The organism is Flavobacterium marginilacus (genome assembly GCF_026870155.1).
GTDB lineage: Bacteria > Bacteroidota > Bacteroidia > Flavobacteriales > Flavobacteriaceae > Flavobacterium > Flavobacterium marginilacus.
The window spans coordinates 4,729,056-4,786,726 of record NZ_CP113975.1 but is presented as its reverse complement, the minus strand read 5'-3'; the positions used below and the strand labels follow the sequence as shown (position 1 = coordinate 4,786,726).

Here is a 57,671-nt window from a genome sequence, read left to right as displayed (position 1 = left end):
ATACTTTCAAAATGCGGCTGGTCTCCTTTTGAAAAGTTTACTTTTAAATCTAGAGTTACGCATACTTTTGTTAATGGTAAGCTGGTGTATTCCGGGTTTAAAGTAAAAGATATACGTGCTGGACAAAGAATCTTATTTGACCGATAATAAATAGAATATGAGAAAGATACTGTCTCTTTTTGTACTGGCTGTTTCATTTTTTAGCTGCAATAAGGATTTGGTTGAAAGGCCGGATAATCTTATTGATAAAAAGACGATGTCCGCTATTTTTTATGATATTTCGCTTTTGGATGCTATGAGATATCAGGATCCTAATACGCTATATAAAAACGGAATCAATCCAAAGACGTATATTTTTACTAAATATAAAGTAGACAGCATTCAGTTTGCAAAAAGTAATGCTTATTACGCTTCTGATTATAGAGAATATAAAAAGATGTTTGATGAGATAAACGGCCGATTAAAGAAAGAGAAAGATGCAGTGGATCTGATTAATAAAAAAGCTGAAAAAAAGGAAGCAGCACTTAAAAAAGCAAAAGCAAAAAAAATACAGGATTCTATTAATAAAGTCAAAAAAGACAAAGAGTTAAAAATTAAAAAAGAAAAAGATTCTATTGAAAAGGCTAAAAAAGAGAAGGGATTAAAAACTAAAAAGAAAGATTCTCTAAATAAAACAAAAAAAGAAAAGAGTCTAAAGCATAAGAAAGCGAATAAAACTACAAAATAACAATTTCCTTTATATAATCATAAACGTCTGTGAATGTAAAATTCAAGGCGTTTTTTGTTTTTTCATTAGAATATAAATCAGTTGAATAAGAAGATCTTGCAGTGGCTTTGCTAAGCTGTCTTCTTTTTCCAAAAAGGTTTGAAGCTATCCATTCCAAATTCGATAAACTGTTTATGATAAAAGGGGTGGCATGATATTTAGGTCTTCTTACTTTTAAAGCATCAGCAATAGCGAATAAAAAGTCCTGAAACAAAATGTTTTGGCTAATGAGTGTGTAGCGTTCACCATGAATATTGCTTTCCATTAGTTCATACAATATATTTACAACATCAGTAACTGCTACAAAACCAGTAGATCCTTTAGTGTAGAAAGGCAGTTTATTTTTTACTTTCTTGAAAATTTCTCCGCTTCCCTGATCCCAAAAGCCGGGGCCAATAATTACGCCTGGGTTTACTATTACTACTTTCAGTCCTTCCTGCTGACCGCGCCAGATTTCCATTTCCGAACCATATTTTGAAATCGCATAATCGCTGTGCAGTTTTTCGGGATTCCATTCGGTTTCTTCTGTAATGATAGATTCATGCGCTGCTAAATCACCAAGTGCGGCTATAGAACTGACATGGCAGAGTTTTTGGATGTTATAATTCAGGCAAAAATTAACAATGTTTGCCGTGCCTTCAATGTTTGTTTTTCGGACAAGGTTTTCATCTTTTGGATCAAATGAAATTATAGCCGCGCAGTGATACACTTTGTCAATTCCCTGAAAAGCATTCTCTAAAGACGGAATGTCTAGAATATCAGCTTGAATCCATTCGATTAACTCGAAAAATGAATCTTTTTTGTACAGTGAAAACAGTGATTTTGTCTTTTGGATGTTATCCAAATTTCTATAAATAGCACGAACTTGCTCACCTTTTTCTGTTAAGTGAATTAAGAGATGCGCGCCCACTAAACCTGTTCCCCCTGTAACTAATATCATATTGACAAATGTAATAAGTTTAAAGTTTCTAAGTTTCTAAGTTTCTAAGTTTTTTGTTGAAAGTTTTAGAACCCTTAAAATTGAGGAGTATGGTTTTGTTGACTCAATTCATAATTCATAATTTATAATTCATAATTGAATCACTATCTTTGCTCAAAATTGATTTTTATAGAAATGAAAAATATTATTTCCGAATTACAATGGCGCGGATTGGTTCACGATATCATGCCTGGAACCGAAGAACAGCTTTTAAAAGAAATGACAACGACTTATATTGGATTTGACCCTACGTCAGATTCACTGCATATTGGGAGTCTGGTGCCGATTATCTTATTGGTTCACCTTAAAAATTTCGGACACAAACCAATAGCTTTGGTGGGTGGAGCTACAGGAATGATTGGAGATCCTTCGGGGAAATCGGACGAGAGAAATTTATTGGATGAGGTTACTTTAAATAAAAATGTTGAAGGAATAAAAGGCGTTTTGTCTCGATTTTTGGACTTTAACGATACGGCAGCAAATGCGCCGGTTTTGGTAAATAACTACGATTGGATGAAAGGTTTGTCATTCATCAATTTTGCACGAGATGTGGGTAAAAGAATCACGGTGAATTATATGATGGCTAAAGATTCTGTGAAGAAGCGTTTGTCTGGTGAAGGCGAGGGAATGTCGTTTACGGAGTTTACCTACCAATTGATTCAAGGGTACGATTTCTATCATCTGCATAAAGAATACAATTGCTTACTGCAAATGGGAGGTTCAGATCAATGGGGAAATATCACCACTGGAACTGAATTAGTGCGCAGAATGAATGTAGGTGAAGAAGCCAAAGCTTTTGCAATGACCTGCCCGCTGATTACTAAAGCCGATGGTTCTAAATTCGGAAAGTCTGAAGGCGGAAACGTATGGCTGACTGCAGATAAAACTTCGGTTTATAAGTTTTACCAGTTTTGGCTGAATACTACTGATGTTGATGCTGAAAAATATATAAAAATCTTTACTTTTTTAGATAAAGACACAATTGAAACTTTAATTGAAGAGCATAAAACTGCGCCGCATTTAAGAGTTTTACAAAAGAAATTAGCGGAGGAATTGACTGTTTTTGTGCATTCAAAAGAAGAATTAGAAAAAGCGATTCAAGCATCGAATATATTATTTGGAAACTCAAATGCAGAAGATTTGAAACAATTGGATTCGGCTACTTTTTTAGAAGTTTTTGATGGCGTTCCTCAAGCAGAAATTACTAAATCTGATATTGAATCAGGTCTGGATATTATTTCGGTTTTAAATGAAAAAACGGGTTTCTTTAAATCAAATGGAGAAGCTAGACGCGCTTTAACTGCGAATTCTATTTCGGTAAACAGAGAGAAAATAAAAGAAGATTTTGTTTTGTCAATGAATGATTTAATCAATAATGAATTTGTATTGCTGCAAAGCGGCAAAAAGAATTACTTTATTGTTAGGGCAGTTTAAAAAAGTTTAATCGTAAATAAAAATTTAAGTTATTATATACTTAAACTTTTTAAACAATTTAAATAATCATCAGATTACATCCGCGAATATCAGAATTATCAAAACGTCCCAATACTTCGAAAGTGGTGTTGGGATTTTTTTGTTTGAAAGTTCTTTTTCTTTCATGTGGTGATTTGAGTGAAATAATTGTCTAACTTTACTATATAAATATGTATGCACTATGGGAACTCAATTTTTGACAGATGAAAAAGGCAAAAGAACGGCTGTCGTTATGCCTATAGAAAAATATAATAAATTGATTGAAAAACTCGAAGATTTAGAAGATGTTCGTTTGTATGATGAGGCCAAGAGAGATGATGATGGTTATCGGATTTCTATTGATGAAGCCTTTAAAATTATAGAAGAAAAACGAAAATCGTTAAAATAATGGCTTACACTATTGAATTTAGGAGTAAAGTTTTGAAGATATTAGTGAAAATTAATGAGCCAAATTATTCTGTAATCAAAAAAGAAATTTATGCTTTAGCAGAAAATCCAAGACCGCAAGGATACCGAAAGCTAAAAGGCAGAAAAGGATACAGGATTAGAGTAGGTGATTATCGAGTGATTTATGAAATATTTGACAATATTCTTGTGATAGAAGTTATCGATTTAGGACATCGGAAAGATATTTACGATTAAACCACCATCAAATTACAACCTCGGATATCCGAGTTATCAAAACGTCCCAATACTTCGAAAGTGGTATTGGGATATTTTTTGCCCAAATCCTGCGTGGCTATAAACGAACAGGAATTGATATTCGCTAGGTCGATTACGTTTATTCCGCCCGTTTTACCGTCACTTATATATGTCAAAGCATCTTCGGTATCTCGAATGTGAATTTGCATCCACGAAGGGCATTCAAATATGCCATTTCCTAAAGAATAAGCCTGCGAAAGTAGTTCAGTCATACCATATTCCGAGTGGATGGCTGTAACGCCAAATCCGCTGCAAAGTTCTTCGTGTAATTCTTCGCGAATCATTTCTTTACGTTTCCCTTTCATCCCGCCAGTTTCCATAATAATGGTGTGCTGCAGCTGGAATGTTCTTTTTTCGATTAAATCTAATAAGGCATAGGTAACTCCAATTAGAATAACATTCTGTCCAGCTTCGTCCAGTTCAATGAGTTTTTGGATTAGTTCGTCATGATTGTTGAGGTAAAAACCACTATCACTGTTATTAGTAAGCTGTATTAAATCTTCGACCATGTGTATTAATGATGAACCTTCTCTTTCCAGATAGGAAGGAAGCAGTGCCAGAATTACATAATCTTCTATATTTCCGTAAAATTGAGAAAAACCTTTGCGGTAGCTTTCTTCGTATACAGAAATATCGGTAACTAAATGCCTGCTGGTTATAGCTCCAGTTGTCCCGCTGCTGGTGAAAGTGGTCTGGATAGGCTCGCTGTTTGAGACAACATCATGGCTTTTGAAAAACTGAATAGGTAAAAACGGAATCTGATGCAGTGACTTTACTTTCTGTGGTTTTTTTTTTAGTAAATCGCAGAATTCCTTATAAACCAAATTGTTTTCATATTGATGGCGGAATACTTTTAAAGCTGTTTTTTCAAATTGCTTCTGACTCGAAATGGTAAATATGTCGCTGGCTGTAATCAAGTTCTTTTTTTTGCAAAGGTATTGTTTTTCGATGCTTTTTTTAGTTTTGATGTTTATGGTTTTAAAAAAAAGGCAAAAAAAAAGTTCCACATAAAAATGGAACTTTTGCTGCTGTATTGTGAAGAATTACTGTACTATTAGTTTTCTGCTGCTAGTTGAACCTTCTTCTGTTATTTTTATGATATAAATCCCAGGGGATAAATTTGAGATATTTAGTTCTTTAGTGCTAATTGTAGTCTGCAGTACTTTTTTTCCTAAAACATCAAAGATGATGATCTCTTTTTCTGAGTCTTTCTTAGAAGTAATATAAACTTTACCGGCAGACACAGGATTTGGGTACAAACTTAACCCTTCAATTGAAGAATCTTCTTGTGTTTTCGGCTGTTTATTATCTTGTGCCTGAGCACCAGTTGTAAAAAAAATAGCCACTAAGAGAGTAATATAAAAGTAGTTTTTTACCATCAGCTTGAGTTTGTTACAGTAAAGATATAAAAAAGTTTAATACAAAAAAAACATCCTATTGAATTAGGATGTTTTTAATGTTTTTTTAACTGAAGTTTATTTTATTAAACTAACCCCGTCAACTGTAGTCCATGCTCCAGCTGTTAATGAAGCTCCTGATTCAGTTGTCGTTTTTGATAATAAAGGTCTAGTTAAATTAGTTTGTTTTCGTTAGATAATTCATTGTAGCAAGTAAACTAAAGATTTCAAAAATTACGCCAAAAAACATCTTAAATTTATAAGTATTTGAATTTATTATGTATTAATGAACGCTTTAAGAGAATATTTTTTTAGCATTATACTAAACAAAAAATCCTTCGAAAATATTTCCGAAGGATTTAATGCTAAATATTGTTTTAAGAACTTATTAAAATAGACCAGGAGCTTTAGTCGCGAAGTCGTAATTTGTCCAAGCGAAAACTGATTTATCAGCACCTGTATTAGTAGTTGCATTGAAAACTAGTTTTTGGAAGTCACCAATTAAATATGCTGGATACGCACCATTTAAGTTGTAGTTAGCACCAGGATTTGGGCTGTCAGGAGATGTAGTTACACCTGCTATTGTTCTGAAATCAACTCCATTATAGTTCATGCTTATGTTAACATTTGCAGCAAGAGCTGGTCCTGTACCGTCGTTGAATTTAATTAATCCATTTACTGGGTTAGCAGCTACAGTACCCCAAATTACTTTTGCATTTTGTATAGTAATTTTACAGCCCGTACGGTAAGTAAAACCAGCACGAAGTGCATAAGCTGCACCGCTTGTAGAGCCTGAATCAACTCCATTTGCATTATACACACCTACAGAAAGGTTAGTGAATGTAGGGTTAGATAAGTTAGTTGTTATAGCTGGAGTAGAAGCAAGGTCAGCAAATCCACCGTCACCTTCCATCATTCCAGAACCATTAGTGATGTCAGTAAATCCTGCTTCACGCACCTCAATAATGTTTTTAGCTGTACCACTCCAACCTAAACACCAGTCAAAAGTGTCATCAGCAGAGTTTACAACAAGTGCATTTTCAACATTTACACGACCTCCGAAGAATTCGATATTATCATCAGAACCATCGTGTAAGTAAAGATTTTTAAGAACAGTTCCTGTACCTTGTGCATAAAGTGAAAGGTTGTTACCTTCTTTTGTAGCGTTAACACGAGCACCAGCGTAACCAATTTCTACATACTCTAAACGTCCTGATGAATCAGCATCATCATTACCACCGTAAAGCTCGTCTCCTAGTTCTGTTGTTTGAGTGAATGACCCGTCACGTGTTCCTGTAGCAGCATTTACAAGTGTTGCTTTTCCACAAAGGAAAACACCCATCCAGTCACCTGGTTTTTTGTTTGCAGAAGTGAAAACGATTGGAGCAGCAATAGTACCTACAGCATTAATTTTACCTCCGCGTAATACTTCTACAGAGATACTTGTTGCTGCAGTTCCTGCAGTAGCAGTTGCAATAAATTTAGCACCTGGGCTAACCGTTAGTGTTGCACCATCAACTACAATTAAACGACCTGTTAGCGTATAGTTTCCAGCAGGTAGTGTAATATCTGCATTTATTTTTCCTTTTAGGTTTGATACATCATAATCAGGATCTTTTAGTGATGATATGTATCCGTCTTTTGTTTCAGTATTAGTATCAGAACCGTTGTCGTCGCTACTACAAGAAGCTACTATTGATGCTGCAATAGCAAGCATAAGAAATTTTTTCATTTTTTTCATTTTTTGTTTTTTGAATCGTTTTTTAAATCCTTTGCAAATATATTTACCTAATGTTATTAAGGGGTTAAAGGCTGGTTATGATATTGTAATTTTTATAAAGCTTCAATAAACTTCGTTGTTTGTATTATAGATTTTTTTTTAATTAATAAACTATTAGCTTGACAAATGTGTATGTGTTTTAGTTCAATTCAAATTTGTTTGCGAACTAATATTGAAATTATTTTCCTTACTCTATGCTGTTGTTTTCTATCAGTAAAACAGCGATTTGTTATTTAAATTGATTTTTAAATTATAATTGCCAGTTAAGTCCCATCGAAATAATTGCTCCTTTGCGATAGCTGCTGATTAGTACATCTTGAGTTAAGCCAGTTATGTTAGATGTAGCTTGCTGTGTAAGTCTGAATTTTGGATTAAGTATGTTACGAGCACCAAGGCTTAAGGTCATTTTACTTTTTTTAAATTCAAAGCGATTAATGAAATCTAACGTTGGAACTGCTCTTTCAATAAGATTTTCACGACCTGTTGTTCCTACTGAATATACTTTATCATAGAAATAATTAAACACCAAGGTAGATAAAAAGGTAGTGTTTTCTGAATCTGTGCTAAAGCTGATGTCTGAATTTACTAGTAATGGTGCTGCTCCTTGCATTTTACCTGTATTATGGGTAAAAGTGGCAGATACAAGACCGGTTGTTACATCCGTTTGATCTTCTTTACTATATAAATATGAAGCATTTAATCCGAAATTGAATTCGTTTTTATGTTTTTCACTTTCAATACTATATAATGTTTTGCGTACTTCAATTTCAGCACCTGCAACATAAGCTTTGTTAGTGTTAACATAAGAATAATCAAGTCCAGGTGTATTCATAATCATTCTTAAGATTGGATCCTGTATAAATTTGTAGTAAGCTCCTACCGAAATAATTTCTTTTTTAGATAGGTAGTAATCATATTTAATATCTCCATTATATACTGTAGAAGGAGTTAAATAAGGATTTCCACGTTCGTTAAAGTTTACATCGCTGTACAGGAAGTTTGCCATTTCTTTAAACTGTGGCATTGTGTATGTTTTACTTGCAGAAATACGTATTGTGTTTTTCTCGTTAAAACTGTATTTTAGGTTTGCACTTGGTAATACATATTTTTTATCGATAATTGATGGTGCCGTAGTTAAATCTGTTACTGTACTGGTAATGTTGGTGTCCCAGTTAATTGTTTGTTTTATATTTTCGTTTCTTAAACCAAGCTGCAACGTAAGTTTTTCGTTAACAGGGTAAACTACTTGTGCGTAACCTGCTGCGATATTACGATTACCAATGTAATACATTGGGTTTAAGTTAGAATTGTTCCATAAAGTAATAAGATTGAATGCACCAGCATTAAGATTTGCTTGATTCAGTACTGCATCTGGATTGTTAGGATCGATAGCTAAGCCGCCTTGTTGGAAATCTATTTCAGTAAAATTGAAGGTACGGTCTGTTTTTCTATAATTCCCGCCAAAGACAATTTGTATTTGTTTATCTGCATTTGGATTAATTTTGTAAACAGCTTCAGCGTTTGCACCAAAGTCATTTTCGTCCAATGTAGAAAAATAACGATTGTTGTCTCCAGGTGAATTTGAACTTAGGATGTAGTTTCCAGATGTGTTCTTTGCATATGCATTTGTTTTTCGGTCTGGTTCAGTTCCGCGAACAGTACTGTAAACAGCTCCTGCATTAATGCTGATTTTATCATTAAATTTATATTCCGACAATAATTGGTTAGAAAGCATGATGTTGTTGTTGTTTTGCTGACGTACTATTAGTGAGTTTTCAGCAGATTCAGCCCCAAGATTATCATTGATGTCTTTATGATATCCTAAATATTTTCCAACATATTGTGAATTATTATGTATGAAGAGTGAGTTTGCAGAAATATATCCTTTTTGATACTTATATTTTACATTCCCAAGTATTGTTTGCGTGGTTTTGTAATCAGCACGCTCCATGTTCATTCTTTGTTGGTAATCACCTGTATTTGTAGCTTGCCCTACGAAACCTGTTTTATAAGTATAGTCATTCGTATTGCTTGCTACTCCAAAAAGCGAAAGTGTATTATTGTTTTTTCCCACATTGAATTTTCCGCCTGCAACAATGTTAAAGTTTTCGTTAATTGGTGTTGAAACACTGTTTGTTTTCAAACTTGAATTAAATGTGTATTGAGTTAAATCAGTAATTGGTAGGTTTCTTCCATTTTTAAGAAATCCAAAATAGTTGTATGCTCCATCGGCTACAGAAAAGTTTTTCGCTGAAGCAGCGTTAGTGTTAAATCCTCCACCAGCAGAAACAATTAGTAATTTTGATTCATTTAATTCTTTTGAAGAAATATCAATATTTGCTCCAGAATTATCACCACTTAGATTAGCCCCAAATGTTTTGTTAATGTTGATGTTTTTAATAATGTTTGATTGAAAGAAATCCAAAGAAATATTTTTGTATAAAGGATCTTCAGAAGGAAGGGGTAAACCGTTTAGGGAAGTTGAATTATAACGATCACCTAGTCCACGTACAAAAACGTTATTTACTCCTTCAGATTTTGCTACACCCGAAGTTTTTACAACTGCTGCAGCTGCATCAGAAACTCCTTTTCTTGATAGCTCTTGAGCACCAATAACTTGTTTCATTTCAATTGCATTTTTTTGTTCCAATAATAAAGCGGTTTCTTTTTCTCTTCCGCCGGTACTGGTTTTGATTACTACGTCTTTTAGTTTGTAACTTCCAGATCCCAGAGAACTATCTAATGTAACCGTTTGGTTTGCAGCAACAGTAACAGGAGATTCTACAGATTCATAACCCAAAAAGCTGAATTGAACTATGTAATTTCCCGGAGCAGTTTTAATTGTATATTTTCCTTCAGCATCAGTATTAACACCAATTTTTGTTCCTTTTATTACAACATTTGCAAAAGGTAACGGCTGATTGTTCGAATCTTTGTCTAATAAAACACCTGTTATGGTTCCAGTATTTTGTGCAAAACCAATAACACAGATAAATAGTGTAAACAATAGAAATTTTAATTTCATTTTAAGTAGTATTTAATTTTCTGCAAATAAATGGCAGGATTATAGTCTTTGTGTTAAGCACGGGTTATCAATCAATGTCAGAATCTTTATGAAATTGTTACCATATTAAATTAAGGTTAAGTCAGCTTTTTTTGTATTGATACTTGCAGTTTATTAGTACTTTTACATTGCAGTAAAAAGTGATTGTATGCTAATAACGAGGTTTGTACAATAAAAAAAGCTTGATTTATTGTTATTGAATTATGAAGAAAAGAAATACAAAGATTCTTCTGGTTGATGATGAACCAGATGTTTTAGAAATTGTTGGCTATAATTTAGCGCAGGAAGGATATCAGATTGTAACAGCTGCTAATGGTAAAGAAGCCGTTGAGAAAGCTAGAAAAGAAATTCCAAGTCTTATTATAATGGATGTAATGATGCCCGAAATGGACGGCATGGAGGCTTGTGAAAATATTAGAAAAATTCCTGAACTGAATAATGTTATCATTACATTCCTGACAGCACGAAATGAGGATTACTCTCAAGTGGCAGGATTTGATGCCGGTGCCGATGATTATATTACCAAACCGATAAAGCCCAAATTATTGGTCAGTAAGGTAAAGGCTTTGTTAAGAAGATTAAAAGAGCAGGATCAAAGCAGTGAAACGCTAAATGTAGGCGGTATCGAAATTAACCGTGAGGAATATAAAATAGTTAAGGATAATTTTGAAATTGCTTTACCAAGAAAAGAGTTTGAATTATTCTATTTATTAGCATCTAAACCTGGAAAAGTATTTAAAAGAGAAGAGATTCTTGATAAGGTATGGGGTAATGATGTTGTAGTTGGAGGAAGAACTATTGATGTTCACATTAGAAAGCTTCGCGAAAAAATAGGTGATGATCTGTTTAAAACCATTAAAGGGGTAGGGTATAAATTTGAAGTTTAGTTTTTTAGCTCATAAATTTTAAATCATCTGATTTTATCAGCGATACATAAATTTTGTAAAATAATTAATCATCCCGAATATCAATAATCAATATATTGACGTTTTGAAAAGGTAATAAAACTTTTTTAACTTAGAAGCTTTGAATCTTAGTTAAAAATCTTTTCAATAACCATAATGCGCGCACAAAATCAATAATGAATATTAGTTTCAAAAAAAGTTACAAGTTTGCTATAAAATCAGCATTGTATATCAGTTTGTTTGTCTCTGGATTTTGCATGATCCTGTCTTCAATACTGTATAGGCCTTCATTTAGCAAAATGCTCCTGTTCGGTTTTATCAGCCTGTTTTTTGTATATGTGTTTTCTTTTTTTGTACTTCAGTATCGAGTTGAGCGTTTTATCTACCGCAGAGTAAAAAAAATATACGATGATGTATCATTATTAGAATCCAGCACTTTTATCAATAAGCCGATCACTACCGATATGGAAACTCTTACTAGAGAGGTTAAGAAATTTGCAACGGATAAAAAGCTGGAAATAGAAATGCTGCAGATACGTGAGGAATATCGAAGAGAGTTTTTAGGAAATGTTTCTCATGAGCTAAAAACACCGCTGTTTACAGTTCAGGGTTATCTGTCAACACTCATTGACGGTGCGATGGAAGATAAATCCATCAGAAAAAAATATTTGAAACGTGCCGAAAAAGGTGTTGAACGATTGATTTATATCGTTGAAGATCTGGATATGATTACCAAATTAGAATCGGGAGATCTGAATCTTGAATTTACAAAATTTGATATTGTTAAACTGATTCAGAATGTTTTTGATTTGTTGGAAATGAAAGCCGATAAAAAGAATGTCACTTTATCTTTTGAAAATGATCATCTGCAGCCCATTTTTGTAAACGGTGACAAGGACAAGATTCAGCAGGTGGTTGAAAATTTAATTGTAAATTCCATTAAATACGGTAAAGAAGGCGGCCTGACAGAAGTTTCTATTGTTAATTTAACCAATAAAAAAGTTTTGGTACGCATTTCTGACAACGGAGAAGGAATAGAAGCACAAAATATTCCGCGCCTTTTTGAACGGTTTTACAGAGTAGACAAAAGCGGTTCGCGGACTGAAGGAGGTTCAGGATTAGGACTTTCTATAGTAAAACATATTATTGAGGCGCATAAAGAAAAAATTTACGTCGAAAGTGAGTTTGGAATAGGGTCTGATTTTTCATTTACGCTTGAAAAGACATTTATTACGGATCAATTAGGTTTAAAAAAGAAATCAAATTTAAAGATTTAGTAATCTAAGAATAAATTAAAACAAATATTTAAAACACTGAAATACAAATATATAACTGAATTTTAAGCAGGGAAAATATTTTTAGTTTACTTAAGAAAACCCTCATTAACATTAAATTATCATGTAAATAACATTGTGTTAACTTTAACTTAACATTGCAGCATCACCTTTGCGGCAAAATTAACATTCTTATTAGAAAGAAATGAAAAAAGTTATAGTTGCATTAATGTTGTCTGGATTTGGTATGGTTAATGCTCAAGAAGTAGAAAATGACTCCGTTAAATCTATTAAACCTATCAGCATTGACTCCCTGCAGCAGTCAATTAATGCACATCAATTAAAATTTGATGCTTTAAATGAACAATTATCTCCATTGCAGGAGCAGGTTGACAAAATGTCTAAACTGAGAATGTCAGGATACATGCAGGTTCAGTATGATATGTATAATTATCAAAATGTGCCAGCTTCAGGAGGTCCATTTCAGTTAAAGCCAGGAACTTCAGAAACAAATGTGCCATTAACAACCAATACAGTTGATGTAAGTAATTCTTTTGTTATTAGAAGAGCCAGAGTTAAATTCACCTACCAGCCTATGGAAGGAGTGACATTTGTGTTACAGCCAAATTTTACTTTCAGCGCAGTAACACTAAAAGATGCGTACGTTCAATTGAATGATACCTGGATTAATACTTTTCAGTTATGGGTTGGACAATTTAACCGCCCGGATTATGAGGTTGAGTTTTCTTCAAGAGACAGAATCATTTTAGAAAGAAGCAGAATGTCGGGTATTTTGTATCCGCAGGAAAGAGATTTGGGAGCAAAAATTGAAGCGAATTTCATTACTCAATATGAAATTCCTTTAAAAATTCAAATCGCTGCATTCAATGGGAACTTTGGTGAAGGTCCAATTGCTAATCAGGTTGCAGATGTTGACAGTGAAAAAGACATTGTTGCAAGGGCAACATATTCTTTAAAGTTTCCTAACGCAGGTTTAGGAATTGATTTTGGAGCAAGTGGTTTTTATGGAAAAAATACCGTTTTTGCTGCAGGAACCTATAGCGATACAGATAATAAACCATTTACAGCAGCAGTTGGAGATAAATTGAGAAAACAATGGTTTGGAGGAGAGCTTCAATTGTATTATGATATTTTAGGAGGGATTGCTTTAAAATCGGAGTTTAATACCGGGATTATTTCGGGTACTGCAGGAAGTGCTATCGTGAATAATAACCCTTCATTTAATTTTAGCGGTGAAAGAGACTTTTTTGGTTATTATGTAACTTTAGAGAAAAACTTTGGAACAAAATTCCAAGGGGGAATCCGTTACGATTCATTTGATCCAAACAGCAAATTGTCTGGAAACGACGTGACTGTTATAAATGATCTGAAAGTACATACTTGGGGATTCGCTTTTCATTACTTTTTTACAACCAATACAAAAATTGGTTTAGGATATACAATGCCGATCAACGAAACGAGTGCTGCTATTGGCGGCATATATAATGACGATGTTCGAAATAATACTGCAACTTTGAGATTTCAGGTTAACTTTTAGAACAATTTTAGTGTAATATTCGGGGTGATTTTTTATATAAAACAAGGCTGTTTTGCAATTTGTGAAACAGCCTTTTTTTAGTTTTTATCTGTGTTATTTCTTATATATTGCTGATATTCAGTGTTAGTAATCTTTTTATGGTTATGTTACTTTTTATTTATTGTAAAATTATTGTAAAAATGGTTAAATAGTAAAGATTGAATAATGCTTACTTAACATAGGCTTAACGTTGCGGTTTTACTTTTGTCGAAAATTAAAAAGACATTTAAAAATGAATACAACTAAATTTAAAATAGCAGTCCTTTTAGTAGTGGTAATGACTATTGGATTTTCATTTACTACAGTAAATAAAGTGACAGTAAAAGGTTCAGATACAATGGTTATTTTATCTCAAAAATGGGCAGAGGTATATATGAAAAAAAATCCAGGAGCTTCTATTCAGGTAACAGGAGGCGGATCTGGAGTAGGTCTTGCGGCATTAATTAACGGATCAACAGATATTGCTAATTCAAGCCGTCCTATCAAGGCATCTGAAATTGAAAAATTAAAAGCGAGATACAATACAATGGGAGTTGAAATTCCTTGTGCCAAAGATGGTTTGTCTGTTTATCTGAATAAAGCAAATCCAGTTGCATCGCTTACATTGAAGCAGATTGGTCAGATTTTTGCTGGTAAAATTACGAACTGGAATGAAGTTGGCGGTCCTGATGCTCCAATTAAATTATACGGAAGAGAAAGCAGTTCAGGGACTTTTGGTTTCTTCAAAGACAATGTAGTTAAAACAGATTTTTCTCCATCGTGCCAAACTCTGCCTGGAACTGCAGCGATTGTAAATGCTGTGAAAAAAGATAAATATTCTATTGGATATGGCGGTGCAGCATATGCTGAAGGAGTAAAAGACTGTGCTGTGAAGAAAGACGATAAGAGCGCAGGTATTCTGCCAACTGCAGCTACAATTAAAAACCATACCTATCCAATTTCAAGATATTTGTATATGTATTTGAAATCAAAACCAACAGGAGAGGCTAAAGCTTTCATCGATTGGATTTTGAGTCCTGAAGGGCAGGGGCTTATTGCTGATGTTGGATATTATCCTTTAAAATAATAAAAAGTAAAATATCCCTCACTTCAAATATTACAGAATGAGGGATATTTATGTCTGCTGAATGCTAAATGAAAGTAACCTTAATTGATCTTAAACAAATGCAGACAGTATCTACATATGAATTCCTAAATAAATAAAATGGATTCCCAATTATCCCCAAAAACAAAGATTTTTACAGAAGAAAGCCTAAAGAAACAATTCAGGATTTCTGAGTTTCTTGCTGAAAAAATTATTTCATCAGTTGCTTTTCTATCTATAGCAGTTATCTTTTTAATCTTCATTTTTGTCTTCAAAGAATCATTGCCATTATTTTCTTCGGCAGATTCTAAAACAGTAACTGAAGCTGCAGCTAATAAACCAGAATCTTACGGAGCAGCGGCTGCCGAATTGAAACCAGAGTCCTACGGGGCTGAAACAACAGAAGAGCTGAAGCCGGAATCCTACGGTGCTGAGCCAGAAGCTGAATTAAAACCAGAAACCTATGGTACAGAATCTGTTTCCAATGAAGAGTTAAAGCCGGAATCGTACGGAGATGCTCCAAAGGAAGATTTATCAGTTTCTCCAACAGATGAAAAGGCTGAAATAGTTTCACAAAATCAAGAAGGAGCAGACAAAACATGGAGTACATTTTTTACTACAGAATGGGTGCCAGTTTCTGATAATCCTAGATTTGGTTTGTTCGGATTGTTAATTGGAACTCTGAAAGTAACTATTATCGCAATGCTTATTGCTGGTCCATTGGCCGTTTTGGCAGCCTTGTATACTTCCTGTTTTGCTTCCAAAAGGGTTAAAGAAATAATTAAACCTATTATCGAAATGCTGGCTGCTTTCCCGTCAGTAGTTATTGGTTTTTTTGCTTTGATGGTATTGGCAAGTTTCTTTCAGGATGTTTTTGGATACGATTCCAGACTGAATGCTTTTATTGGAGGAGTAGCTATGGCTTTGGCGGCAATTCCGATTATTTATACAATTTCCGAAGATGCGCTGGCAGCTGTACCAAAAACGTATACCGAAGCAAGTTTAGCTTTGGGAGCCAGTAAATGGCAGACTGCATTTTTTGTGATTCTTCCAGCGGCAACTCCAGGGATTTTTGCAGCATTATTATTAGGTATAGGAAGGGTTTTTGGAGAAACCATGATTGCGCTGATGGCCACTGGAAATGCGGCTTTAGTTTCTGCCAATCCTTTTGAAAGCGTACGTACGTTTGCGGCAACCATCGGTTCTGAAATGGCCGAAACGGTTTTTGGAGAAACGCATTACAGTGTGTTGTTTTTTATAGGCTCATTGCTTTTTATCTTCTCATTTGCATTAAATGCAGTAGCGGAGTTTTATGTGAAAGGTAAATTATTGAAAAAATTCCAAGGTAAATAGTTATGGATACAGTTGTAAATCAAACAGAAAATCATTTTTTTTCCAGTAAAAAAAGTGTTTCGGAAACAAAAGGAAAATTTTTCATTGGGATAACCCAATTGGCTGTAATCCTTATTGTTGCTATCCTTTTTATAATATTAGGAATTATAGTACACCAAGGGCGTACCAAATTTTCCTGGGAATTTATTTCTTCTTTTCCAACCAATGGTATGACCGAAGGAGGAATTTTTCCAGCCTTAATCGGAACTTTTATTTTGGTTATAGTAATGTCTATTGCAGCAGTTCCTTTTGGTACTATTACAGCACTTTATTTGACAGAATATGCCAGTGAAAATTCCAAATTTGCTGCAGCGGTGCGATTCTCAGTACGTACCTTGGCTGTTGTGCCTTCTATAATATTTGGTCTTTTTGGACTTGGATTTTTTATACAGTTTATTGGGGCAGGTGCAGATACCGTTCTCAATGACGGACAGCTGCGCTGGGGACAGCCTAATATTCTTTGGGCAAGCTTAACAATGTCTTTATTGACGCTGCCGGTTATTATTGTTTCTGTCGAAGAAGCTCTAAAAACGATTCCGAGAGAAATGAGAGAAGCAAGTCTGGCACTTGGAGCAACCAAATGGCAGACAATCCGCAAAGTAATTCTGCCCGAATCAGTATCTGGTATTATGACCGGAACTATTCTTGCTGTGAGCAGGGGAGCGGGTGAAGTTGCTCCAATTCTGTTTACTGGAGCTGCTTATTATCTTGCTACACTGCCAGGTTCTTTGAGCGATCAGTTTATGAATCTTGGATATCATATTTATATCATGTCAACCCAGTCTTCGGATGTGGAGAAAACAATGCCGATTCAGTTTGCTACAACCTTGGTATTGCTCATTTTGACATTATCGTTAAATATAGTGGCAGTTATCATTAGAGCACGAATCAGAAGAAAAACGAAATAATGATTTGCTCATAAAATAAATTATCCTTTTAGATATAAAATATGAAAGACATAAAAATAAAAGTTAATGATTTGTCACTGTACTACGGTGAAAAAAAAGCACTTAACGAAATCACAATGGAAATTCCGGCCAATAAAGTGACTGCCTTGATTGGACCTTCTGGCTGCGGGAAATCTACTTTTTTGAGATGCATTAACAGAATGAATGATTTGATTCCTAGTGTTTCTATTAAAGGAGAAATGCTTGTGGAAGGAATTGATATTTATAATAAAAATGTTGATGTTGTTAATATCCGCAAAAAGATTGGAATGGTTTTTCAAAAATCGAATCCTTTTCCAAAATCCATTTATGAAAATATTGCTTACGGTCCTAGAATCAACGGAATAAAAGATAAAGCGCAATTGGATGAAATCGTAGAAACTTCACTGCGTCAGGCAGCTATCTGGGATGAGCTGAAAGACCGTCTGGATGATTCGGCACTCGGGCTTTCGGGCGGTCAGCAGCAGCGTTTGTGTATAGGAAGAACATTGGCGGTAAGTCCGGACATTATTTTGATGGATGAGCCAGCGAGTGCATTAGATCCTATTTCGACTTCAAAAATTGAGGAACTGATTCATCAGCTAAAAGAACAGTACACCATCATTATTGTTACCCATAATATGCAGCAGGCTGCGAGAACGAGTGACCAGACTGCTTTCTTTTATATGGGGAATTTAATAGAAATGGGCAAAACAAATGCGATATTTACTAATCCTGTCCAAAAACAAACCGAAGATTATATTACGGGAAGATTTGGATAATTGTTTAAAATTAGTTTAATATGGTTTTAAATCGTTTAATTCGCGGGGAGTGATGTTGATTCGCTGCTTAGTATAATTTCCCTTAGATTATTAAACGTTTAATTTTTTTAAACTTGTAAACAATTTTTAAACTTTTAAATAAAAAAAGATGACAACACATTTCGAAATAGAATTAGGAAAATTAAAAGGCATTATTGAAAAAATCGGGCAATTGGCGGAAAACCAAGTGAGTGAAGCCGTTAAAATACTTTTGCAGGAGCCAGGAGTGGCAGAAGAAAAAATCATAAAAAAAACGGAATCTAAAATTGATAAACTGGATGTTAAGATTGATGAAATCTGTCAAAGTATCTTTGCATTGCAGCAGCCTGTAGCTTCGGATCTGCGTTTTATTATGTCGGCGATGCAGATTAGCAATGAAATTGAGCGCATAGGTGATTTGTCTCTTAGCATTGTAAAAAAGTCAAAAAACATCAAAGAAAAACACGATTTGATTGTGAAGTTTTCTATTGCTGATATAACCAAACAGGTAGAACTGATTACTGCCAAAACGAATAATTATTTTTTAACACGTCAGGAAAGCACGATCGGAGAGATATTTGTTTTGAGCAAAGAAATCAAAAACAAATCAGAAGATACTATTCATGAAATTATCAATGAAATGAAAACGAATTCCAAGGCGGTTGTTTCTGGAACGAACTTAATAATTGTTTTAAAACATTTAGAACGTATTTCAGAACATTGTACCAATATAGCTGAGTATGTTTATTTTATGGTCAATGCCAAAATTATCAAGCATGACAAAATAGATGATATACTGCCTAGAGAATAATTTTTCTTTTTGGAATTTAAAGGATTTTTAAAAAGTCGGATCTACTGTGGTGGTTCCGACTTTTTTATTGACTTTTTGGAGTTTTTAAATATTGTGGGCTTTGTGTTTTAGCGTGAAATTAGGCTCGCCAAGGCGCAGAGTCGCGAAGTGCTGAATGATAAAAGGGAACTTGTATTTTGTAGGTTTGTGATTATTATTTTTTATATTTGAAAAGTGATATATAGGTGTTTGCCAGATTTATATATGCGTAATTTTTAGAACATATTTGAAAAATGATAGAAGAACATCAATCCGAAAATATAGAATTGCAACAATTAGAAGACTTTGAGTTTTTTGAATCAGCAATAGACGATTACATATTAGAAATAGAAGCTTTAGCTGAAACTTTACCCTTAACCTTAGGATTGCTTTCATTGAAACTTCGCGGGAGTCAGAACAAATTGAATAAATTTATTGAGAAAAACACTAGTCAAGACGAAGACGGTAAAAAAACTTTTAAAATTCCTCTAGATCAATTTAATCTATTCAATCGTTTAGATACAGACCATGAAATAGCAACCACTGCTATGGATATTCTTCCCAGAACTTTGATAGTTGCGTTAGTGAGTCAATATGATGCGTACCTCGGAAATTTATATAGAGCAGTATTTGAAGTTAAACCAGAATTAGCTTATTCATTAGAAAAAGATTTTAGTTTTCAAGACATTTTAAAGTATAATGATATTAATGAGATAAAGGCTGAAGTAATTGAAAAAGACGTAGAAAAGTTATTACGAGAGAGTCATTATGAGCAATTTAAAATTCTGGAAAGACGAATCACAAAGCTAACAGGGAAAGAATTTACGCTTACTACAAACCTACCTATATTACCTACTTTTATTGAAGTTGCTGAACGTAGAAATTTATTTGTTCACACAAACGGTATAGTATCGCAACAATATATAGATAATTGCAAAAAACATAAAGTAAAAGATTGTGATAAAATTAATTTTGGAGATGTTCTCGATGTAGACCCTCATTATTTTGACTCTGCATATAAGGCAAATTTTGAAATTGGAGTGAAATTATGTCAAGTTCTCTGGAGAAAGTTTTTACCCCATAGATTAGTTGAAGCTGATAAAAACTTAAATAATATATGTTTTGACCTAATATATAATGGATATTACGACATTGCGAAAGTGTTGTTGAAATTTGCAACAGAAGAAATTAAAAAGAATGGAAACGATGAGATGAGAAAAACTTTTGTTATTAATAAAGCACTAGCACATTATTTAGACAACGATAAAAAAACTACGGATAAAATTCTTGATTCTGAAGATTTTTCACTCGGTAACGAATTTAAGTTGGCGGTTGCAGTACTAAAAGAGAATTATGAAGATTCAAAGAAATGGATGTTGAAAATTGGAACAAATGATGAAATGATTGGAAAAGAAGAGTATCAAGAATGGCCACTCTTTAAAGTTTTTAGAGAAACAGATATTTTTAAGGAAACGTATAAAGAACTTTTTCAAGAAGATTTTCTTATCCGTGAATCTTCAAAAAAGAGTTTTAAGTCATTATTAGATGATATAAATAAAAAGAAAGAGAAAAATTTTAAAAAAGATTAAAAGTTACATTAATATACGACTCTGATAATTCGTAAAATAATATTTCAAAAAGAGTTAGTTAAGAAATAATGACAGCCATAACAATTCTAAATATTCTGAACCAAATTAGTTTTGAAAAAATAACTATAAAACACAAAATCTCTCCTTAGCCCCGATTGCAGTCTACCGTGTGGACACATCTAAAAACAATTGCCATCCCTCCATTATTGAAGCAAATTTCTGTATTCCGATAGAGAAAGTGGTTATTCCTGGTTTTCTCCCACTTGCATATCCTTTCCATCCACCAAGCCTTGCAATAACCCAAACATATCTTTTTAAATCCTTTTGGATATGAGGATTTTTTAATTTTTCTGTTTTTCCTTCTAATTTTATCATTTGATATTCTAAACATTCAAGTTCTTGATCTGAAAAACAACTTCTCGCTTCTATTTCTTCCTCTGGAATACTATATGCTATTTGCATTAAAAATAGTTTGACAATTGTCTCCATCATCATTAAAGACAATTTTCGAATAGATTTTGCAGAACCTAATTCGCTTGCTTCTATATTAAATCCTTCCTTTTTTAGAATTCTAAAAACCTCTTCTATAATCCATCTACAAGTATACCATTCGATACATTTTAAGGCTGTGTCTAGGTCTAAGACTTTAATGGTTGTTAGTAATCTCCAGCATATTGGATTATCAATGTTATCGCCAATTTCTTTTGCTTCGATGATATATAAATCAAGGCTTTTGGGTGCATTCTTTGAAACTAAATCATTTTTTTGGATAGTTACTTCAGAAAATCTAACTTCTAAGGTAGCTTCCCGTTTGTTTATATTTCTTCTTTTATCACCTTCTAATTCTATCGTATATTTCCCTTTAAGAGGTTCATTGGCTATAAAACTAAACAATTTAACCTTGTTTAGTAGCGTTCTGTTTGCTCTTGCTCTTACCAATAATTCCGTCTTTTGATCTGGAATCATTGCAAATTGCTCATAAATATCACCTTCTCGATCCTGAATGATGATGACTTTTTTTGATTTCTCTAAAACTTCCTTGGATTTTTGGGAAGATTCTATCCATTTATAAGATTCCTTTTCTTCAATTGGAAGCAAATTATAATTCCTTTCCTTTTTTGTAAGTTTCTCTAAAGGCCTGTTCCATATTTTTACATCTGAAAAGCCATACGGAACAAAACTATAAGCATCTATAACGAAACTAGGATGCAGTAAAAATCCAATTCCTCCTTTTGTTGCAGCATTAGTCAATCCTATAAATTCGTCTTTTTTAACTCTGTTTTTATGATTATATAAATTGACCTCACTTGTGTCCTGTATACATAAAACTGTTTTGTCTTGAGCTGAAAAACAGCAGTTTGCTGACATGTTTTTAATTAATTTCGATTCTGAAACTCTTTTGTTCTGCAAGAAACGATAAACTGCTTTACATTCTGAATCGCTTTGTGTAAGCTGACGTATCGAATGAACACAATTATGAAATAAACTATCTAATATTAAATTACTCCTTTTTAATAGTCGAGAATCATCAATGTCTGTAAAATATCTTCGCATATTATATCTTTATTTAGTGATAAAAATAACGAAATTGTATTTGTGTCCACACGGTAGGATTGCAGTGGAAATCCTTGTTTGCCGGTGTTCGGCAAACAAGATTGAAATGAAAAGCGGGACTAATGCTTCCTGAAAACGCCCAATCTTTCTGCTCCTAAAAACTTTAATAGCACTTAGTTTAAAAGACTCTGAACAGTTGTTCCCAATTGACGGTGCTTTCTAATTTTGGCAGTCCTTGATACTGATCAATTTTTGAAATATCTTCGATTTTAAAACGCTCTTGACAGGTAAAGGGAACAAGACCTTCCTTCTGAAGTTTTTCGGCGAGATAAACCTGCTCGTATTGTCCGGGAGTGGGGATGAAAAAAGCTTTTTTGTTCAGTTTTACCAAGTCCATGATTGTGGTGTAGCCGGATCGGCAGAGGACTTTTTCGCTTTCGTTGAAGGTGTGTTCCAGCTGGCGGGTTTTCATGAAATTATAGTAGGTTACATTTCCTATCTGTTCTTTCTTCTGTTCGGCTTCGATGATTCCTTTTATGAAAACGACTTTTCCTTCGTAACGTTTTAGTTCTTCGGTAAGGTGGGCTTCCAATAATCCCCGCTGAGGTTCGGGTCCGGATAAAATAATCATCAGGTCATACTGGATGGGTAATGCCATTTTGTGCATTCGGCTCAAGGGACCCAGATAGTTTAGGGTTAGCGAATTGTTCTCTAAATGTCCCAGTTTTCCGGTAAGATTTAATTCGGAATTGACATCGGGAATCCAGCAGGCGGTATATTTTTTTATGATATGCTGGTGTATTTTACTGGTAAGCCAAGTGGTGTTTCCGGTCAGGACATTCAGCTGGTGCGTGATAAAGACAGACGGGATTTTTTTGCTGTAAACTCCGAGTCGGTTATCGGATATGATTCCGTCGATTTGGTGTTTTTTAATCCATTTTTTTACAATTTTTTTCTCTTCGCTGATGGCTTCGAGCATTCGGGGTAAGCTTTTTATCAGTTTCCATTTAAAGTTTTTGCCGTTTTTGGCATATTCGATTTGGTAGGAAGGCAATTCGAGGGTTTTTAGGTACGGAAACTCTTTGCGAAGCAGCTCAAGAGCAATCCCATCAGAAGCAATTATGGGTGTGAAGTTATTTTCCTGCAATGCTTTGATAATTGGGATGCAGCGGGTAGCATGACCTAGTCCCCAGTTTAAGGGCGCTACTAAAATGGTTTTATTTTCGGAGTTCAAATTCATGTGCAAGTCTTACGGTTTAGTTGTAAGGCTAAGATACTTGGTGTGCTGCTTTTTAATGTTTGCAATGTATTACTAAAAGATTATTTTAAACGATAAGTGGCATGTTTATTTTTTGGGGTGAATGTGTTGTGTTTTTTTGGACACGGATGACACGAATTTAAACGGATTATCGCTGATTTTTTTAAAGCCAGTTTAGGTTTATCTGTGTCAATCCATTTAAATCCGTGTTATCTGTGGGGCATTTTTTGGTCTTAATTCATTCTCGCAGGAGACGCGAAGCTGCAAAGATTAGAATTTATTTCTTTGTGCCTTCACGTCTCAGCGAGATTTATTCTGAAACAAATTTTAGCGAGAAATCGATTAAATAAAAAAGGCTTTCCAGATTTCGGAAAGCCTTATGTTGAACTCAAAAAAACAGATTTATTGTTTTATATAAGTTTTATTCCCGTTTGAATTGATGTAATATTTACCTCCCTGAGGACCGGTGTATACTTTTTTGCCATTGTATTCTCCAGTTACTTTATCAGCTGTTTTGACTGCCGATTTTGTTTTATCCGAAGTTTTTGCAGCTTCTTTTTTCGCTTCTTTCGTTGCTTTGTCTGCTGTTTTTTTAGTTTCTTTTGCCATTTTATCGGCTGTAGTTTTGGAATCCTTACTTGCTTTGTCTGCTGTTTTTTTGGTTTCCTTTACGGCTTTATCGGCTGTTGCTTTGGAGTCTTTTGATGCTTTGTCTGCTTTTTTCTTGGTTTCCTTTACGGCTTTATCGGCTGTTTCTTTGGAGTCTTTCGTTGCTTTGTCTGCTTTTTTCTTGGTTTCTTTAGCTTTTTTTTCGACAGTTGCTTCTTCTTTGGTTTTAGAAGTTTGACCATAGAAAGTGTTCGTAGCAATAAAGAAGAAACTTAATACCAATAATTTTTTACTCAAGCTTAACAGTGTGGTTTTTTTGTGAATTTGTAATTTCATAACGATAGGTTTTTAGATTGAACCTAAATTTACAAATTTATTTTTAATATACGATAAAACATTTAAAAATAAGCTCTTAACTCAACGCTTCCTGTGTGAATGACGTCGCTTGTTTCACTTTTTCGCCCTTGGTAAATTAAATTCAAGTCTAAAAATTTAGTCAGGTTTACTTGGAATAAAGTTCTCCATGTAATGTTTTGCCCTTTTTGCAGACCTTCCAGCATTTGATATCCCGCCGATGAATATTCGTTGCCGGTAAAGTCATTTTTATACAATGAGATTTCACTATTGATGTTAAATTTCGAACTGCCTGTATAACTGAATGCGGTGCCAAATCGGTTTTGTTCTAAAGTATCGAGACTCCCAATTTTATTTTCCTTGTTGAGGTATTCATAAAAAACATCCAAACTGATTTTGTCTGAAAACAAGTAGCTGATCTTTGGAAACCACGAATGACCTTCGATGTTATAGTTTTTTTCGGCAAAGGTGAGGGACTCTGTTTGGTTTTGAATGGTTTTACCAATTAGATCAAACAGCCAGCTTTTTTTTAGTAAATGCAGGTATTCCAATTGATGAAAACTGTTTTCATTTTTCAGTGTGCCAATGGACAATAGATTCTGGGTTTCATTTTTTGTAAAAGTATACGTAACCGAATGTTCTCTTTTTCCATGATTATAGGACAAACTATTCGTAAACGTTTTTATGAGTCCCAAAATAGCATCCGTAGAGGATTCGAATGGATTGAGTTCTAAATGATCTCCGTCATTTTTGACTTTTTGATCCATAATAAAGGAGGTCTGCATGTAAAAATGAGATAAGGTTTTTTTGTAATTGGTACTGTTTTGCCAAATAATAGGGTTGATGATAAATGATTGTGAGAATCTGTTTTGGTTGGTTTTGATATAAGTTTGATTGGGTAGAAATATTCGGGTGTACTTTGCCAAATCCGAAAATGGAGCGATTTCGAATTCTTCTAAATCTTTGATTCCGTTTCCGTTGTAATCATTCCAAGTGTATTTCCCCTGACCGGCTGGAACTTCAACATAAGTGTAATCCTGAAAAGGCATTGTTCCCGAATTGGTTTCATAACGGGTGTTGCTCTGAATCAATTTATTGAAAAACTGATCGTTATATGTAATTCTGGAGTTGAGCGAAGGCGTGTTTTTTAAGGCAGGATCGGTATAATTCAATTGTCTGTAATTGATAAATATCGAAATATCACGGGTTTCTGTCTTCAATAATTTGGATTGAAAATTATAACTGTTTGAAGTGTTCACCCTCTGCAGTAATCCGTTTTGAACACTGTCGTTTATTCTTCTGGCGTAGCCCAACTGAACATATACCTTTGTGCTGTCACCATGTCCTGCGTATATTCCGTATTGCGAAAAGCGCTGGCTCAACAAAGAGAATTTTTGTGCTGCCTTGTTGATTTCCTGATTGTCCTCAAAGTGTAAAGAACCTCCAACCCAATTTTTTTTGTTATGATAACGAAACTGTGAAAGATTCCTCAAAAAAGTGGAAGCGTTTTCTACGTCATCACTTTTTAGATAGCTCCCATCATTTTTTATGCTCCATTTTTTGAATTCAAAATTGGTGTTAAGATTGTTTTTTATCCCCGAATAGGTATTGGAAAGGGCTAATTTCTCAAATTCATAAGTAATGTTGGCTACCGTCGAAGAGTCTTTTTTTGGAACCAAACTAAAATTAAAACCAGTTCCCAGCAGACTTTGGTTTCCAGTTATTACAGATGAAGTGACATTCCAATCGCGGTAAAATTCAATGCTATTAATACGTTCTACGGGCTTAAAATTGGCTTGAACGGCTTGAAAATTAGCAAATGCATCAATGTTCCATTTTTTGGAATAAAGACGTTGTTTTGCTTTGATTTCGCCAGATATTCCCTGATTGTTTGCGTCGTCTATGGAGGAAAATAAATTTTGGTCATTGTTGCTCACTGCTAGTTCAAATGCTACAGCCGTTTTTTCGGAAGGATTGTATTTTCCAAAAAAAGTAGCCACCTGAGATTTCAATGGTGCAATCAATTGAATGACTGGTTCATAATTTCCCTGTAAAACTCCGTTGACAGGAGCTGTATACTCAAATATTTTATCAACACTTGTTGGGTTGGTTAAAATATAATTCCCTTTAGCTTGACCGACTAAAGTAAACGTAACATTATATAATTCGTCATTTGGGTTTGTGGAATATGCATAGATTGTAGCAGTTCCTTGTGTGCTTTTTTTATACTGTATTTTTTTCTCGTCATAGTCGGCAACAATAGCCGATGGAGCGACCATCAAATGGGTATTGTCTCCAGCATCTTTCAAAATCAAAGCTTGGTCTTGTGAAAGATTTTGCTGAACGGGCTGATTTTTCAAATCACTTTCTGAATATACGATGGCTCCAAAATTCCATTTTTTGTCCGTAAAAGTGCCTCCGTCATAAGTGATAAATCGGGAGTAATTGTTTTCGGAAAATTGGTATTCGACTACAATCCGCATTTCGGAAGTAATAGGAAATTGTGGTGTAAAGACAATCTCCCCCGAATTGTAATCAATAATATAATCGTTCTCCTGACCTCTCTTCAATAAAATGCCATTGACATAGACCCTTTCCGAACCAATGATGACCAAAACATATAATTCACCATTTTTTCCGACCAATTTATAAGGTCCCTGATTGCCTTCCTGTCCTTTGAAATTACTGCTGGTGTAATTTCCAGTCACGAGTCCCCCCGAAGCAAAAACAGTTGTCTTTTTGTCTTCGTTACCAAAGTTGACGGTTGTCAATAATCCCTGTATTTTCTTGTTGAAAGTAAGGAATCGAGTGTAGTTGTTGCCAATAAAAACATCACCCGCACGAACATTCCAGCTGTCGGTAAAAAGTTCCATGAAGATATTGTCATATTGGTTCAGCCGTTGGGAATAGCTTCCTTCCTGAACCGGAATGTTGGTATCCTGAATGGAGGCACGAATACTCACTTTATCCGATAGTTTCCCCGTAATCCTAAAGTCCAGTTTCGAATTGACTACTGCATTTTGATTATTGCCGACAGTAACACCTCTGGAAAGACTGCCATCTGTAATAAGTCCGTCAAACGGAATGTTTTTTGGAGACGTTGGGTTTTCGATGCGGTATAAACTTTGATTAGTGGCATTGTTATCGATGATTTTACTGCTGTCGTAAATGGTATATTCCTTGGTTAGGAAATCAGGCAGTTTTAAATAATGAACCGTCAGGGAATCAGTAGGGGGAATGTTTCGGTTTTTGAATAAAATAATGCCCTTTGGGAAGTTGACTTCGTAGGAAGTGCTGTCGACAATCTGGTTTTTATGATCCAAAATTTTAAAAAAACTAGGATTGATACTCACTTGTTCCAAATGAATGGTATCTGTAGTAAAAGCTATTTTTTTGGTGCTGTACGCCGAGTCTATTTCCTGAGCCTGAAGTCCAGAAAAATATAAAATGACAATCCAAAATAGTACTTTTTTTAGCATAAATAGTATAACTCCAAAGTGCCAAAATTAGTGTATATTATTTTATGATATGTTAAATGACATAAACTGGAGAAATGGCACTTGGATGACACGATTTTTTGCTTTTCGATAGAGTTGAGCTAAAGTCGAGACTTTTTAAAAAGTTATAAGAATTATTGTATATTTGATAAAAGCAGAGTCTGATTTTTATCAAGGTTATTTACCAAATTTGGAATGATAGGCTTAAATTTTATTAGACCATAAAAAAGTATACCAATTTATAAAGACAATTATGAACAAGCTATTGATGCCTTTTATTTTCAGTTTATTCTTCTTGAATTTATGTATAGGGCAAATTCCAAAGGAAGCGTTTACATTATCCAATTCCCTCAGCGGTTTGTGGGACAATGGAGAAACAGAAAAAGCTGTTGAATCTTCTATGGAATTATACCGTTTATATCCGCCAATGTTTATTGACAGAATTCATAATACACTTTCCCAACGATTGCAGAACTCTTTATATGCACAAAAATACCTGGAACAACTCTTTCTTAAAAAAAATGAGAAAATTAACAGTATCATAGCCCCAATTTATTTATGGAGCAAATCAATAAGCGCAAAAAACGAGAATGATTTTAAGAAGATTTTAGAAGAGCTAAATAGTACTTCAAAAGATAGCGTAAATTATGAATCTAAGGCAGAGAGATATAATCTTTTGATAGTGCAGGAATTAGATAAACAAAAAGCCATAGATAATATAAGCAAAGAAAAAATAGTACAGTCAAATATAAAGAAGTTGGAAGCTTATGATTATATCGTTAAAATTAAAGCTGGCAGATTAGAGGGTGAGAAAAGAGCCTGGTATAGATATATTTTGGCTTATAGTTATTACAGTTTGTATAGTATTAATCCAAATATTGAAGAATTTTTAAAAAAAGCTTCGGATTACAGTCCCGACTTAAATGACAAGCTATACGATCATGCCTATTTTTATGATGTGGTTCTTTTAACTGGTAATACTAATGAATTTGTATTTCAGGCTAAATATCAAAAATATTTAGTTGAAAATAATCGAAATTCGGAAGCATTGGTTTTGTTAAGCGATATTGCTTTTGGAACTCCTTCAGATTACAATTTAAAATCATTACAGGAGTTTTATGGAAAATTAAAAAGTAATATTTCATTTGGAGATTATTGGACTAGTTATATACATAATAAGGGTAAACCTGTTCCTAAATTAAAAATACAATTTGAAAATGAAGAATTAGATTTAACTGTAAAACCTAACAAATGGATTTATATTGATGTTTGGGGTACTTGGTGCAGTCCATGTGTGAAAGAACTACCGGACTTACAATCCTTATTTGTTGAGAATAGTAATAATTCGAAGTTAAAGATTTATACTTTTTCGTATAATTCTCAGGATTTATCGGGTTTTATGACTAAAAATAAATATACTTTTCCTGTTAGCGAGATTGACAAAAAAATGAATGATTTATTTGAAGTGACTGGTTATCCTACCAAAATACTGATTTCACCTGAGGGTAATTTCATAAAAATACCTTTTGGAGTAGACTCGAAAACATATATTAAGAACTATACAACGATGGTGAATTAATTAGATGTTATTGCTTGCCGTTAAAAAGAGTTTTTTTGTGAAATAAGGAATATTACAGATTTTAAAAGCCTTATTCGAACTTCTATTAGTTTTTGTTTACAATGAGGCAAAGCAATTAATCAATTTTAGATAGGATTCAGATTAGTTCTAATTTCAGGTTTAAAAAAAATTCAGCGTAAATCCGTTCAATATATCATCCGTCTGCCATAAAAAAATGGAAGCCAATTTCTCAGCTTCCATTTTTTTATTGTAATTTTTTAGTCTGCCATCTGCAGACTAAAATCTGCTATCTGACCTAATTCTCTTTAGTCACAATTTGCATTGTTTCTCTGCTTACCTGCTTTAACAATACAGTTTTGTTTTCTTCTACCGTTTGAGCAGCGTTTTCATTAAAATGTCTGATAGTGTACAGCGTAACATTTTCGGTAAAATCCACTTTGAATTTTTTCGAAAGGATTGCGTTACAGTCATTGAAGTTTCCAAATTTATCTTCAACACAAACAGAGAAACTGATTGCCGAATTCTGAATAAGGTTTACTTTTAACTTGAATTGGTGGAATAAGCCAAAGATTTCACTGATGTTTTCTTCCATGATGAAAGAAAAATCTATTGATGAAAGAGAAATCAATAATTGGTTTCTTTTTACAATGAAACAAGGTAAATACGGTTCTAAATCCTCTCCTTTAGAAACAGATGTTCCTTTTAGCGTTGGATTGATAAACGATTTAACGTATAACGGAATTTCTTTTTTCTGTAACGGCTGTAATGTTTTTGGGTGAATTACCGATGCTCCGTAAAAAGCCAACTCGATGGCTTCACGATACGAAATTTGGTTCAGCAGACTTGCATTTTCAAAATATCTTGGGTCAGCATTCATTACTCCGGGTACGTCTTTCCAGATGGTTACGCTCTCGGCATTTAGACAGTATGCAAAAATCGCAGCGCTGTAATCAGATCCTTCACGGCCTAATGTGGTTGTGAAATTATTCTCGTCAGAACCTAAGAATCCTTGAGTAATATTTAAGATTTTGCGTTTAACGTTATTCGCAATATTTTTCTGTGTCAATTCCCAGTCTACTTCTGCATCACGGTAAGTAGAATCTGTTTTTACAAAATTTCTAACATCCAGCCATTGTGTCTGAATTCCTTTGAAAGACATAAAATGACTCAGAATTGTTGTCGATATTAGTTCCCCGAAGCTTACGATCTGATCGTAAACAAAGTTATAATTTGGTGATTTATTATGAGCTAAGAAATATTCTAAGTCTGCAAATTGAGTATTTACAGCTGTAAAAACTTCATTTTTTTCATCTTCAAATAAATCCAAAAGGATTTGATTGTGATACTTTTTAACTTCCTGCACCGATGAATTTAATTCTGGTGATTTGTCAAAATAATTTTTGATAACATCTTCGAGTGCATTAGTCGTTTTCCCCATTGCCGAAACAATTACCAATACATCTTCATAACCTGCTTGCTGTAAAACGTCATAAACGTTTTTAATACCGGCTGCATCTTTTACTGATGCACCGCCAAATTTGAATACCCTCATTTTTATTCAGATTTAAATTTCATATTTCAGATTTTCAGTCTGAAATTATTCACTTTTTATTTTAATTTGTTTTCTACAAAATAGTTAATAGCTGTTTCGTCCATTTGAGCTACGCGCCATTCGTCTAATATTTTTGCTCCCGATTTTTTATAAAAATCAATTGCAGGAGTATTCCAGTCCAGTACGTTCCATTCAATTCTTCGGACTTTGTCTTTCTGCCCCTGTTTGATAACTTCAGAATATAAAGCATAGCCAAGTCCTGTTCCGCGCATACTTTCCTTTACAACTAAATCTTCCAGATGGATTGTCCTTCCTTTCCAAGTAGAGTAACGGTAATAATACAATGCAATCCCTACAATCTGCTCCTCAGCTTCGGCAACAAAAACTTCAAACAAAGGTCTGTCTCCAAAACCATCTCGAATAAGATCATCTGCAGTAATTAAAACAGCATCTGGCTCTTTTTCGAATACCGCCAATTCCTGAATCAATGCCAGAACACCATTCATGTCTTCTTTTTGTCCTTTGCGTATTTTCATAGATTTGTATTATTATTCTATAATTCTATTAAAAAACAGACGATTACACAGTTGTTTTTTATGGAAAATGTAGCAAATATACAATACTGAGAAACTAAGTAAGCATTATTTTTTTCATTATAACAAAAAAAACGATATTTGTGACTTCAAAATAACTACATCGATTTCGTAATGGAAGAAAGAAACAAAACATTAGGCGAATTTATCATTGAAAATCAAAAGGCTTTTCAATATTCTTCGGGTGAATTATCGAGAATCATTAATTCAATCCGGCTGGCGGCCAAAGTTGTTAATTATAAAGTAAACAAGGCTGGATTAGTTGATATTGTCGGAGCAGCTGGTGAACAGAATATTCAAGGGGAAGATCAGCAGAAACTGGATGTTTATGCCAATGAAATTTTCATACAGACCTTGATTAACCGCGAAATTGTCTGTGGCATTGCATCCGAAGAGAACGATGATTTTATAACTGTGCAGGGAAGTGATAACAGCCATAACAATAAATATGTGCTTTTGATGGATCCATTGGACGGCTCGTCCAATATTGATGTAAACGTTTCTGTTGGGACTATTTTTTCAGTATACAGAAGAATCACGCCAATAGGAACTCCAGTAACATTAGAAGATTTTCTGCAGCCGGGTATAAATCAGGTAGCGGCTGGTTATGTGATTTATGGTACTTCGACGATGCTGGTTTATACAACAGGTTACGGTGTAAATGGATTCACTTTAAACCCAGCGATTGGGACTTTTTACCTTTCGCATCCCAACATGAAATTTTCAGAAGACGGAAATATTTACTCGATTAACGAGGGAAATTATGTTCATTTTCCGCAAGGTGTAAAAGATTATATCAAATATTGTCAGCTCGAAGAAGAAGACCGTCCGTACACTTCTCGTTATATAGGAAGTCTTGTTGCTGATATTCACAGAAATATGATAAAAGGAGGTATTTATATATATCCGACAAGCACTAAATCGCCAAAAGGTAAACTGCGTCTGCTGTACGAATGTAATCCTATGGCTTTTATTGTAGAACAGGCCGGCGGAAAAGCTTCGGATGGTTTTGACCGCATTATGGAAATTCAGCCTGCAGCACTGCATCAGCGTGTGCCTTTCTTTTGCGGAAGCTTAAATATGGTTGAAAAAGCCGAAGAGTTTATGCATAAAGCAAAATTGAGTAAATATTAAAGTGCAATTGCGAATTGAAAATTACGAGTACACTATGCAGTAATAAGTAAAAAATCTTACCGTACAGCATTCCGTAATTCGTAATTTTCAATTCATAATTATTATTTATACATGTTTTTCATTTCATACAAAAAAGTTTCTTCATCTACCGCCATGTCTACTAATTTGAGTGCTTTATTTACAATATAATTTACATTGCCAGGAGTAAAACCTAAGGCTAATGCAAATTTAATCAATAAATGTTCCTGCAAATCGCCCAATTGGTGGTCGCGGTGTACAATTCTTGCCAGCTTATAAAGAGCTTCCAGTCTTTCTATATATAAGTAGGGAGCGTTGATTGGGTATTTTGATGGATCTTCTAAAATTTCGTCGTACTCTTCTTTAGAAATCTGAAGTGCCAAAGCTAATTTATCCAAAAAATTCTGCTCTTGTTCAGTGATATTGCCATCAGCGTGGGCAACACGCACAATGGCTGAAAAATGACCTCTGTTTTTTTGAATGTTTTCGCTGTTGAATAAATCTGAAAAAGGCATAATGTTAATGTTTAAGGTTTGATATAAAGTTAGTTAATTTTTTAGTACTAATTTTACTTTTTGTCCGTTTTTAATATCATTGATTTCTAATATTTCATTTTCAAAATTAATCGTAAGTTTACGTCCCCATATCAATTTAATTCACTTTAGCAATGTCAGAATTTTTAATATACTTTCAGATAGGTTTAAAGCATGTATTGGATATACATGCTTATGATCATGTTTTGTTTTTGATTGCATTATCGGTACCATTTTCTTTTAATGACTGGAAAAGAATATTGCTTTTAGTGACTATATTTACATTGGGACATACTGCAGCACTTTTTCTTTCGGTTTTTGAAATTATTACTGTCAAAGTAAATGTTGTTGAATTACTGATTCCCATTACGATTTTGATAACCGCTTTCTATAATTTATTTACTGCAGGGAAAACCAGTAAAAACGGCAGTGTTAATCTGGTTTTTATAATAACGTTATTTTTTGGAATTATCCATGGATTGGGATTTTCAAATTATTTTAAAACATTATTGGGAGGCAGTGCTGCCTCAAAATTACTGCCAATGTGCGAATTTGCATTAGGAATAGAAGCGGCTCAGATTACGGTTGTTATTGTAGTCTTGATTTTGTCATATATAGTGCAGACCGTTTTTCGATTTTCAAAAAGAGATTGGGCTTTAGTAATGTCGGCATTTATAATTGGCGTAGTTTTACCAATGATTGTAGAAAGCGAAATCTGGAAATGATAAAGATTTTATGGAGAAAGTTAAATTGAATAAATACGATAAAGCGTATCTTAGAATTGCAACAGAATGGGGTTTATTGTCTTACTGCAAAAGAAAGCAGGTTGGAGCGATTATAGTAAAAGACCGAATGATTATATCGGACGGGTACAATGGAACCCCGTCAGGATTTGAAAACTGCTGTGAGGATGAAGACGGATTAACCCGCTGGGATGTGCTGCATGCCGAAGCCAATGCAATCTTGAAAGTTGCAAGATCCACACAATCCTGCGAAGGAGCCACTTTATACATTACGCTTTCGCCATGTAAGGAATGCAGTAAGCTGATTCATCAGTCCGGAATAAAAAGAGTGGTGTATCATAATGGTTACCGAGACGATTCCGGAATACAATTTTTAATAAAAGCAGGTATTGAAGTAGAGCATATTCCTGTTTTAGAAGATTAATAAAATGAAATTCGACAATAAATATTTACCCATACTTATTGGGAGCATTTTCGCTCTCGGAATTTTTATAGGCAGTCTGTCGGGTTCGCCGTCATCCAAATCTTTTACCTCTAAAAAAAACACCAAAGAAAAACTTAATAAACTGATTGATTTCATCGATAATGAATATGTAGATGATGTGAATACGGATTCGATTGTGAGTCTTACTGTCGATAATATTCTGGCAAAGCTGGATCCGCATTCTGTTTATATTCCGCCGCAGCAGCAAGCCGAAATTGCCGAAACCATGAAAGGCGATTTTGTGGGTATTGGAATTAATTTTTATATGTTTAAAGATTCAGTTGCTGTTATTGCGCCAGTAAAAAATGGTCCTTCGGCCAAAGCAGGAATTTTAGCAGGAGACCGCATTCTTTTTGCAGATAAAACCAAATTATTTGGGCGAAAACTGCCTAATGACAGTTTGTTTTCTTCGCTGAAAGGAGAAGTAGGTTCTCAGATAGAACTGACCGTTTACCGAAAATCGGAGCATAAAAAAATGAAAATCAAAATCAAACGCGACGTGATTCCGCTGAAAAGCGTTGATGTAGCTTTGCGTTTAAATGCCACTACAGGTTATATCAAAATCAATCGTTTTGCAGAAACTACTTATGCTGAATTTATAAAAGCCCTCGTCAGTTTAAAAAAGCAGGGTGTAAAATCCCTTGTGATTGATGTCCGCGATAATGGCGGAGGATATATGGAAGAAGCTATTGCTATTGCCGATGAATTTTTGAAAGATAAAGAATTGATTGTTTTTACCAAAAGCGCTAAGGAAGCAGCCGAAAAAATGTACGCCACCGAAAAAGGAAGTTTTGAATCAGGTAAGGTCTTTGTTCTAATTGATGAGAACAGTGCTTCGGCGAGTGAGATTTTAGCGGGAGCAATACAGGATAATGACCGCGGAACTATTGTAGGACGGCGTTCTTTCGGAAAAGGACTGGTACAGCGGGAAATGGATTTTAATGATGGTTCGGCAGTTCGGCTTACAATTGCCAGATATTATACACCAACCGGAAGATCGATTCAAAAACCGTATTCCAAAGGAAATGAAGAGTATTTTAAAGAATCGGATTCGCGTTTTTTACACGGAGAACTGTACAAAAAAGACAGTATAAAAGTGGTGGATTCTTTGAAATTTAAAACTAAAAAAGGAAAAATTGTTTATGGCGGCGGCGGTATTGTACCGGATGTTTTTGTGCCATTGGAAGCAGAACACGGAACAGAAAATGTTTCTTATTTACTGCAGTCCGGAATTGTCGGCCATTTTGTTTTTGAGCAATTAGACAAAAACAGAAATGCTTTTGCAAAACTGCCTTTTGATGAATTTAAGACAAAAATCAATTCAACCGATTTATATTTCAATACTTTCCAGAAATATCTTGTCCAAAACGGCTTGGAGGTTGATTTGCGTAAATACAAATCCTTAGTAAAAAGATACGTAAATGCCGAATTTGCCAGACAATTGTATGGAGACATCTATTATTATAAAATGGTTCTGAAAGAAGATGCCATGATAAAGGCTGTGCTGAATTCAAAATAGTAAATGCTAAATCTTTGTTTTAAATGGGGAAAAATGAAATTATAAATGCAGAGAATGAGCTTTTGTCAGCTGTAAAAAATGCTGATATTTCAGTTCTGCAAAGAGTATTGCACGATGATTTGCTTTTTAATTTACCAAATGGACAAACGATTACCAAAGAAGCTGATCTTGCAGGTTACCGCGCTGGTAAAATGAAAATAGATCTTCTCGAAACTTCGAATCAGGTTATTAATATTATAGACGACTCGGCTGCTGTTTGCGTAAGCATTATGCTAAAAGGAACGTATTATAATTCACCATTAGATGGGAATTATAGATATATCAGGGTTTGGAAGCGGTTTGATGACGGTTTAAAAGTGATTGCCGGAAGCTGTATCGCGTTTGAAAATAAAGATTAAAATAAATAAACATGAAAATTATAATTCGATTTTTGGCAGTAGTAATGATTTTAACTTTTGTAGTTTCCTGCGCCTGTATGAAAGACAAAAATACAGTTTCAGGAAAAGTTGTTACTGTTGCATTTGGAAAAGACGGTTATACAGCCAAAATTAATACAGATAAAAACGAAGTTTATTTTGCTTTAATCAGCATTGTAAATGTTGGCGGACCTCAAAATTACAAACAGCTTAAAGAAGGGGAACAAGTTTCGTTAAAAGGAGAAATCTGGAAAACTGAAACTGAAAACCACATCAAAGTGAAAGAGATTGTTTCGGTTAAATAAAAAATAGTCTCTATCGAATACTGTCGTGTGAATGCGTCTGAATTCCGTCATTCCATAAAGTAAGCAGATCTGTTGCGACAGCAGCTCCGCTTCCTGCGGCGATTGCAAGCTGGCTTCTCCAGCCGGCAAGAGTCCCAATAACATAGATGCCTTCGGCAACTTTGTGGTCAATGTTTTTAAGCTGGATTCTTTGTTTTTCAGGTAATGCTTTTTTGTGCGGTTCAACAAACTGCATTAAACCTTCTATGGCAAATGTGTTGGCAGAGCCAATTCCGATAACGATACTGGCTGTTTTGTAACTGTTTTTATTGGTAACAACGGTGAATTCTGGATATACTCCTTCGATTTTTAATATTTTTTCCTCTGGGATTTGGATAATATGAGGGTAAGTATTGGATAAATGATCAACACTTTCGATCAATAATTCTGATCCTAATTTGCCTGGAGCAATTCCATAAGCATTGTTGAAAAGTGCTTCCTGTAGTGCAGAAGTCTTCTGGTGGGTAAAAATCCCAATTTTTTTATCGGTAACAAATGCTTTTTTTTTGGCTGAACCCAATACCATCGCACATGATATTCCCGAAACGCCTCCGCCTATAATCAATACATCAAACATGGTTATGCGTTGTCGTTCATTTTTTCAACTATTTTTTTAGACATTCTAAAAATAAGAAGAATCAATACTGCACAAAATGAAGCAACCACACCAACAAGCGCTATTACACTATCTCCTTTAAATGGATTTTGAAAATCAATTAAGGTAATATTGAAAATAAGAAGCGAAACGGCTAAAAGCACTAAGATGTTAGTGAAAATTTTCATAAGTTATGTTTTTGTTTTTACCGGTAAAGTTTTAATTCATAAATTATCATTTATATGTTTAAGTACAAAATAATCTCTACCAGAAAAGATTTTAGGGGGTAAATTTATAATTTTTTTTTTTAGAGAAACAAACCTTTAACATTAGTGGCAAATAATTTAACAGCTATTGCTAAAAGAACTACGCCAAAGGTCTTTCTAATAACGCCAAGTCCATTTTTACCCAGCATTTTTTCAATTTTTCTGGATGATTTTAAAACAGCATAAACAATAATAATATTTAGTACGATGGCTATGATAATATTTGTGGCATGATATTGAGATCTTAAAGAGAGCAAAGTTGTCATTGTACCTGCGCCTGCAATAAGCGGAAAAGCTATTGGTACTATAGAAGCTGAGCTTGCTTCTTCATCCCGATAAAGATGGATTCCCAAAATCATTTCCAATGCTAAAAAGAATAAAACAAAGGATCCGGCTACGGCAAAGGAATGAACATCAATGCCTATTAAGTTTAGGAATTCTTCGCCTACAAACAGAAATAGTATCATAATGAATGCCGCAACCAAAGATGCTTTTTCAGATTCAATATGACCGTGCTTGGCTCTTAATCCGACAATAATCGGGATAGATCCTACTATATCAATTACAGCAAAAAGTACCATTCCTACAGTTACTATCTCTTTCAGATTGAAATTTATCATAGTGAGAATTCTTTAATGAATAATTCGTCTAAAATGATTTGGGTTCTCAAAAATACATATTTTTTTTCTTTTTAAGGATTTTTATTGCAAAATCATCAATATTTTGTAGTGAATGAACCGCTGTTGGCGGATTGGTGTAGTCAGGCAATAAATTCGATTAGTGTGTTTATGTAAGTAAAATTGCTGTTATGTGTTAATTTGTTTCTTTAAGCGGAGTAAGTTTAAATGTGGTTTTTTATTTCCTGAATCTTTGGTTACCTTTGCAAAATGTTTCAGCTAGGAAAAACCATCGTATCGGAGGATATACTCCAAAAAGAATTTGTCTGTAATCTGTCTGCCTGCAAAGGGGCATGCTGTGTCGATGGCGATGCAGGAGCACCATTGAGTCTGGCCGAAACCAAGATATTAGAAGAAATTTATCCAAAAGTAAAACCATTTTTAAGAAAAGAGGGAATTGAGGCTATCGAAGCACAAGGAACATGGCTTAATGGTACGGACGGTGATCTTGAAACACCGCTGATTGATAATAAAGATTGTGCTTATGTCATTTTTGACGGCAAAACTGCACTTTGCGGTATAGAGCAGGCTTACAATCAAGGAATAGTCGACTGGAAAAAACCTGTTTCCTGTCATTTATATCCAGTACGTGTAAAGGATTTTACCGAGTTTGCGGCTGTTAATTATGACAAATGGGATATTTGTGATGATGCCTGTTCTTTGGGCAAAGAACTCGAAGTTCCTGTGTATAAATTCGTCAAAGAAGCACTTATCCGCCGCTTTGGAAATGACTGGTATATGGAACTTGAAAAAGTTGCCGAAGACCTGAAAAAAGGTTTATAAGTGTAACTCTAAAATTGTTTCTCTTTTTTTTGAAATTCCGTTATTTTATGGGAGTTTAAGCTACTTTATTTATTTTAAAAACCTGAAAATCAATTATTTGTAATTTGTATGAAAAATATTCTTATTTTTATTTTTTGTTAAAAACTAGGAGTTATTGTGAATAAGTTTGACTTTTAATAACCGCATTATTTCACAATCTTTGTAATTCGATTTTCGCATCTATTTTCAATAAAAAAAATCAAAATAAACAACAAGATCTCATGTCTAAAATAGAACCAATTTTACAGGAAAATAAAAATCGTTTCGTAATTTTTCCAATTAAGCATCATGATATTTGGGAAAGATACAAAATGATGGAAGCAAGTTTTTGGACAGCCGAAGAAATTGATTTGTCTCAGGATTTAAATGATTGGAATAATAAGTTAAATGATGACGAACGTTATTTTATAAAACACATTTTGGCTTTTTTTGCCGCTTCAGATGGAATTGTAAATGAAAACTTAGCAGAGAATTTTGTAAATGAAGTACAATATGCCGAAGCTAAATTTTTCTATGGTTTCCAGATCATGATGGAAAATATTCACAGCGAAACCTATTCTCTTCTGATTGATACTTATGTAAAGGATGAAAACGAAAAATCGGAATTGTTTAATGCTTTGGATGTTTTTCCAGCTATCAGAAAAAAAGCGGATTGGGCATTAAAATGGATTGAGTCTGATTCTTTTGCCGAAAGGCTGATTGCTTTTGCAGCAGTAGAAGGAATTTTCTTTTCAGGAGCATTTTGTTCTATTTATTGGTTAAAGAAACGCGGCTTGATGCCAGGTTTGACATTTTCAAACGAATTAATTTCCCGTGATGAAGGTGTTCACTGTGATTTTGCAGTTCATTTACATAATCACCATTTGGTAAATAAAGTGCCAAAAGAAAGAATAAGAAGCATTATCGTTAATGCTTTGGATATAGAAAGAGAATTTATCACCGAATCACTTCCGGTAAGTTTAATCGGAATGAATGCAGGTTTAATGACTCAATATTTAGAGTTTGTTGCCGACAGACTGTTGGTAGAATTGGGTTGTGACAGAGAATACAATGTTGCTAATCCATTTGATTTCATGGATATGATTTCACTTCAGGGAAAAACCAATTTCTTTGAGAAAAAAGTTGCCGAATATCAAAAAGCAGGGGTTAAAGTTGCCGAAGGCGGTGATTCCCAAAAAATAAGCTTCGACGCTGATTTTTAAAATACAATTTTGATATAAAATACGTTATAAGTATTTGAAACGGTTAAAAAACAATAAAAGAACAATTATAATTAAATAGTTTTTTCAGATTCCCAAATCTAAAAACTAAGTTAATTCAGTCCGGTTTTTATCGGGATTTATTACGGCGTTTTGTTTCATTTCATTTTTATGCGATGAAACGAAATATCGAAGTAAGTTATGGATTGACACCGAGTAAAAAAATGAATTATGAATTCCTACTGTTCGTAAGTCACAATTCATTCACTAAATAAATTTGATAGAGTATGTACGTTGTAAAAAGAGATGGCCACAAAGAGCCTGTAATGTTTGACAAAATTACAGAGAGAATTAAAAAGTTATGTTATGGCTTGAACGAATTGGTTGACCCGGTTAAAGTTGCCATGCGCGTTATTGAGGGATTGTATGATGGGGTTTCTACATCTGAACTGGATAATCTTGCTGCAGAAACTGCTGCTTCTATGACAATTGCTCACCCGGATTATGCACAATTGGCTGCTCGTATTGCAATATCAAATTTACATTCGAATACCAAAAAATCATTCTCGGAAACGATGAATGAAATGTATCATTACATTAACCCAAGAACCAATCAGGAATCACCATTATTAGCTGAAGAGGTTCATAAAGTGATTATGGAAAATGCCGAGTTTTTGGATTCACATATCATTTATAACAGAGATTTTAACTACGATTATTTTGGTTTTAAAACACTGGAGCGTTCCTATTTATTAAAAATAAATGGAAAAATCGTAGAGCGTCCGCAGCATATGCTGATGCGTGTTGCAGTAGGAATCCACTTAGACGATTTAAAATCGGTTTTGGAGACTTACGACTTAATGTCCAAAAAGTATTTTACCCACGCAACACCAACATTATTCAACGCTGGTACGCCAAAACCTCAGATGTCTTCTTGTTTCCTTTTGGCAATGCAGGACGATAGTATTGACGGGATTTACGATACTTTAAAACAAACCGCAAAAATTTCTCAGTCTGCAGGTGGAGTTGGACTTTCTATTCACAACGTTCGTGCGACAGGTTCTTATATCCGCGGCACAAACGGTACTTCAAACGGAATTGTGCCAATGCTGAGAGTATTCAACGATACGGCACGTTACGTAGATCAGGGAGGAGGAAAACGCAAAGGAAGTTTTGCTGTTTACATCGAAACTTGGCATGCTGATATTTTTGATTTCTTGGACTTGAAAAAGAATACTGGTAAAGAAGAAATGCGCGCCAGAGATTTATTCTTCGCCATGTGGACTTCTGATTTATTCATGAAACGTGTTCAGGAAGATTCTACCTGGACCTTAATGTGTCCTAACGAATGTCCTGGGTTGTATGATGTGTATGGAGAAGAATTCGAAGCTTTATATACCGATTACGAGTTTAGAGGAAAAGGCCGAAAAACTATCAAGGCTCGTGAATTATGGGAGAAAATCCTAGAATCACAAATTGAGACTGGAACGCCATATATGCTGTACAAAGATGCTGCCAACAGAAAATCTAATCAGAAAAACCTGGGGACTATTCGTTCTTCGAATTTATGTACTGAGATTTTAGAATATACATCTGCTGATGAAGTAGCCGTTTGTAATCTGGCTTCGATTTCTCTGCCAATGTTTATTGAAAACGGAAAATTCAATCACCAATTGCTGTTTGATGTAACCAAACGTGTTACCCGTAACCTGAACAGAGTAATCGACAGAAACTATTATCCTGTAAAAGAAGCCGAAAATTCCAATATGCGTCACAGACCAATCGGTCTTGGAGTGCAGGGACTGGCAGATGCTTTTATCATGCTGCGTATGCCTTTTACAAGTGATGAAGCCAAAACTTTAAATCAGGAGATATTCGAAACCCTTTATTTTGCTGCTTGTACCGCATCGATGGAAATGGCAGTTGAAGAAGGACCTTATTCCACTTTCAAAGGATCTCCAATGTCAAACGGAGAATTCCAGCACAATCTTTGGGGATTGAAAGACGAAGAATTATCAGGAAGATGGGACTGGGCTTCGCTTAGAAAAGAAGTGGTTAAGAACGGTGTTCGTAACTCATTATTGGTTGCGCCAATGCCAACGGCTTCGACTTCTCAAATCTTGGGTAATAACGAAGCATTCGAACCATATACTTCAAATATCTATACAAGACGTGTACTGTCTGGAGAATTTATCGTGGTAAACAAACATTTATTGCACGATTTGGTAAGACTTGGATTGTGGAATGAGAACTTGAAACAAGAAATCATGCGTCACAACGGATCGGTGCAAAGCATTGATATTATCCCGCAGGATTTGAAAGAATTGTACAAAACCGTTTGGGAAATGTCTATGAAAGATATCATCGATATGTCCCGTCAAAGAGGATATTTCGTGGATCAGTCACAATCGTTGAACTTGTTCATGCAGGATGCCAATTATTCAAAACTGACTTCAATGCACTTCTACGCGTGGCAGTCTGGATTGAAAACCGGAATGTACTATTTGAGAACCAAAGCAGCGGTTGATGCGATTAAATTCACATTAAACAACGATAAAAAACAGGAAGCCATTCCAGATTCTAAACCACAGGCAAGAGTCCTTGAAGCGGTTGAGGTAGATGCTCCAATGACCGCTGAAGAATACAGAGCAATGATTGAACTGGCTAAAAATGCTGGTCCAGAGGATTGCGAAATGTGTGGCTCATAAGTCACATTAGCATAGAACGAAGCAATCTTATAAAACTAGAAACAGCCGTTCTCCTTTTATTTGAGGAGAATGGCTTTTTTTATTTGGGAGCTAATCCTGCTATCCGTTGCAATCTTTTTATCACGAGAAAATCGGAAAAAAAAGGATTTCCACTGCTGTCAGGGCTAGGGCAATTGGTTTTATAATCAGCTATTTGTCATTGCGAGGGACGAAGCAATCACATGAGCATAAATAAAAAAATGGCCTGTGTAGATCAAAAAAGTGATTGTTACTTTAAAAAAATGTTTCAAACAGGAAAACTATCATCTGTAAGGATATTAAATAAGATTATTGAATTAAGTACTTACTATATTATCGTTTTGTTGTAATAAGAATTCTGTTATATTTAACGGTTTTCGCACTTAGCAAGTACACAAATCATTGATTTACAGTGTTTTAATTTTATATGAAAAATATTCTTATTTTTATTTTTTGTTAAGAAATATGGCTTATTGTGAATAAGTTTGACTTTTTATAACCGCAATAAAGTATAACCTTTGTAAAAGAACAAAACCACAGCGCCAACTGTGGTTTCTAAAACTTTTTTTATGGATGCTGATCCGGAGTTTTGGTTAATTGTTTCTGGAATTGTTCTTAACGTTTTTGGTATATTAGAAATAATATATCGGACAATAAAAGGACAAAAGAAAAAATAACCTTTTTAATAAAAGTAACCCGTCATATAGGCGGGTTATTTTTTTACAAATATATATGTAATTTGAATACAGATGAATTTTATCTGTAAATTTTATACACAAAATTTGTTTATACTATTCATGGGCTTATTAATAATTAATTATAACGTTGCAATCCCTTTGTTTTAAGTAGTTTTAAGTAGTTTTAAGTAGTTTTAAGTAGTTTTAAGTAGTTTTTAGTTTTTAATAAATAATGTTGTCAAGTCATAAAATATGTCTTTAAATGAAAGTTGAATAATTCAACCATTTAAGCACCGTTCTAAACATAATTTCACCCAATAATTTAAAGATAAAATGAGTTTAAACGATGCTTATGTCGAAATGTTCACAGCTAAGCGTAGTATTTCACCGGAATATATGGGAGGTTTGTGGGGCAATTTTCCCGCTAGCGCAAGCGTCCCGCTTGTGCCCACAAATAATATCTTCGAAACTTATTTTTCGTAAATTTGTTCAATAATTAAATTGCTCATTATGAATATTGTAGTCGAAAAACAAAATCTATTGCAATGGATTCAAGGGTTGAATGACGAGAAAATCATTGAAGAAATTCTTGATTTAAAAAACAAAAACCAGATTTCTGATTTTGAAAATCAGATTATTCAAAAGGGTTTGAATGATGTTTTAAATGGAGATATTGCAACATATGAGGAAGTAAAGAAACGATTTGAAGCTAAATTTGCTACATCTAGCACAAGCACAATATAATTAAGTTAATAAAAAACAATAATTTCATTTAGACTACTCAGCAACACTATTAAACTTCAATACCAACTGCCTCTTTAAATTCAAAAGAGGCATTTTTTTTGCTCCAAATGTATTTAGCAATCCAGCCCATATATGCGTTGATTTACTAAAAACAGGTGCTTAACCATAACAATAGAGGTGCTTAACACCTGTACTATTGGTGTAAAACACCAATAGTATTGGTGATAAAAGCCAATACAACAGGTAGTTTGCACCAATAGTATTGGTGTTTAGCCATAATAATAGAGGTGCTTATAACCAACAGTGTTGGTGATTAAAGCCAATATAACAGGTAGTTTGCACCAATAGTATTGGTGTTTAACCATAATAATAGAGGTGCTTAAGACCAATAGTACAGGTGTTTTGTACCAATATTATTGGTGATTAACCCCGCCCGATGGTGCAGATTTGAAATCTGTACCCACAAAGAACATCAATAAAGCTGCTTCACTACGGAGTGGCTTTTGTTTTTGATTAAATGATGTTTTAAATGAAATACTGGTGCTAACAAGGAAGCAAAGAAACGATTTGAAGCTAAATCTCTAGCTAAAGCGTTTTGCGGGTATTTTAAATCTTCCTATGTTAAGTTTTTTAATGTAATCCGTTAATCAATACACGTGTGAAATAAAATTAAAATACACGTATTAAATATTATTTTTCGTAATTTTACTTAAATTTCAATATCATGAATAGTAAACTCACATTGACAATCGAACAGTCCGTAATTGAAAAGGCTAAAAAATATGCTCGCAAAAGAGAAAGAAGTCTTTCTGATTTAATTGAAAACTATCTGAAAGCATTAACTAATGAGGAAGCTGACAAAGAAGAAGAGCTAACTCCGACAGTTAAATCTTTAAGAGGGTCGTTTAAATTACCTGAGAATTTTGATTACAAAAAAGAACTTACCGACCGCTTATCTGATAAATATTTGTAATGGATAAAATTTTAATTGATACGGATGTAATTCTTGATTTCTTTTTTGACCGAGAACCATTTTCAGAAGAGGCGTCAAAAATTTTGAGTTTATGCGAAAAAGGCAAACTGTACGGCTATGTAACTCCCGTGATGATTAGCAATATTTATAACCTTTTGCGAAAGACAGCAAAACACGAAAAGGTAATCGGGAATCTGAAAAAACTACTAAAGATAGTAGATGTTGTTGTTATTGATAAAACTACGGTTATAGAAGCATTAAATTCAGATTTCAAAGATTTTGAAGATGCTTTGCAAAACTATTCGGTAGAAAATAAAAATGATATTAAAGTAATAGTAACACGTAATATTAAAGATTATAAAATGAGTAATTTGTCAATAATGACACCTGAAACTTTTCTGAAAACAATGTCAGGAAATTAAAGGAACTGATTGTAATGACAAATGTTAATAGTTACAATATTTAAGAGCAGCTGTAGTTATTACTTTATAAACCTGCTTTAAAATTGTATACAATGACAATAGATTATGTAACCCTTACAAATACTATTAAGGCACTTTCTGAAGCAGGGAAAGTGAAACTAATGGATAAATTATTGGATAATCTTGCGCATAATGAAATTCCAAAATCAGAAAAGAAGCAAAAGAAAAAAGATATCGCTGCCAGTAACTATGCTGTCGATTTAAATGATATGGAAGTGGATGAAATCATTGAAGTGCTGCAGGAAATTCAATTGCAATTTGTTGGCGAAGATGGTGATGGAAATGATCAGGAATACTATTATTATCTGGAGCTGATAGACAGATGGGTTTAGTGTTTTGTCCTGTTTTTGTATCCAAAAGTATATTTTCCGATTAAAGTGTTATGTAAGAAATAAGTATATTTGACACCATTAAATAATTGTCAATTCTTAATTTTTATACGATTGAGCTGCTATGAAAAAGCTGATTTTTACTGTGTTTTTATTTCTATGTGTTACGATTTCTTCAACGGCACAAACCAACAATTCCGCAACTGAATTTTACTTTTATCTCAACAGTATTCTAAAAAACAAAAACAATAAATCCATTCAGTTGTCAGGAACCAATTATGGTGCTATAGGCAGTAAATTCATTTGGGAAGCCAAATTCCAAAAGAACGGAAAGAAGATTGAAATCCAATACAGCAGCCAAAAACCTTCTGAGGACGATTCGATTATAATGACTCACGACACCACTTTTGTAACGGCTGGAAAACAAATGATTCAAAATTTTAAGACCGAAATAACTGTGATTGAATCCAGACCCGTTTATTTTGAAGAAACCGTAAAAATCATTGTAAAAACAGCTGATTCCAATAAAGAATTTATAGTAAAAAGAGCTGATGGATTACCTTTTTTATTGAGATATAATAGGTCTTTTGAAGAATATTATAAAGGGAAAAATGAAAAACGCCGTAATAATAATTAATGCTAAGTAGGAGTTTTATCTGTTATTTGCAGTTTTTCAGCGAAAACCTAACAGGTTTTTAAAACCTGTTAGGTCTAATTCTAAAAAAATCAGTTTTTTTAAGTTATTTCAAAAGTTTGTAAAACTACTTTCTCTCCCCAATCTGCTGTCTCCACATTGCATAATACAAGCCTTTTTCATCTAATAAATCCTGATGTTTTCCCTGTTCGATGATTTGTCCCTGTTCAAGAACAAATATCTTATCAGCATGCATAATGGTCGATAAACGATGCGCGATCAATACCGTAATCTGATCCTGTTTAGACGAAATACTTCGGATGGTTTTTGTAATTTCTTCTTCGGTAATGGAGTCCAATGCTGATGTTGCTTCATCGAAAAGTAATAAATGCGGATTTCTAAGCAAAGCTCTGGCAATGGATAAACGCTGTTTTTCACCTCCCGATACTTTGATGCCGCCTTCACCGATAGTAGTGTAAATACCATTTTCGGCACGTTTTAATAAATTCTGACAGGCTGATTTTTGTAAAACATCATTGATTTCTTCGTCGGTCGCATTGGGTTTTACAAATAATAAATTGTCTTTTATTGTTCCTGAAAACAATTGCGCATCTTGTGTAACAAAACCTAACTGCTGTCTTAATTCGGTAAGATCTATGTCTTTGGCGTTTTTTTCATTGTAAAAAATAGCACCCTCTGCCGGATTGTATAATCCGACAAGCATTTTGACCAAAGTCGTCTTTCCGCTTCCTGAAGGTCCTACAAAAGCGATGGTTTCTCCGGCTTTGGCATCAAAAGAAATATTTTTAACAGCATAGGAGCTGGCAGTCTGGTGTTTGAATGAAATATTCTCAAAACGCAGATGGTTAATAGCGCCAATAGTTTTAGGATTTGCTGGTGTTTCTTCACTTTTAGAATTCATCAAATCACCAAAATTGTCCATCGAAGCTTTCGTTTCATTGAAAGTTGCAATTACGTTACCGAGTTCCTGCAGCGGATTAAACAAAAAGAAAGAAAAGAACATTAATGTTATCATATCGCCAGGTTTGATGATGCCGTTAAAAATGAACATATACAGCGCAAAAACTAAACTGGTTCTCATAAAATGAACCGTTGTACCCTGAATAAAACTAAGCGAACGGATGAAACGTACTTTTTTGAGTTCTAATCCAAGGATTTTGATAGTTGTAGTATTTAATCGATTTACTTCCTGTTCGGTTAATCCCAGACTTTTTACAAGTTCAATGTTTCTGAGTGATTCAGTTGTGGCTCCGGCCAAAGCAGTCGTTTCTCCTAAAATTTCTCTTGAAACTAATTTAATTCTTTTCCCTAAAAAAGAACTGATAAACGCAATTACTGGAACTGTTACTAAGAATATCGGACCCAAAAGCCAATGTATGCTTATCGCATAGACTACGACAAATACGATTCCGACTATTGATTGAAATATTAGAGAAATTGCCAGCGTGATAAATTTTTCGCAGTCAATTTTTACTTTCTGAAGTTTGCCTAAGGTTTCACCGCTTCTTTGATCTTCAAAATCCTGAAAAGGCAGCTGTAGTGCTTTTTGAATTCCATCAGTATACATTTGTGCGCCCGTACGCTGTATGATGATATTGGTAAAGTAATCCTGAAAGTTTTTGGCAATTCTGGAAACCATCGCTGCGCCTAATGATAATAATAACCATCCTGCAACAGCTTTGACAAAGCTGCCCTGATTGTGATTGAAATTAGCCACGCCAACTCCGCATTCGTTGAGGAGTTTACCAATAATTATCGAATCATATAAAGAAAAACACTGATTTATTGTGGCCAAAAATAATGCTATATACAAAAGTGTTTTATGGGTTTTGAGATAAGTATATAAAGTTTTCATAAAGAGTATTTTTGAAGGGAATAATTCAAACAGATCATTATCTTGAATGTAAGCTGGATGCAAATTTAAATTAAATATCGAAATATTTCGATATATTAAAAATATATTTTTATCTTTGCCCTATGATTACCGAATTAAACATAAAACAAGTCGAAAAAATCTCAAAAGCTCTGGGCGACCCCTATCGTTTAAAGATTATGAAAATCGTCAGCAACAATAACAGCTGTACGCAATGTTGCGATGTTTCTGCTGAATTTAATCTGGCGCAGTCTACCATGTCACATCATATAAAACAGCTCATAGATGCTGATTTATTGATTGCGGATAAAGAAGGACGTAATTTAAAATTTGTAATCAATAAAGAAGTCTGCGAAGCTTATGCGGCTTACATCAGCAGTTTGGTGCTTTAGCTTTTTTTTAATCAAAAACATCGAAATATTTAGATATTTAAATACTTAAAACAATCAAATTATAATTAGAATATGAAAAAATTACAAAACAAAGTAGCTGTAATCACTGGTGGTAACAGCGGAATAGGATTGGCAACTGCAAAATTATTCGCAGAAGAAGGAGCGAAAGTGGCCATAACAGGACGAAATAAAGCAACCATAGATGAAGCTGTTTATGAAATCGCAAATGGTTCGATTGGTTTGGTAAGCGATGTATCGGATATTCAAAACATTGATAGAACTTATACAACGATAAAAGATACTTTTGGAAAAATTGATGTATTAGTAGTGAATGCAGGTGTATTTATCGCAGCTCCTTTAGCCGATTTTACCGAAGAAATGTTTGACCAGACCAGTGATATTAATTTCAAAGGAGTTTTCTTTACGATTCAAAAAGCATTACCGCATCTTAATGACGGCGCTTCGGTGGTTATTACGGCCTCGACTGTGGCGCATAAAGGCTTTGCAACTACAGCGGCGTATTCGGCTTCCAAAGCGGCAGTCCGTTCATTGGCCAGAACATTATCTGCTGAATTATTGGATAGAAATATCCGTGTAAATGTACTTTCTCCTGGCCCAATTGATACACCAATATTTTCAAGAAACGGAGCTTCAGAAGAAGAAGCCAACGGAACCAAAACTCATTTTGCATCAGGAATTCCTGCCAAACGTTTAGGAACTTCCGAAGAAATGGCAGCAGGATTTCTGTATCTAGCTTCCGATGATTCTAAGTTTATGATTGGCGGTGAGCTGTTATTGGATGGTGGAGCTGCGACTTTGTAAATAAAATCAAATTGAAATACAAGCCTAGTAGATTATAAAATTTACTAGGCTTTTTTTATAGAAATAATTATATTCTCATTTAAAAATAAAATACTTATCTTTGGCGTTAGTACTGCAAAGCGTTAATTGTGATAAAAAATTTTGGAGATAAAGAAACAGAAAAGGTTTGGAATGGAATCCAATCAAGAAAGTTACCTTCTGAAATTCAGAATGTGGCAAGAAGAAAGCTAAGGATGATTAATAATGCTCAAAATGTGACTGATTTAAGAATTCCACCTGCTAATCATCTGGAAAAGCTGAGTGGAAATTTCTCTGGCCTCTATAGTATTAGAATTAATAATCAATGGCGTATAATTTTTAATTGGGAAAATGACAATGCTTTTGAAGTACAAATTATAGATTATCATTAAAAGAAAACAGTTATGGAAAATTTAAAAAATATACATCCTGGAGAAATTTTGAAAGAAGAGTTTTTAGAGCCATTAGGTATAACTGCTTATCGATTGTCTAAAGAAACTTTTATTCCGCAAACTAGAGTAAGCGAGATCTTAAAGGGAAAACGTAGAATTACCGCTGATACGTCTTTAAGACTGTCTGTTTATTTTGGAACTACAGCTAAGTTTTGGCTCGGACTTCAAGATGATTATGATTTGGAAGAAGAAAATAATGCTAAGAAAAATGAATTTAAAAATATAATACCAGTTAAAATAGTTTAAGGTATAAATAACAAAGGCTTCCTGAATGGAAGCTGGAAGCCTTTGTTTATAAAAACATTTTTAAATTTTGCTGTGAAATGATGAACTTTTACCATAAAAAAATCTTAATGGTTTTATAATAAACATTAAACTATTGCAATATCCTCAACAGCCACACGCATTTTCTTCGCAGCATTCACCATTTCGATCAAGGCTTTTTTGGTTTCATCCCAATGACGCGTTTTCAATCCGCAATCAGGATTTACCCATAACTGATCCGCAGGAATAACCGAAGATGCTTTTTTTAGCAGGTGAACCATTTCTTCGTTCGAAGGAACACGAGGCGAGTGAATGTCATATACTCCAGGCCCAATTTCGTTTGGATATTTAAAATCAGCAAAAGCATCCAGTAACTCCATTTGCGAACGCGAACATTCGATAGTAATGACATCGGCATCCATATCGGCTATGTTTTGAATGATATCGTTGAATTCGCTGTAGCACATATGTGTGTGAATCTGTGTATCATCAGCAACACCACTGGCGGAGATTCTAAAAGCTTTAATTGCCCAGTCTAAATAATTTGCCCACTCTTCTTTACGCAATGGCAATCCTTCACGAATCGCAGGTTCATCAATCTGAATGATTTTAATTCCTGCTTTTTCCAAATCTACTACTTCATCACGAATCGCCAAAGCAATTTGAGTACACGTTTCCGAACGTGGCTGATCATTACGTACAAATGACCATTGCAGAATAGTTACAGGACCAGTAAGCATTCCTTTTACCCATTTTGGAGTCAGTGATTGTGCAAACTCTGCCCATTTTACAGTCATAGGAGTAGGACGCGAAACATCACCGTAAATAACAGGCGGTTTTACACAACGGCTTCCGTAGCTTTGTACCCAGCCGTTTTTGGTAAACGTAAATCCGTCCAATTGCTCGCCGAAATATTCCACCATATCATTACGCTCAAATTCTCCATGAACCAAAACATCAATTCCTGATTCTTCCTGAAAACGGATGGTTTCCTCTGTTTCTTTTTGAAGTAAATCGTCATATTGCTGTTGCGTTAATTGGCCGCTTTTGAATTTAGCTCTCCAGCTTCTTACTTCTGCAGTCTGCGGAAAAGAACCAATAGTTGTCGTTGGAAACAAAGGAAGTTTTAAAGCTTCGGTCTGACTTTTTCTTCTTATAGCAAAAGCGTTTTGTCTTTGGTCATCTCCAGCAGTAATACTCGCTACACGATTTTTAACGCCTTCGTTGTGAATTAATTTTGAAGTTTTTCTGTTTTCATTGGCTACAGTATTTTCAATGAATCGAAGAGATGTTTCTGCTTGCTGTTCATTTGTAGCAAAAGATTTTAAAAGCGCTATTTCCTGAATTTTTTGTTTGGCAAAAGCCAGCCATTGCTTGATTTCGGGAGTTAATGTTTGGTCATTCGTTTCCAGATCCAAATCACATGGAGAGTGAATCAATGAACAGGAAGGGGCGATCAGGATTCTGTCTTTTCCCAAGGCATTAACTGCTTTTTCGATTAAAGCCAGCGATTTTTTGAAATCATTTTTCCAGATATTTCTTCCATCAACAACTCCCAAAGAAAGATTTACGTTGCCTGCCAGTTTTCCAGACTCTAAAATATCATCCAATTGTAATGGACAACGTACTAAATCCAAATGAAAAGTATCCACAGGCAAAGCCAAAGCTGTTTCAATATTCTCCCCAAAACAATCAAAATAATTTGCCAAAACTACTTTTAGATTCGGAAAATTAGCGTTGATTTCATTGTAAACATACGCAATCGCCTCACGCTCTTTATTTGTCAAATTCAATGCTAAAAATGGTTCGTCAAGCTGAATATAAGTCGCGCCTTCGGCTTCCAGCTTTTTTAAAATCTCAAAATAAACAGGAAGCAAATTATGAATAAGGTCAATTCTATGAAAACCTTCTTCTTTTTCTTTTCCCAATAATAAATAAGAAACAGGTCCAATTAAAACAGGTTTTGTAATAATTCCAAGGTTTTTGGCTTCAATAAATTCAGCAATAACTTTGGTCGAAAACAATTCGAATTTTTGGTTTTTAGTGAATTCAGGTACAATATAATGATAGTTCGTGTCAAACCATTTGGTCATTTCCATCGCCACAACATCCTGTCCGTTTTTTTGAGCGCCACGAGCCATCGCAAAATACAAATCAAGTGAATTATTTGTTCTCGAGAATTCATAGTAACGCTCTGGAATAGCACCAAGAGTCAGCGTTAGATCCAATACTTGGTCATACAGTGAAAAGTCATTCGATGGGATTAAATCAATTCCGTTTTCGGCTTGTAATTTCCAGTTTTGCGTTCTAATAGCAGAACCTGTTGCTAATAGTTCTTCGGCAGTAATTTTTCCAGCCCAGTATAATTCATTCGCTTTTTTCAATTCTCTGTTGCTTCCAATTCTTGGATAACCTAAATTATTTGTTTTCATTATTTATCAGTATTTATTACTGAACAAAGGTATTGTATTAGAAAATTAAACTTAAATTAGCGGTTTAATTCAGTAAAATGAAATGTATATATGCTAATTTTTAGTAATTAATTTTGATTAGGACTGCATTTTTCATCTTTAACCGTAAAAAAAACTATGGACACTATTGACAGTATCGATTTACAAATCCTGAAACACCTGCAGGAAGACTCCAATATCAACATAAAAGAGCTGGCTGGTAAATTATTTCTCACCGTAACACCCGTTTATGAACGCATCAAAAGGCTCGAACGCGATGGTTATATCATGAAATACGTAGCATTATTGGACAAGAAAAAACTAAATCTCGGAATGACCGTTTTTTGCAATGTCCGCCTAAAAGAACACGCCAAAAACGTCGGAAGCAATTTTGTAAAAGACATCGTGGCGCTTCCCGAAATCATCGAATGCTATAACATTGCCGGCGATTATGATTTTATGCTAAAAATTTTGGTCGAAGATATGTCTAGTTATCAGGATTTTGTAATGAACAAACTCTCCACTATCGAGAATATCGGCAATACACAAAGCGTTTTTGTAATGGGCGAAATCAAGCACAGTACGGCATTGGCAATTTGATTAATTATGTGGTCGGGCTATCTGCGCTACTTCGGTAGCCTGCTTTTATCCCTCACGCGGGCGACTTTGAAAGTATTTGTTGCTAAAATTTTAAAATAAAATGTATTTTTGATTTCAAGCAAAATTTAAATGGAAGAATTTAGAATCAAAAAATATTTGTTGGCATCAAAGCCAAAGCGATTTTTAAATTGGGTTATAGACAGTTTAATAAAGTTAATTATTTTGAGATTGGTGGTTACTTCTTTAAATTCTTCAACGATTTCAAATGAAATAAACTCATTAGATATGATTGGAAGATATTTGTTTTGGAGTTCTATTAGTTTTCTGTATTACGGACTTACAGAGGTTTTTCTTTCTCGTTCCCTCGCCAAATATTTAACCAGAACGATTGTTGTTATGGCAGATGGCTCAAAACCTAGTCCTATGACTATCTTGACTCGAACTATACTGCGTATTTTTCCTTTTGAACCATTAACTTTTTTAAGAGGACGTACTTTAGGTTTGCATGATGAAAATTCCGGAACTTTTGTTGTCATAAAATCTAAACTGGAACAGCAAAAGAATGAACATCTAGCATTGTTATCTTTAGAAAAATCTTAAAATAAAATGTATTTTTGATGTTTTGGATTCATCAATCTAAAATCACCAATTTAAAATCTAAAATCACAATGAACTGGGAACAATTATTATCACTAAAAAGACAGGGAGACACAGGCAAAAGGCTTAGAATCGAACAGGACGAAACCCGTTTAGGCTTTGAAGTCGATTATGACCGAATCATATTTTCCTCTGCTTTTAGAAGTTTACAGGACAAAACACAGGTGATTCCGCTTTCCAAAACCGATTTTGTACATACCCGATTGACACACAGTTTGGAGGTTTCGGTAGTCGGGCGTTCCTTGGGGCGATTAGTTGGAAAAAAAATACTTGAAAAATACCCATATTTACAGGAAGTTCACGGTTACCAGATGAATGATTTTGGAGCTATAGTGGCAGCGGCATCTTTGGCACATGATATTGGGAATCCTCCTTTTGGACATTCGGGAGAAAAAGCTATTGGTGAATATTTTTCGATTGGAAAAGGATTAAAATACAAAGACCAGTTGTCTGCCAAAGAATGGCAGGATTTAATAGATTTTGAAGGAAATGCCAATGGATTTTCGGTATTGAACAGTTCCCGTCCCGGCGTTGATGGCGGAATCAGGCTTTCTTACGCCACACTTGGCGCTTTTATGAAATACCCAAAAGAAAGTCTGCCCAAAAAACCAACAAAAAACATAGCCGATAAAAAATACGGTTTTTTTCAAACCGATAAAATATTCTTTCAGGAAGTCGCTTCCGAAATGGGGATGATTCCCAATAAAACAGGAGATGATATTGGTTTTGAAAGACATCCGCTTGCGTATCTTGTAGAAGCTGCCGATGATATCTGTTACACGATAATTGATTTTGAAGATGGAATCAATTTAGGTTTGGTTTCCGAGGATTTTGCTTTAGAATATTTAATCAAATTGGTAAAAGACAGCATTGATACTTCAAAGTACAAAACATTGGAAACCAAAGAAGACCGAATCAGTTATCTGCGCGCTTTGGCAATCGGGAGTTTAATCAATGATGCGGTAAAAGTTTTTATCGAAAATGAAGAAGCTATCATGAACGGAGAATTTCCTTTTGCCTTGACCGATAAAAGCAAATATAAGGCTCAGATGGATGATATTATTAAGATTAGTATCAAGAATATTTATCAGAGCCGCGAAGTCGTGGAAAAGGAAATAGTCGGATACCAGATTATTCAAACGCTGTTGGATAAATTTGTAACGGCTTTCAATAATAAGTACGAAGGAAAAATGTCTAATTATGACAATCTGATATTGAAAATGCTGCCTGAAAAACATCATTTGGAGAAAGAAAATCTATATGAAAGACTGCTTCATATCTGCCATTTCGTTTCAATGCTGACAGATGGAAATGCCTTGTTGTTTTATAGAACAATCAACGCTTATTAAAGTTTTATAGTTTTTATAAAGGCAGAAGAGAGCCATTTTAGGTTCTCTTCTGTTTTAAAAAGCATATTCCAATCCGATTCCCAGTACTTGTTTTAGCTGTACTTTAGGTCCTTCGTTAATTTTCACGCCATTTTCTTCTTTAATGACATCAATATCTTCATCATAAACTAAATTGAAGCCAATGTTTGCTTTTACATAGTCATTTACTTTTAAATCGGCCAAAGCCTGCCAATCAACATCAATATTGCCAAAATTATGAAGGTAATCCGTGTATAAGATTAAGCGGTTTTTTAGGTAAATATTGTTAAAAATTTCTCTTTCAAAAGAACAGGTTGCCAAGATACCAAGCTCTGTTTTGGAGCGCTGTCCATTTTCGATTAAAATTCCTTGTGCATCATAAACAGCTTTTTTTACACCGTATGCACCTTGATCCGCTAAGGTTTGGTCGAGGACAAGCGTGCTTTTTAAAGTTAAAGGTGATAGATAAAGATTTAATTTCTCTTTTTTAAGAATGTATTCCGATCCTGCTCCCAAGAAAATATAAGCAGGAGCAAATGGTCTCGATATTGGATTTGTGGTATTTGGATACTTATAACCGTTGGTAAATTGGGTGTTGAAGTTGAATTTTGCTGAGTGATACCAATTCGAAGTGGGGTTATATCTATATCCATAAGTAGAATTGAGTTTAAAAACATCATCTGTTTTTCTAAGTTCAGTTCCTTCTTGTTTGTTCATTCCATATCTGAAAATAAGTTCATTGGCCCAAACTTGATTATCATCTTTATAATCTCTTTTTAATTGGCCTCTTATTAAGCCTGTTATAGCGCTTGTTCCCCCAGCACTCCAGTTGACAAATGCCATTTCTGAAATATCTGTGCCCAATATGGTTTTGTTTGTCCAATTGGAAATAGTGTCGGGTATGGCCGTAATGATGGCTGTAGACGGTGAGATGTTTTTTTTAGGTTTTACATTGGTAGTGTCAGCAACACTAGTAACTATTTTGATTTGAGTAAAACTGTGTGTGGAAAAAAACAGAAATAAGACTATAAAAAATTTAGTTAAAGTGGTCATAGTAGGATAGTGGTATTTTGTGGCGCAAATTAATTAATTTCAATAACTTGAGAAAACTATTTCTAAACTATCAACGGAAATACTGCAATATTGTTGCAGCTCATCAATTGATCCTTGTTCGATAAAGATATCTGGAATTCCCAAAACCTTTATTTTGGAAGAATAATGATACATTGCTGCAAATTCCAGAATTGCGCTTCCGAAACCACCTTTAGTTACGCCATCTTCAATGGTTATAACGGTTTCGAATTGATCAAAAATGGTATGCAGTTCGTTTTCATCCAATGGTTTGATAAAAGCAAAATCATAATGAGCAAATTTCTCCCGATGCTTTATTTTGGCCAAAGCCAAAGTAACATTGTTGCCAATTGCTCCGGCAGATAATACCGCAATTTTTGTGCCACTTTTTAAAATTTTAGCCTTTCCTATTTCAATTTGTTGATATTTGCCAAAATGTAGATTCTTCCAATCACTGATAACGCCTCTGCCTCGTGGATAACGAATAGCAATAGGATGTCTCAATCCTAATTGTGCGGTGTATAAAATGTTTTGTAGTTCAATTTCATTTAGCGGCGCATAAACAATCATGTTGGGAATGCATCGTAAATATGCCAAGTCGAAAACGCCGTGATGCGTCGCGCCGTCTTCGCCAACCAAACCGGCTCTGTCCAAGCAAAAAATAACGGGTAAATTTTGTAAAGCCACATCGTGTATCACCTGATCGTAGGCGCGTTGTAGGAAAGTAGAATAAATATTGCAATACACAATCATTCCCTGTGTGGCCATTCCGGCGGATAATGTTACGGCGTGCTGTTCTGCAATTCCAACATCAAA

The 57,671-nt window shown here is 34.4% G+C and carries 55 protein-coding genes and 1 pseudogene (2 of these 56 cut by a window edge); 36 read left to right on the top strand and 20 right to left on the bottom strand.

The window, feature by feature from the left end; genetic code table 11:
- Positions 1-147, top strand: partial view of a dihydroorotase gene (locus OZP07_RS19980; protein ID WP_281636480.1) — the 3' portion only. 1,194 nt of this gene lie to the left of the window's left edge; only the last 147 of its 1,341 coding nucleotides appear in the window; its start codon lies off the left edge, out of view; its stop codon occupies positions 145-147.
- 10 nt (positions 148-157) lie between these two features.
- Positions 158-727 carry a DUF4296 domain-containing protein gene (locus tag OZP07_RS19975; protein ID WP_281636479.1) on the top strand — a complete coding sequence of 190 codons (570 nt, stop codon included), beginning with the start codon at positions 158-160 and terminating at the stop codon, positions 725-727.
- On the opposite strand, the gene OZP07_RS19970 is transcribed toward OZP07_RS19975, so the two are convergent.
- On the bottom strand, positions 717-1,706 hold the full coding sequence (locus tag OZP07_RS19970) for an NAD-dependent epimerase/dehydratase family protein (protein WP_281636478.1): 990 nt from the start codon (positions 1,704-1,706) through the stop codon (positions 717-719). The two genes, OZP07_RS19975 and OZP07_RS19970, sit on opposite strands and share 11 nt — an antisense overlap.
- A 174-nt stretch (positions 1,707-1,880) precedes the next feature.
- Here OZP07_RS19970 and tyrS point away from each other — a divergent pair, with 174 nt between their 5' ends.
- The 3 genes from tyrS to OZP07_RS19955 all read left to right on the top strand — a co-directional run bounded on the left by tyrS (position 1,881) and on the right by OZP07_RS19955 (position 3,860).
- Positions 1,881-3,179 (top strand): tyrosine--tRNA ligase, encoded by a 1,299-nt coding sequence (gene tyrS / locus OZP07_RS19965; RefSeq protein WP_281636477.1) that lies wholly within the window; start codon positions 1,881-1,883, stop codon positions 3,177-3,179.
- A 220-nt stretch (positions 3,180-3,399) separates the two neighbouring features.
- Entirely contained in the window at positions 3,400-3,606 is a 207-nt protein-coding gene (locus tag OZP07_RS19960) for a hypothetical protein (protein WP_281636476.1), read from the top strand.
- The gene (locus OZP07_RS19955; protein ID WP_281636475.1) at positions 3,606-3,860 is read left to right on the top strand and encodes a type II toxin-antitoxin system RelE family toxin; all 255 of its coding nucleotides are present in this window, start codon (positions 3,606-3,608) and stop codon (positions 3,858-3,860) included. The genes OZP07_RS19960 and OZP07_RS19955 overlap by 1 nt, the downstream gene beginning before the upstream one ends.
- On the opposite strand, the gene OZP07_RS19950 is transcribed toward OZP07_RS19955, so the two are convergent.
- The 4 genes from OZP07_RS19950 to OZP07_RS19935 form a co-directional block, all read right to left on the bottom strand.
- Positions 3,857-4,837 carry a LuxE/PaaK family acyltransferase gene (locus tag OZP07_RS19950; RefSeq protein ID WP_281636474.1) on the bottom strand — a complete coding sequence of 327 codons (981 nt, stop codon included), beginning with the start codon at positions 4,835-4,837 and terminating at the stop codon, positions 3,857-3,859. The two genes, OZP07_RS19955 and OZP07_RS19950, sit on opposite strands and share 4 nt — an antisense overlap.
- A 126-nt stretch (positions 4,838-4,963) precedes the next feature.
- Positions 4,964-5,299, bottom strand: coding sequence for a T9SS type A sorting domain-containing protein (locus tag OZP07_RS19945; RefSeq protein WP_281636473.1), 336 nt, complete (start codon positions 5,297-5,299; stop codon positions 4,964-4,966).
- A 406-nt stretch (positions 5,300-5,705) separates the two neighbouring features.
- Positions 5,706-7,049: a hypothetical protein gene (locus OZP07_RS19940; RefSeq protein WP_281636472.1), complete on the bottom strand. Its 1,344-nt coding sequence runs from the start codon at positions 7,047-7,049 to the stop codon at positions 5,706-5,708.
- Positions 7,050-7,347: 298 nt separating this feature from the next.
- The gene (locus tag OZP07_RS19935) at positions 7,348-10,122 is read right to left on the bottom strand and encodes a TonB-dependent receptor (protein WP_281636471.1); all 2,775 of its coding nucleotides are present in this window, start codon (positions 10,120-10,122) and stop codon (positions 7,348-7,350) included.
- A gap of 242 nt (positions 10,123-10,364) precedes the next feature.
- Here OZP07_RS19935 and OZP07_RS19930 point away from each other — a divergent pair, with 242 nt between their 5' ends.
- The 9 genes from OZP07_RS19930 (at position 10,365) to OZP07_RS19890 (ending at position 20,557) form a co-directional block, all read left to right on the top strand.
- A complete protein-coding gene (locus OZP07_RS19930) occupies positions 10,365-11,048 on the top strand; it encodes a response regulator transcription factor (RefSeq protein ID WP_194641527.1) in 684 nt (227 codons plus the stop codon).
- Positions 11,049-11,242: 194 nt separating this feature from the next.
- Complete coding sequence (locus tag OZP07_RS19925; protein ID WP_281636470.1) at positions 11,243-12,343, top strand: sensor histidine kinase; 1,101 nt, start codon at positions 11,243-11,245, stop codon at positions 12,341-12,343.
- A 202-nt stretch (positions 12,344-12,545) separates the two neighbouring features.
- Positions 12,546-13,898: a porin family protein gene (locus tag OZP07_RS19920; RefSeq protein ID WP_194641529.1), complete on the top strand. Its 1,353-nt coding sequence runs from the start codon at positions 12,546-12,548 to the stop codon at positions 13,896-13,898.
- A gap of 271 nt (positions 13,899-14,169) precedes the next feature.
- Positions 14,170-15,003, top strand: a complete 834-nt coding sequence (locus OZP07_RS19915) for a phosphate ABC transporter substrate-binding protein (RefSeq protein WP_281636469.1) — start codon at positions 14,170-14,172, stop codon at positions 15,001-15,003.
- Positions 15,004-15,141: 138 nt separating this feature from the next.
- The gene (pstC, locus tag OZP07_RS19910) at positions 15,142-16,374 is read left to right on the top strand and encodes a phosphate ABC transporter permease subunit PstC (protein ID WP_281636468.1); all 1,233 of its coding nucleotides are present in this window, start codon (positions 15,142-15,144) and stop codon (positions 16,372-16,374) included.
- Positions 16,375-16,376: 2 nt separating this feature from the next.
- A complete protein-coding gene (gene pstA, locus OZP07_RS19905) occupies positions 16,377-17,321 on the top strand; it encodes a phosphate ABC transporter permease PstA (protein WP_281636467.1) in 945 nt (314 codons plus the stop codon).
- Between the two features lie 41 nt (positions 17,322-17,362).
- Positions 17,363-18,121: a phosphate ABC transporter ATP-binding protein PstB gene (gene pstB, locus OZP07_RS19900; RefSeq protein ID WP_194641534.1), complete on the top strand. Its 759-nt coding sequence runs from the start codon at positions 17,363-17,365 to the stop codon at positions 18,119-18,121.
- 148 nt (positions 18,122-18,269) lie between these two features.
- Positions 18,270-18,950: a phosphate signaling complex protein PhoU gene (gene phoU, locus OZP07_RS19895; protein ID WP_281636466.1), complete on the top strand. Its 681-nt coding sequence runs from the start codon at positions 18,270-18,272 to the stop codon at positions 18,948-18,950.
- Between the two features lie 272 nt (positions 18,951-19,222).
- Positions 19,223-20,557: a hypothetical protein gene (locus OZP07_RS19890; RefSeq protein WP_281636465.1), complete on the top strand. Its 1,335-nt coding sequence runs from the start codon at positions 19,223-19,225 to the stop codon at positions 20,555-20,557.
- 162 nt (positions 20,558-20,719) lie between these two features.
- On the opposite strand, the gene OZP07_RS19885 is transcribed toward OZP07_RS19890, so the two are convergent.
- From OZP07_RS19885 to OZP07_RS19870, 5 genes and pseudogenes are all read right to left on the bottom strand, one after another.
- Positions 20,720-21,925, bottom strand: a complete 1,206-nt coding sequence (locus tag OZP07_RS19885) for an IS4 family transposase (RefSeq protein WP_281636464.1) — start codon at positions 21,923-21,925, stop codon at positions 20,720-20,722.
- Between the two features lie 84 nt (positions 21,926-22,009).
- A pseudogene (locus OZP07_RS22290) lies at positions 22,010-22,111 on the bottom strand (hypothetical protein); the annotation flags it as partial.
- 178 nt (positions 22,112-22,289) lie between these two features.
- Positions 22,290-23,351 carry a glycosyltransferase family protein gene (locus OZP07_RS19880; protein ID WP_281636463.1) on the bottom strand — a complete coding sequence of 354 codons (1,062 nt, stop codon included), beginning with the start codon at positions 23,349-23,351 and terminating at the stop codon, positions 22,290-22,292.
- A 420-nt stretch (positions 23,352-23,771) separates the two neighbouring features.
- Entirely contained in the window at positions 23,772-24,314 is a 543-nt protein-coding gene (locus OZP07_RS19875; protein WP_281636462.1) for a hypothetical protein, read from the bottom strand.
- A gap of 62 nt (positions 24,315-24,376) precedes the next feature.
- On the bottom strand, positions 24,377-27,811 hold the full coding sequence (locus OZP07_RS19870) for a DUF8818 domain-containing protein (RefSeq protein ID WP_281636461.1): 3,435 nt from the start codon (positions 27,809-27,811) through the stop codon (positions 24,377-24,379).
- Between the two features lie 271 nt (positions 27,812-28,082).
- Here OZP07_RS19870 and OZP07_RS19865 point away from each other — a divergent pair, with 271 nt between their 5' ends.
- Positions 28,083-29,408, top strand: coding sequence for a TlpA family protein disulfide reductase (locus tag OZP07_RS19865; protein WP_281636460.1), 1,326 nt, complete (start codon positions 28,083-28,085; stop codon positions 29,406-29,408).
- 295 nt (positions 29,409-29,703) lie between these two features.
- Here the strand turns inward: OZP07_RS19865 and OZP07_RS19860 are convergent, their stop codons facing one another.
- Together OZP07_RS19860 and OZP07_RS19855 are read right to left on the bottom strand one after the other, a co-directional pair.
- Complete coding sequence (locus tag OZP07_RS19860) at positions 29,704-30,960, bottom strand: aspartate kinase (protein WP_194641539.1); 1,257 nt, start codon at positions 30,958-30,960, stop codon at positions 29,704-29,706.
- 56 nt (positions 30,961-31,016) lie between these two features.
- Positions 31,017-31,496, bottom strand: coding sequence for a GNAT family N-acetyltransferase (locus OZP07_RS19855; protein WP_194641540.1), 480 nt, complete (start codon positions 31,494-31,496; stop codon positions 31,017-31,019).
- A 171-nt stretch (positions 31,497-31,667) separates the two neighbouring features.
- On the opposite strand from OZP07_RS19855, the gene fbp reads away from it, so the two are divergent.
- A complete protein-coding gene (fbp, locus tag OZP07_RS19850) occupies positions 31,668-32,687 on the top strand; it encodes a class 1 fructose-bisphosphatase (RefSeq protein ID WP_281636459.1) in 1,020 nt (339 codons plus the stop codon).
- A gap of 101 nt (positions 32,688-32,788) precedes the next feature.
- On the opposite strand, the gene OZP07_RS19845 is transcribed toward fbp, so the two are convergent.
- Complete coding sequence (locus OZP07_RS19845; protein ID WP_194641542.1) at positions 32,789-33,220, bottom strand: TerB family tellurite resistance protein; 432 nt, start codon at positions 33,218-33,220, stop codon at positions 32,789-32,791.
- Between the two features lie 152 nt (positions 33,221-33,372).
- Here OZP07_RS19845 and OZP07_RS19840 point away from each other — a divergent pair, with 152 nt between their 5' ends.
- From OZP07_RS19840 to OZP07_RS19820, 5 genes are read left to right on the top strand one after another with little or no spacing between them, the layout of a single operon-like run.
- A complete protein-coding gene (locus tag OZP07_RS19840) occupies positions 33,373-33,963 on the top strand; it encodes a HupE/UreJ family protein (RefSeq protein ID WP_281636458.1) in 591 nt (196 codons plus the stop codon).
- A gap of 10 nt (positions 33,964-33,973) precedes the next feature.
- Positions 33,974-34,405 carry a deoxycytidylate deaminase gene (locus tag OZP07_RS19835; RefSeq protein ID WP_115811925.1) on the top strand — a complete coding sequence of 144 codons (432 nt, stop codon included), beginning with the start codon at positions 33,974-33,976 and terminating at the stop codon, positions 34,403-34,405.
- A 4-nt stretch (positions 34,406-34,409) separates the two neighbouring features.
- Positions 34,410-35,984 (top strand): S41 family peptidase, encoded by a 1,575-nt coding sequence (locus OZP07_RS19830; protein WP_281636457.1) that lies wholly within the window; start codon positions 34,410-34,412, stop codon positions 35,982-35,984.
- Positions 35,985-36,007: 23 nt separating this feature from the next.
- Positions 36,008-36,382 carry a nuclear transport factor 2 family protein gene (locus tag OZP07_RS19825; protein ID WP_281636456.1) on the top strand — a complete coding sequence of 125 codons (375 nt, stop codon included), beginning with the start codon at positions 36,008-36,010 and terminating at the stop codon, positions 36,380-36,382.
- Positions 36,383-36,393: 11 nt separating this feature from the next.
- The gene (locus OZP07_RS19820) at positions 36,394-36,705 is read left to right on the top strand and encodes a hypothetical protein (RefSeq protein WP_281636455.1); all 312 of its coding nucleotides are present in this window, start codon (positions 36,394-36,396) and stop codon (positions 36,703-36,705) included.
- 10 nt (positions 36,706-36,715) lie between these two features.
- Here OZP07_RS19820 and OZP07_RS19815 read toward each other — a convergent pair whose 3' ends face one another.
- The 3 genes from OZP07_RS19815 to OZP07_RS19805 form a co-directional block, all read right to left on the bottom strand.
- A complete protein-coding gene (locus OZP07_RS19815; protein WP_281636454.1) occupies positions 36,716-37,321 on the bottom strand; it encodes an FAD-dependent oxidoreductase in 606 nt (201 codons plus the stop codon).
- Between the two features lie 2 nt (positions 37,322-37,323).
- On the bottom strand, positions 37,324-37,527 hold the full coding sequence (locus tag OZP07_RS19810; protein WP_194641547.1) for a hypothetical protein: 204 nt from the start codon (positions 37,525-37,527) through the stop codon (positions 37,324-37,326).
- Positions 37,528-37,646: 119 nt separating this feature from the next.
- The gene (locus OZP07_RS19805; protein WP_194641548.1) at positions 37,647-38,225 is read right to left on the bottom strand and encodes a MarC family protein; all 579 of its coding nucleotides are present in this window, start codon (positions 38,223-38,225) and stop codon (positions 37,647-37,649) included.
- A gap of 267 nt (positions 38,226-38,492) precedes the next feature.
- On the opposite strand from OZP07_RS19805, the gene OZP07_RS19800 reads away from it, so the two are divergent.
- From OZP07_RS19800 to OZP07_RS19765, 8 genes are all read left to right on the top strand, one after another.
- A complete protein-coding gene (locus tag OZP07_RS19800; protein ID WP_194641549.1) occupies positions 38,493-39,065 on the top strand; it encodes a DUF3109 family protein in 573 nt (190 codons plus the stop codon).
- A gap of 260 nt (positions 39,066-39,325) precedes the next feature.
- Positions 39,326-40,306 carry a ribonucleotide-diphosphate reductase subunit beta gene (locus OZP07_RS19795; RefSeq protein WP_115811119.1) on the top strand — a complete coding sequence of 327 codons (981 nt, stop codon included), beginning with the start codon at positions 39,326-39,328 and terminating at the stop codon, positions 40,304-40,306.
- Between the two features lie 284 nt (positions 40,307-40,590).
- Positions 40,591-43,011 carry a ribonucleoside-diphosphate reductase subunit alpha gene (locus OZP07_RS19790; RefSeq protein WP_281636453.1) on the top strand — a complete coding sequence of 807 codons (2,421 nt, stop codon included), beginning with the start codon at positions 40,591-40,593 and terminating at the stop codon, positions 43,009-43,011.
- Positions 43,012-44,216: 1,205 nt separating this feature from the next.
- A complete protein-coding gene (locus OZP07_RS19785; RefSeq protein WP_281636452.1) occupies positions 44,217-44,450 on the top strand; it encodes a hypothetical protein in 234 nt (77 codons plus the stop codon).
- Positions 44,451-45,174: 724 nt separating this feature from the next.
- The gene (locus tag OZP07_RS19780) at positions 45,175-45,423 is read left to right on the top strand and encodes a DUF6364 family protein (protein ID WP_194641552.1); all 249 of its coding nucleotides are present in this window, start codon (positions 45,175-45,177) and stop codon (positions 45,421-45,423) included.
- Positions 45,423-45,845 (top strand): PIN domain-containing protein, encoded by a 423-nt coding sequence (locus OZP07_RS19775; RefSeq protein WP_281636451.1) that lies wholly within the window; start codon positions 45,423-45,425, stop codon positions 45,843-45,845. Before OZP07_RS19780 ends, OZP07_RS19775 begins: the two co-directional genes overlap by 1 nt.
- 92 nt (positions 45,846-45,937) lie before the next feature.
- The gene (locus tag OZP07_RS19770; protein WP_281636450.1) at positions 45,938-46,237 is read left to right on the top strand and encodes a hypothetical protein; all 300 of its coding nucleotides are present in this window, start codon (positions 45,938-45,940) and stop codon (positions 46,235-46,237) included.
- A gap of 121 nt (positions 46,238-46,358) precedes the next feature.
- Positions 46,359-46,871, top strand: a complete 513-nt coding sequence (locus OZP07_RS19765; protein ID WP_281636449.1) for a hypothetical protein — start codon at positions 46,359-46,361, stop codon at positions 46,869-46,871.
- Between the two features lie 124 nt (positions 46,872-46,995).
- On the opposite strand, the gene OZP07_RS19760 is transcribed toward OZP07_RS19765, so the two are convergent.
- A complete protein-coding gene (locus OZP07_RS19760) occupies positions 46,996-48,744 on the bottom strand; it encodes an ABC transporter ATP-binding protein (protein ID WP_281636448.1) in 1,749 nt (582 codons plus the stop codon).
- A 122-nt stretch (positions 48,745-48,866) separates the two neighbouring features.
- Here OZP07_RS19760 and OZP07_RS19755 point away from each other — a divergent pair, with 122 nt between their 5' ends.
- From OZP07_RS19755 to OZP07_RS19740, 4 genes are all read left to right on the top strand, one after another.
- Entirely contained in the window at positions 48,867-49,154 is a 288-nt protein-coding gene (locus OZP07_RS19755) for an ArsR/SmtB family transcription factor (RefSeq protein ID WP_281636447.1), read from the top strand.
- 72 nt (positions 49,155-49,226) lie between these two features.
- Positions 49,227-49,976 carry an SDR family oxidoreductase gene (locus tag OZP07_RS19750; protein ID WP_281636446.1) on the top strand — a complete coding sequence of 250 codons (750 nt, stop codon included), beginning with the start codon at positions 49,227-49,229 and terminating at the stop codon, positions 49,974-49,976.
- Positions 49,977-50,104: 128 nt separating this feature from the next.
- On the top strand, positions 50,105-50,386 hold the full coding sequence (locus OZP07_RS19745) for a type II toxin-antitoxin system RelE/ParE family toxin (RefSeq protein ID WP_281636445.1): 282 nt from the start codon (positions 50,105-50,107) through the stop codon (positions 50,384-50,386).
- 12 nt (positions 50,387-50,398) lie between these two features.
- Positions 50,399-50,692, top strand: a complete 294-nt coding sequence (locus OZP07_RS19740; RefSeq protein ID WP_194641560.1) for a HigA family addiction module antitoxin — start codon at positions 50,399-50,401, stop codon at positions 50,690-50,692.
- Between the two features lie 125 nt (positions 50,693-50,817).
- Here the strand turns inward: OZP07_RS19740 and metE are convergent, their stop codons facing one another.
- Positions 50,818-53,142: a 5-methyltetrahydropteroyltriglutamate--homocysteine S-methyltransferase gene (gene metE / locus OZP07_RS19735; RefSeq protein ID WP_281636444.1), complete on the bottom strand. Its 2,325-nt coding sequence runs from the start codon at positions 53,140-53,142 to the stop codon at positions 50,818-50,820.
- Positions 53,143-53,298: 156 nt separating this feature from the next.
- Between metE and OZP07_RS19730 the strand changes: the two genes are divergently transcribed.
- The 3 genes from OZP07_RS19730 to dgt all read left to right on the top strand — a co-directional run bounded on the left by OZP07_RS19730 (position 53,299) and on the right by dgt (position 55,766).
- Positions 53,299-53,760: an Lrp/AsnC family transcriptional regulator gene (locus OZP07_RS19730; RefSeq protein WP_281636443.1), complete on the top strand. Its 462-nt coding sequence runs from the start codon at positions 53,299-53,301 to the stop codon at positions 53,758-53,760.
- Between the two features lie 129 nt (positions 53,761-53,889).
- Positions 53,890-54,360: an RDD family protein gene (locus OZP07_RS19725; protein ID WP_281636442.1), complete on the top strand. Its 471-nt coding sequence runs from the start codon at positions 53,890-53,892 to the stop codon at positions 54,358-54,360.
- Between the two features lie 68 nt (positions 54,361-54,428).
- A complete protein-coding gene (gene dgt, locus OZP07_RS19720; protein WP_281638491.1) occupies positions 54,429-55,766 on the top strand; it encodes a dGTP triphosphohydrolase in 1,338 nt (445 codons plus the stop codon).
- Between the two features lie 54 nt (positions 55,767-55,820).
- Here the strand turns inward: dgt and OZP07_RS19715 are convergent, their stop codons facing one another.
- Together OZP07_RS19715 and OZP07_RS19710 are read right to left on the bottom strand one after the other, a co-directional pair.
- Positions 55,821-56,837 (bottom strand): DUF3078 domain-containing protein, encoded by a 1,017-nt coding sequence (locus tag OZP07_RS19715; RefSeq protein ID WP_281636441.1) that lies wholly within the window; start codon positions 56,835-56,837, stop codon positions 55,821-55,823.
- Positions 56,838-56,876: 39 nt separating this feature from the next.
- A protein-coding gene (locus OZP07_RS19710) for a 1-deoxy-D-xylulose-5-phosphate synthase (RefSeq protein WP_281636440.1) crosses the window boundary here: on the bottom strand, positions 56,877-57,671 show its 3' end. It continues 987 nt past the right edge of the window; 795 of the gene's 1,782 nt are visible here — the last part of the coding sequence; the start codon falls outside the window, past its right edge; its stop codon occupies positions 56,877-56,879.

What these genes read in the sequence shown, in the direction of transcription:
- pstA (WP_281636467.1), top strand. Translation starts at nt 16,377, where the DNA reads ATGGATACAGTTGTAAATCAAACAGAAAATCATTTTTTTTCCAGTAAA.
- OZP07_RS19865 (WP_281636460.1), top strand. Translation starts at nt 28,083, where the DNA reads ATGAACAAGCTATTGATGCCTTTTATTTTCAGTTTATTCTTCTTGAAT.
- OZP07_RS19975 (WP_281636479.1), top strand. Translation starts at nt 158, where the DNA reads ATGAGAAAGATACTGTCTCTTTTTGTACTGGCTGTTTCATTTTTTAGC.
- OZP07_RS19795 (WP_115811119.1), top strand. Translation starts at nt 39,326, where the DNA reads ATGTCTAAAATAGAACCAATTTTACAGGAAAATAAAAATCGTTTCGTA.
- pstB (WP_194641534.1), top strand. Translation starts at nt 17,363, where the DNA reads ATGAAAGACATAAAAATAAAAGTTAATGATTTGTCACTGTACTACGGT.
- OZP07_RS19915 (WP_281636469.1), top strand. Translation starts at nt 14,170, where the DNA reads ATGAATACAACTAAATTTAAAATAGCAGTCCTTTTAGTAGTGGTAATG.
- OZP07_RS19825 (WP_281636456.1), top strand. Translation starts at nt 36,008, where the DNA reads ATGGGGAAAAATGAAATTATAAATGCAGAGAATGAGCTTTTGTCAGCT.
- OZP07_RS19890 (WP_281636465.1), top strand. Translation starts at nt 19,223, where the DNA reads ATGATAGAAGAACATCAATCCGAAAATATAGAATTGCAACAATTAGAA.
- OZP07_RS19840 (WP_281636458.1), top strand. Translation starts at nt 33,373, where the DNA reads ATGTCAGAATTTTTAATATACTTTCAGATAGGTTTAAAGCATGTATTG.
- OZP07_RS19970 (WP_281636478.1), bottom strand. Translation starts at nt 1,706, where the DNA reads ATGATATTAGTTACAGGGGGAACAGGTTTAGTGGGCGCGCATCTCTTA.
- OZP07_RS19725 (WP_281636442.1), top strand. Translation starts at nt 53,890, where the DNA reads ATGGAAGAATTTAGAATCAAAAAATATTTGTTGGCATCAAAGCCAAAG.
- OZP07_RS19780 (WP_194641552.1), top strand. Translation starts at nt 45,175, where the DNA reads ATGAATAGTAAACTCACATTGACAATCGAACAGTCCGTAATTGAAAAG.
- OZP07_RS19945 (WP_281636473.1), bottom strand. Translation starts at nt 5,299, where the DNA reads ATGGTAAAAAACTACTTTTATATTACTCTCTTAGTGGCTATTTTTTTT.
- phoU (WP_281636466.1), top strand. Translation starts at nt 18,270, where the DNA reads ATGACAACACATTTCGAAATAGAATTAGGAAAATTAAAAGGCATTATT.
- OZP07_RS19800 (WP_194641549.1), top strand. Translation starts at nt 38,493, where the DNA reads ATGTTTCAGCTAGGAAAAACCATCGTATCGGAGGATATACTCCAAAAA.
- OZP07_RS19830 (WP_281636457.1), top strand. Translation starts at nt 34,410, where the DNA reads ATGAAATTCGACAATAAATATTTACCCATACTTATTGGGAGCATTTTC.
- OZP07_RS19935 (WP_281636471.1), bottom strand. Translation starts at nt 10,122, where the DNA reads ATGAAATTAAAATTTCTATTGTTTACACTATTTATCTGTGTTATTGGT.
- OZP07_RS19765 (WP_281636449.1), top strand. Translation starts at nt 46,359, where the DNA reads ATGAAAAAGCTGATTTTTACTGTGTTTTTATTTCTATGTGTTACGATT.
- OZP07_RS19805 (WP_194641548.1), bottom strand. Translation starts at nt 38,225, where the DNA reads ATGATAAATTTCAATCTGAAAGAGATAGTAACTGTAGGAATGGTACTT.
- OZP07_RS19955 (WP_281636475.1), top strand. Translation starts at nt 3,606, where the DNA reads ATGGCTTACACTATTGAATTTAGGAGTAAAGTTTTGAAGATATTAGTG.
- OZP07_RS19730 (WP_281636443.1), top strand. Translation starts at nt 53,299, where the DNA reads ATGGACACTATTGACAGTATCGATTTACAAATCCTGAAACACCTGCAG.
- fbp (WP_281636459.1), top strand. Translation starts at nt 31,668, where the DNA reads ATGGAAGAAAGAAACAAAACATTAGGCGAATTTATCATTGAAAATCAA.
- OZP07_RS19860 (WP_194641539.1), bottom strand. Translation starts at nt 30,960, where the DNA reads ATGAGGGTATTCAAATTTGGCGGTGCATCAGTAAAAGATGCAGCCGGT.
- tyrS (WP_281636477.1), top strand. Translation starts at nt 1,881, where the DNA reads ATGAAAAATATTATTTCCGAATTACAATGGCGCGGATTGGTTCACGAT.
- OZP07_RS19775 (WP_281636451.1), top strand. Translation starts at nt 45,423, where the DNA reads ATGGATAAAATTTTAATTGATACGGATGTAATTCTTGATTTCTTTTTT.
- OZP07_RS19820 (WP_281636455.1), top strand. Translation starts at nt 36,394, where the DNA reads ATGAAAATTATAATTCGATTTTTGGCAGTAGTAATGATTTTAACTTTT.
- OZP07_RS19880 (WP_281636463.1), bottom strand. Translation starts at nt 23,351, where the DNA reads ATGAATTTGAACTCCGAAAATAAAACCATTTTAGTAGCGCCCTTAAAC.
- OZP07_RS19810 (WP_194641547.1), bottom strand. Translation starts at nt 37,527, where the DNA reads ATGAAAATTTTCACTAACATCTTAGTGCTTTTAGCCGTTTCGCTTCTT.
- OZP07_RS19785 (WP_281636452.1), top strand. Translation starts at nt 44,217, where the DNA reads ATGAATATTGTAGTCGAAAAACAAAATCTATTGCAATGGATTCAAGGG.
- OZP07_RS19790 (WP_281636453.1), top strand. Translation starts at nt 40,591, where the DNA reads ATGTACGTTGTAAAAAGAGATGGCCACAAAGAGCCTGTAATGTTTGAC.
- OZP07_RS19855 (WP_194641540.1), bottom strand. Translation starts at nt 31,496, where the DNA reads ATGAAAATACGCAAAGGACAAAAAGAAGACATGAATGGTGTTCTGGCA.
- OZP07_RS19770 (WP_281636450.1), top strand. Translation starts at nt 45,938, where the DNA reads ATGACAATAGATTATGTAACCCTTACAAATACTATTAAGGCACTTTCT.
- OZP07_RS19740 (WP_194641560.1), top strand. Translation starts at nt 50,399, where the DNA reads ATGGAAAATTTAAAAAATATACATCCTGGAGAAATTTTGAAAGAAGAG.
- OZP07_RS19835 (WP_115811925.1), top strand. Translation starts at nt 33,974, where the DNA reads ATGGAGAAAGTTAAATTGAATAAATACGATAAAGCGTATCTTAGAATT.
- metE (WP_281636444.1), bottom strand. Translation starts at nt 53,142, where the DNA reads ATGAAAACAAATAATTTAGGTTATCCAAGAATTGGAAGCAACAGAGAA.
- pstC (WP_281636468.1), top strand. Translation starts at nt 15,142, where the DNA reads ATGGATTCCCAATTATCCCCAAAAACAAAGATTTTTACAGAAGAAAGC.
- OZP07_RS19885 (WP_281636464.1), bottom strand. Translation starts at nt 21,925, where the DNA reads ATGTCAGCAAACTGCTGTTTTTCAGCTCAAGACAAAACAGTTTTATGT.
- OZP07_RS19920 (WP_194641529.1), top strand. Translation starts at nt 12,546, where the DNA reads ATGAAAAAAGTTATAGTTGCATTAATGTTGTCTGGATTTGGTATGGTT.
- OZP07_RS19755 (WP_281636447.1), top strand. Translation starts at nt 48,867, where the DNA reads ATGATTACCGAATTAAACATAAAACAAGTCGAAAAAATCTCAAAAGCT.
- OZP07_RS19930 (WP_194641527.1), top strand. Translation starts at nt 10,365, where the DNA reads ATGAAGAAAAGAAATACAAAGATTCTTCTGGTTGATGATGAACCAGAT.
- OZP07_RS19925 (WP_281636470.1), top strand. Translation starts at nt 11,243, where the DNA reads ATGAATATTAGTTTCAAAAAAAGTTACAAGTTTGCTATAAAATCAGCA.
- OZP07_RS19960 (WP_281636476.1), top strand. Translation starts at nt 3,400, where the DNA reads ATGGGAACTCAATTTTTGACAGATGAAAAAGGCAAAAGAACGGCTGTC.
- dgt (WP_281638491.1), top strand. Translation starts at nt 54,429, where the DNA reads ATGAACTGGGAACAATTATTATCACTAAAAAGACAGGGAGACACAGGC.
- OZP07_RS19875 (WP_281636462.1), bottom strand. Translation starts at nt 24,314, where the DNA reads ATGAAATTACAAATTCACAAAAAAACCACACTGTTAAGCTTGAGTAAA.
- OZP07_RS19715 (WP_281636441.1), bottom strand. Translation starts at nt 56,837, where the DNA reads ATGACCACTTTAACTAAATTTTTTATAGTCTTATTTCTGTTTTTTTCC.
- OZP07_RS19870 (WP_281636461.1), bottom strand. Translation starts at nt 27,811, where the DNA reads ATGCTAAAAAAAGTACTATTTTGGATTGTCATTTTATATTTTTCTGGA.
- OZP07_RS19940 (WP_281636472.1), bottom strand. Translation starts at nt 7,049, where the DNA reads ATGAAAAAATTTCTTATGCTTGCTATTGCAGCATCAATAGTAGCTTCT.
- OZP07_RS19815 (WP_281636454.1), bottom strand. Translation starts at nt 37,321, where the DNA reads ATGTTTGATGTATTGATTATAGGCGGAGGCGTTTCGGGAATATCATGT.
- OZP07_RS19845 (WP_194641542.1), bottom strand. Translation starts at nt 33,220, where the DNA reads ATGCCTTTTTCAGATTTATTCAACAGCGAAAACATTCAAAAAAACAGA.
- OZP07_RS19750 (WP_281636446.1), top strand. Translation starts at nt 49,227, where the DNA reads ATGAAAAAATTACAAAACAAAGTAGCTGTAATCACTGGTGGTAACAGC.
- OZP07_RS19760 (WP_281636448.1), bottom strand. Translation starts at nt 48,744, where the DNA reads ATGAAAACTTTATATACTTATCTCAAAACCCATAAAACACTTTTGTAT.